At 63.6% G+C, this 55,403-nt stretch carries 61 protein-coding genes (2 of these 61 cut by a window edge); 29 read left to right on the top strand and 32 right to left on the bottom strand.

The features are described 5' to 3' along the window. The 3 genes from JQ611_RS25000 to JQ611_RS24990 form a co-directional block, all read left to right on the top strand. On the top strand, window positions 1-49 hold the end of the coding sequence (locus JQ611_RS25000) for a fasciclin domain-containing protein (RefSeq protein WP_212035775.1). 506 nt of this gene lie to the left of the window's left edge; 49 of the gene's 555 nt are visible here — the last part of the coding sequence; its start codon lies beyond the left edge, outside the window; it ends in the stop codon at window positions 47-49. 178 nt (window positions 50-227) lie between these two features. After that, window positions 228-875 carry a cytochrome b/b6 domain-containing protein gene (locus tag JQ611_RS24995; protein ID WP_212466869.1) on the top strand — a complete coding sequence of 216 codons (648 nt, stop codon included), beginning with the start codon at window positions 228-230 and terminating at the stop codon, window positions 873-875. An 11-nt stretch (window positions 876-886) separates the two neighbouring features. Beyond that, window positions 887-1,672: a molybdopterin-dependent oxidoreductase gene (locus JQ611_RS24990; protein ID WP_212466868.1), complete on the top strand. Its 786-nt coding sequence runs from the start codon at window positions 887-889 to the stop codon at window positions 1,670-1,672. A gap of 38 nt (window positions 1,673-1,710) precedes the next feature. On the opposite strand, the gene JQ611_RS24985 is transcribed toward JQ611_RS24990, so the two are convergent. Then, window positions 1,711-2,901: a YbfB/YjiJ family MFS transporter gene (locus JQ611_RS24985; protein WP_212466867.1), complete on the bottom strand. Its 1,191-nt coding sequence runs from the start codon at window positions 2,899-2,901 to the stop codon at window positions 1,711-1,713. Between the two features lie 89 nt (window positions 2,902-2,990). Next, the gene (locus tag JQ611_RS24980) at window positions 2,991-3,854 is read right to left on the bottom strand and encodes an EamA family transporter (protein WP_212267582.1); all 864 of its coding nucleotides are present in this window, start codon (window positions 3,852-3,854) and stop codon (window positions 2,991-2,993) included. A 245-nt stretch (window positions 3,855-4,099) separates the two neighbouring features. Here JQ611_RS24980 and leuB point away from each other — a divergent pair, with 245 nt between their 5' ends. Beyond that, on the top strand, window positions 4,100-5,212 hold the full coding sequence (gene leuB / locus JQ611_RS24975; protein WP_212466866.1) for a 3-isopropylmalate dehydrogenase: 1,113 nt from the start codon (window positions 4,100-4,102) through the stop codon (window positions 5,210-5,212). 166 nt (window positions 5,213-5,378) lie between these two features. Here the strand turns inward: leuB and JQ611_RS24970 are convergent, their stop codons facing one another. Then, complete coding sequence (locus tag JQ611_RS24970; RefSeq protein WP_211994310.1) at window positions 5,379-5,759, bottom strand: hypothetical protein; 381 nt, start codon at window positions 5,757-5,759, stop codon at window positions 5,379-5,381. 172 nt (window positions 5,760-5,931) lie between these two features. Further along, window positions 5,932-6,780, bottom strand: coding sequence for a hypothetical protein (locus JQ611_RS24965; protein ID WP_212466865.1), 849 nt, complete (start codon window positions 6,778-6,780; stop codon window positions 5,932-5,934). Window positions 6,781-6,909: 129 nt separating this feature from the next. Between JQ611_RS24965 and JQ611_RS24960 the strand changes: the two genes are divergently transcribed. Further along, complete coding sequence (locus JQ611_RS24960; RefSeq protein ID WP_192739342.1) at window positions 6,910-7,944, top strand: aspartate-semialdehyde dehydrogenase; 1,035 nt, start codon at window positions 6,910-6,912, stop codon at window positions 7,942-7,944. Between the two features lie 15 nt (window positions 7,945-7,959). Here the strand turns inward: JQ611_RS24960 and JQ611_RS24955 are convergent, their stop codons facing one another. Next, window positions 7,960-8,613 (bottom strand): carbonic anhydrase, encoded by a 654-nt coding sequence (locus JQ611_RS24955; protein WP_212267592.1) that lies wholly within the window; start codon window positions 8,611-8,613, stop codon window positions 7,960-7,962. 102 nt (window positions 8,614-8,715) lie between these two features. Here JQ611_RS24955 and JQ611_RS24950 point away from each other — a divergent pair, with 102 nt between their 5' ends. After that, entirely contained in the window at window positions 8,716-9,594 is an 879-nt protein-coding gene (locus JQ611_RS24950; protein ID WP_212267594.1) for a CoA ester lyase, read from the top strand. A 5-nt stretch (window positions 9,595-9,599) separates the two neighbouring features. On the opposite strand, the gene JQ611_RS24945 is transcribed toward JQ611_RS24950, so the two are convergent. From JQ611_RS24945 to JQ611_RS24930, 4 genes are all read right to left on the bottom strand, one after another. Continuing rightward, window positions 9,600-10,013: a hypothetical protein gene (locus JQ611_RS24945; protein WP_212389421.1), complete on the bottom strand. Its 414-nt coding sequence runs from the start codon at window positions 10,011-10,013 to the stop codon at window positions 9,600-9,602. A 101-nt stretch (window positions 10,014-10,114) separates the two neighbouring features. Further along, complete coding sequence (locus JQ611_RS24940; RefSeq protein WP_212466864.1) at window positions 10,115-10,903, bottom strand: hypothetical protein; 789 nt, start codon at window positions 10,901-10,903, stop codon at window positions 10,115-10,117. A 43-nt stretch (window positions 10,904-10,946) separates the two neighbouring features. After that, a complete protein-coding gene (gene leuD / locus JQ611_RS24935) occupies window positions 10,947-11,552 on the bottom strand; it encodes a 3-isopropylmalate dehydratase small subunit (RefSeq protein ID WP_212389419.1) in 606 nt (201 codons plus the stop codon). A 96-nt stretch (window positions 11,553-11,648) separates the two neighbouring features. Next, window positions 11,649-12,047: a metallopeptidase family protein gene (locus JQ611_RS24930; RefSeq protein WP_212466863.1), complete on the bottom strand. Its 399-nt coding sequence runs from the start codon at window positions 12,045-12,047 to the stop codon at window positions 11,649-11,651. Between the two features lie 137 nt (window positions 12,048-12,184). On the opposite strand from JQ611_RS24930, the gene JQ611_RS24925 reads away from it, so the two are divergent. From JQ611_RS24925 to JQ611_RS24915, 3 genes are all read left to right on the top strand, one after another. After that, entirely contained in the window at window positions 12,185-12,511 is a 327-nt protein-coding gene (locus JQ611_RS24925) for a hypothetical protein (protein WP_212267604.1), read from the top strand. Window positions 12,512-13,008: 497 nt separating this feature from the next. Continuing rightward, window positions 13,009-13,146, top strand: coding sequence for a hypothetical protein (locus JQ611_RS43065; RefSeq protein ID WP_212389418.1), 138 nt, complete (start codon window positions 13,009-13,011; stop codon window positions 13,144-13,146). Window positions 13,147-13,254: 108 nt separating this feature from the next. After that, a complete protein-coding gene (locus JQ611_RS24915) occupies window positions 13,255-13,569 on the top strand; it encodes a hypothetical protein (RefSeq protein ID WP_212389417.1) in 315 nt (104 codons plus the stop codon). Window positions 13,570-13,640: 71 nt separating this feature from the next. On the opposite strand, the gene JQ611_RS24910 is transcribed toward JQ611_RS24915, so the two are convergent. The 10 genes from JQ611_RS24910 to ffh form a co-directional block, all read right to left on the bottom strand. Further along, complete coding sequence (locus tag JQ611_RS24910) at window positions 13,641-15,338, bottom strand: methyl-accepting chemotaxis protein (RefSeq protein ID WP_212267610.1); 1,698 nt, start codon at window positions 15,336-15,338, stop codon at window positions 13,641-13,643. Window positions 15,339-15,685: 347 nt separating this feature from the next. Continuing rightward, entirely contained in the window at window positions 15,686-15,853 is a 168-nt protein-coding gene (locus JQ611_RS41840; protein WP_249133424.1) for a DUF1330 domain-containing protein, read from the bottom strand. Then, window positions 15,850-16,059 (bottom strand): hypothetical protein, encoded by a 210-nt coding sequence (locus tag JQ611_RS24900; RefSeq protein ID WP_212267612.1) that lies wholly within the window; start codon window positions 16,057-16,059, stop codon window positions 15,850-15,852. Before JQ611_RS24900 ends, JQ611_RS41840 begins: the two co-directional genes overlap by 4 nt. Before the next feature lie 99 nt (window positions 16,060-16,158). Further along, window positions 16,159-17,565 (bottom strand): 3-isopropylmalate dehydratase large subunit, encoded by a 1,407-nt coding sequence (gene leuC / locus JQ611_RS24895; RefSeq protein WP_212267614.1) that lies wholly within the window; start codon window positions 17,563-17,565, stop codon window positions 16,159-16,161. Window positions 17,566-17,643: 78 nt separating this feature from the next. Further along, window positions 17,644-17,778, bottom strand: a complete 135-nt coding sequence (locus JQ611_RS42545) for a hypothetical protein (RefSeq protein WP_283813449.1) — start codon at window positions 17,776-17,778, stop codon at window positions 17,644-17,646. Window positions 17,779-17,925: 147 nt separating this feature from the next. Further along, window positions 17,926-18,306, bottom strand: a complete 381-nt coding sequence (gene rplS / locus JQ611_RS24890; protein ID WP_192739330.1) for a 50S ribosomal protein L19 — start codon at window positions 18,304-18,306, stop codon at window positions 17,926-17,928. Between the two features lie 114 nt (window positions 18,307-18,420). Continuing rightward, window positions 18,421-19,155: a tRNA (guanosine(37)-N1)-methyltransferase TrmD gene (gene trmD, locus JQ611_RS24885; RefSeq protein WP_212267616.1), complete on the bottom strand. Its 735-nt coding sequence runs from the start codon at window positions 19,153-19,155 to the stop codon at window positions 18,421-18,423. Window positions 19,156-19,165: 10 nt separating this feature from the next. Then, window positions 19,166-19,690: a ribosome maturation factor RimM gene (gene rimM, locus JQ611_RS24880; RefSeq protein ID WP_212466862.1), complete on the bottom strand. Its 525-nt coding sequence runs from the start codon at window positions 19,688-19,690 to the stop codon at window positions 19,166-19,168. A gap of 19 nt (window positions 19,691-19,709) precedes the next feature. Further along, on the bottom strand, window positions 19,710-20,042 hold the full coding sequence (gene rpsP, locus JQ611_RS24875) for a 30S ribosomal protein S16 (protein WP_192739327.1): 333 nt from the start codon (window positions 20,040-20,042) through the stop codon (window positions 19,710-19,712). Window positions 20,043-20,092: 50 nt separating this feature from the next. After that, the gene (ffh, locus tag JQ611_RS24870; RefSeq protein ID WP_212389410.1) at window positions 20,093-21,640 is read right to left on the bottom strand and encodes a signal recognition particle protein; all 1,548 of its coding nucleotides are present in this window, start codon (window positions 21,638-21,640) and stop codon (window positions 20,093-20,095) included. Window positions 21,641-21,985: 345 nt separating this feature from the next. Between ffh and JQ611_RS24865 the strand changes: the two genes are divergently transcribed. Continuing rightward, window positions 21,986-23,050 carry an MBL fold metallo-hydrolase gene (locus JQ611_RS24865; protein ID WP_212466880.1) on the top strand — a complete coding sequence of 355 codons (1,065 nt, stop codon included), beginning with the start codon at window positions 21,986-21,988 and terminating at the stop codon, window positions 23,048-23,050. Window positions 23,051-23,078: 28 nt separating this feature from the next. On the opposite strand, the gene JQ611_RS24860 is transcribed toward JQ611_RS24865, so the two are convergent. Further along, window positions 23,079-23,780: an SIMPL domain-containing protein gene (locus tag JQ611_RS24860; RefSeq protein ID WP_212466861.1), complete on the bottom strand. Its 702-nt coding sequence runs from the start codon at window positions 23,778-23,780 to the stop codon at window positions 23,079-23,081. A gap of 5 nt (window positions 23,781-23,785) precedes the next feature. Continuing rightward, window positions 23,786-24,553, bottom strand: coding sequence for a GyrI-like domain-containing protein (locus JQ611_RS24855; protein WP_212466860.1), 768 nt, complete (start codon window positions 24,551-24,553; stop codon window positions 23,786-23,788). Window positions 24,554-24,735: 182 nt separating this feature from the next. Here JQ611_RS24855 and dapF point away from each other — a divergent pair, with 182 nt between their 5' ends. From dapF to JQ611_RS24840, 3 genes are all read left to right on the top strand, one after another. Continuing rightward, a complete protein-coding gene (dapF, locus tag JQ611_RS24850) occupies window positions 24,736-25,608 on the top strand; it encodes a diaminopimelate epimerase (protein WP_212466859.1) in 873 nt (290 codons plus the stop codon). A gap of 3 nt (window positions 25,609-25,611) precedes the next feature. Beyond that, on the top strand, window positions 25,612-26,877 hold the full coding sequence (mtaB, locus tag JQ611_RS24845) for a tRNA (N(6)-L-threonylcarbamoyladenosine(37)-C(2))-methylthiotransferase MtaB (protein WP_212466858.1): 1,266 nt from the start codon (window positions 25,612-25,614) through the stop codon (window positions 26,875-26,877). 187 nt (window positions 26,878-27,064) lie between these two features. Continuing rightward, window positions 27,065-27,325, top strand: coding sequence for a hypothetical protein (locus JQ611_RS24840; RefSeq protein WP_212466857.1), 261 nt, complete (start codon window positions 27,065-27,067; stop codon window positions 27,323-27,325). A 105-nt stretch (window positions 27,326-27,430) separates the two neighbouring features. Here the strand turns inward: JQ611_RS24840 and JQ611_RS24835 are convergent, their stop codons facing one another. Next, on the bottom strand, window positions 27,431-28,153 hold the full coding sequence (locus JQ611_RS24835) for an RluA family pseudouridine synthase (protein WP_212466856.1): 723 nt from the start codon (window positions 28,151-28,153) through the stop codon (window positions 27,431-27,433). Between the two features lie 28 nt (window positions 28,154-28,181). On the opposite strand from JQ611_RS24835, the gene ftsY reads away from it, so the two are divergent. Further along, window positions 28,182-29,129, top strand: coding sequence for a signal recognition particle-docking protein FtsY (gene ftsY / locus JQ611_RS24830; RefSeq protein ID WP_212267643.1), 948 nt, complete (start codon window positions 28,182-28,184; stop codon window positions 29,127-29,129). After that, the gene (locus JQ611_RS24825; RefSeq protein WP_212267645.1) at window positions 29,129-29,731 is read left to right on the top strand and encodes a septation protein A; all 603 of its coding nucleotides are present in this window, start codon (window positions 29,129-29,131) and stop codon (window positions 29,729-29,731) included. The genes ftsY and JQ611_RS24825 overlap by 1 nt, the downstream gene beginning before the upstream one ends. A gap of 157 nt (window positions 29,732-29,888) precedes the next feature. Here the strand turns inward: JQ611_RS24825 and JQ611_RS24820 are convergent, their stop codons facing one another. The 6 genes from JQ611_RS24820 to ccmA all read right to left on the bottom strand — a co-directional run bounded on the left by JQ611_RS24820 (window position 29,889) and on the right by ccmA (window position 33,314). Next, entirely contained in the window at window positions 29,889-30,248 is a 360-nt protein-coding gene (locus JQ611_RS24820; protein WP_212466855.1) for a helix-hairpin-helix domain-containing protein, read from the bottom strand. Between the two features lie 213 nt (window positions 30,249-30,461). Beyond that, a complete protein-coding gene (locus tag JQ611_RS24815; protein WP_212466854.1) occupies window positions 30,462-31,049 on the bottom strand; it encodes a DsbE family thiol:disulfide interchange protein in 588 nt (195 codons plus the stop codon). Next, on the bottom strand, window positions 31,046-31,225 hold the full coding sequence (gene ccmD / locus JQ611_RS24810; RefSeq protein WP_192739315.1) for a heme exporter protein CcmD: 180 nt from the start codon (window positions 31,223-31,225) through the stop codon (window positions 31,046-31,048). The genes JQ611_RS24815 and ccmD overlap by 4 nt, the downstream gene beginning before the upstream one ends. A gap of 4 nt (window positions 31,226-31,229) precedes the next feature. Continuing rightward, window positions 31,230-31,961 (bottom strand): heme ABC transporter permease, encoded by a 732-nt coding sequence (locus tag JQ611_RS24805; protein WP_212466853.1) that lies wholly within the window; start codon window positions 31,959-31,961, stop codon window positions 31,230-31,232. A gap of 85 nt (window positions 31,962-32,046) precedes the next feature. Then, on the bottom strand, window positions 32,047-32,715 hold the full coding sequence (gene ccmB, locus JQ611_RS24800) for a heme exporter protein CcmB (protein WP_212389400.1): 669 nt from the start codon (window positions 32,713-32,715) through the stop codon (window positions 32,047-32,049). Continuing rightward, window positions 32,712-33,314, bottom strand: coding sequence for a heme ABC exporter ATP-binding protein CcmA (gene ccmA / locus JQ611_RS24795; RefSeq protein WP_212466852.1), 603 nt, complete (start codon window positions 33,312-33,314; stop codon window positions 32,712-32,714). Before ccmA ends, ccmB begins: the two co-directional genes overlap by 4 nt. Before the next feature lie 226 nt (window positions 33,315-33,540). On the opposite strand from ccmA, the gene acnA reads away from it, so the two are divergent. The 3 genes from acnA to JQ611_RS24780 all read left to right on the top strand — a co-directional run bounded on the left by acnA (window position 33,541) and on the right by JQ611_RS24780 (window position 38,186). Further along, a complete protein-coding gene (acnA, locus tag JQ611_RS24790; RefSeq protein WP_212389398.1) occupies window positions 33,541-36,261 on the top strand; it encodes an aconitate hydratase AcnA in 2,721 nt (906 codons plus the stop codon). 286 nt (window positions 36,262-36,547) lie between these two features. Then, on the top strand, window positions 36,548-37,309 hold the full coding sequence (locus JQ611_RS24785; protein WP_212267662.1) for a thioredoxin family protein: 762 nt from the start codon (window positions 36,548-36,550) through the stop codon (window positions 37,307-37,309). Window positions 37,310-37,814: 505 nt separating this feature from the next. Then, window positions 37,815-38,186, top strand: a complete 372-nt coding sequence (locus JQ611_RS24780) for a DUF2794 domain-containing protein (RefSeq protein ID WP_211999183.1) — start codon at window positions 37,815-37,817, stop codon at window positions 38,184-38,186. 143 nt (window positions 38,187-38,329) lie between these two features. On the opposite strand, the gene JQ611_RS24775 is transcribed toward JQ611_RS24780, so the two are convergent. The 4 genes from JQ611_RS24775 to JQ611_RS24760 all read right to left on the bottom strand — a co-directional run bounded on the left by JQ611_RS24775 (window position 38,330) and on the right by JQ611_RS24760 (window position 43,279). Further along, complete coding sequence (locus JQ611_RS24775) at window positions 38,330-38,869, bottom strand: GNAT family N-acetyltransferase (RefSeq protein ID WP_212466851.1); 540 nt, start codon at window positions 38,867-38,869, stop codon at window positions 38,330-38,332. Between the two features lie 83 nt (window positions 38,870-38,952). Continuing rightward, window positions 38,953-39,744, bottom strand: a complete 792-nt coding sequence (locus JQ611_RS24770; RefSeq protein ID WP_212267666.1) for a Bax inhibitor-1/YccA family protein — start codon at window positions 39,742-39,744, stop codon at window positions 38,953-38,955. Between the two features lie 245 nt (window positions 39,745-39,989). Further along, complete coding sequence (locus tag JQ611_RS24765; protein ID WP_212466850.1) at window positions 39,990-42,563, bottom strand: ABC transporter permease; 2,574 nt, start codon at window positions 42,561-42,563, stop codon at window positions 39,990-39,992. Further along, the gene (locus JQ611_RS24760) at window positions 42,560-43,279 is read right to left on the bottom strand and encodes an ABC transporter ATP-binding protein (protein WP_212273355.1); all 720 of its coding nucleotides are present in this window, start codon (window positions 43,277-43,279) and stop codon (window positions 42,560-42,562) included. The genes JQ611_RS24765 and JQ611_RS24760 overlap by 4 nt, the downstream gene beginning before the upstream one ends. A 55-nt stretch (window positions 43,280-43,334) precedes the next feature. Here JQ611_RS24760 and JQ611_RS24755 point away from each other — a divergent pair, with 55 nt between their 5' ends. From JQ611_RS24755 to lpdA, 11 genes are all read left to right on the top strand, one after another. Beyond that, a complete protein-coding gene (locus JQ611_RS24755) occupies window positions 43,335-43,982 on the top strand; it encodes an arylesterase (protein WP_409411296.1) in 648 nt (215 codons plus the stop codon). A 146-nt stretch (window positions 43,983-44,128) separates the two neighbouring features. Further along, window positions 44,129-44,665 carry an RNA 2',3'-cyclic phosphodiesterase gene (thpR, locus tag JQ611_RS24750; protein WP_192739017.1) on the top strand — a complete coding sequence of 179 codons (537 nt, stop codon included), beginning with the start codon at window positions 44,129-44,131 and terminating at the stop codon, window positions 44,663-44,665. Between the two features lie 183 nt (window positions 44,666-44,848). Further along, complete coding sequence (gene zapE / locus JQ611_RS24745; protein WP_212466849.1) at window positions 44,849-46,036, top strand: cell division protein ZapE; 1,188 nt, start codon at window positions 44,849-44,851, stop codon at window positions 46,034-46,036. Between the two features lie 270 nt (window positions 46,037-46,306). Further along, the gene (gene mdh / locus JQ611_RS24740; protein WP_192739019.1) at window positions 46,307-47,275 is read left to right on the top strand and encodes a malate dehydrogenase; all 969 of its coding nucleotides are present in this window, start codon (window positions 46,307-46,309) and stop codon (window positions 47,273-47,275) included. A 132-nt stretch (window positions 47,276-47,407) separates the two neighbouring features. Next, entirely contained in the window at window positions 47,408-48,604 is a 1,197-nt protein-coding gene (gene sucC, locus JQ611_RS24735; protein ID WP_212466848.1) for an ADP-forming succinate--CoA ligase subunit beta, read from the top strand. A 2-nt stretch (window positions 48,605-48,606) separates the two neighbouring features. Beyond that, on the top strand, window positions 48,607-49,083 hold the full coding sequence (locus JQ611_RS24730) for a DUF1579 family protein (protein ID WP_212267682.1): 477 nt from the start codon (window positions 48,607-48,609) through the stop codon (window positions 49,081-49,083). A gap of 36 nt (window positions 49,084-49,119) precedes the next feature. Then, window positions 49,120-50,004, top strand: a complete 885-nt coding sequence (sucD, locus tag JQ611_RS24725; RefSeq protein WP_211999191.1) for a succinate--CoA ligase subunit alpha — start codon at window positions 49,120-49,122, stop codon at window positions 50,002-50,004. A 136-nt stretch (window positions 50,005-50,140) separates the two neighbouring features. Then, complete coding sequence (locus JQ611_RS24720; RefSeq protein WP_212267685.1) at window positions 50,141-53,098, top strand: 2-oxoglutarate dehydrogenase E1 component; 2,958 nt, start codon at window positions 50,141-50,143, stop codon at window positions 53,096-53,098. A 132-nt stretch (window positions 53,099-53,230) separates the two neighbouring features. Then, window positions 53,231-54,475: a 2-oxoglutarate dehydrogenase complex dihydrolipoyllysine-residue succinyltransferase gene (gene odhB, locus JQ611_RS24715; RefSeq protein WP_212466847.1), complete on the top strand. Its 1,245-nt coding sequence runs from the start codon at window positions 53,231-53,233 to the stop codon at window positions 54,473-54,475. A 66-nt stretch (window positions 54,476-54,541) separates the two neighbouring features. After that, window positions 54,542-55,291 (top strand): SDR family oxidoreductase, encoded by a 750-nt coding sequence (locus JQ611_RS24710; protein WP_312012151.1) that lies wholly within the window; start codon window positions 54,542-54,544, stop codon window positions 55,289-55,291. A 36-nt stretch (window positions 55,292-55,327) separates the two neighbouring features. Beyond that, on the top strand, window positions 55,328-55,403 hold the 5' end (the start) of the coding sequence (gene lpdA, locus JQ611_RS24705; RefSeq protein ID WP_212466845.1) for a dihydrolipoyl dehydrogenase. The gene runs 1,328 nt beyond the window's last position; only the first 76 of its 1,404 coding nucleotides appear in the window; it begins with the start codon at window positions 55,328-55,330; its stop codon lies off the right edge, out of view.

Below are 55,403 nucleotides of genomic sequence, written 5' to 3'. Positions count from 1 at the left end.
CAACGGCGTGATCCATGTGGTCGATACCGTGCTGATGCCGGCTTCGTGATCTCCGCGCGCTCCTGATTAGTCCCAACAGGATGCGGGGAAGGGCGAGCCGGGGCGACCCGGCTCGCTTTTTTGTGACCCCGAAGAGCCCCATGCGTCGATCTGGTCGCACGAGGGCAGTAACGAAACCCCGGTTCCCGGCGTATAAACGGTAACCCATTGCAACGACGGATCAGGCCATGTCGAGCATCACCGCCAGCGACGAGCAAGCCAGCGCCAAGGCAGCCCCTGGGGCGACGCGAGCGAAGGTCATTCAGCCGGCCTGGGTACGGGCGCTGCACTGGACCAATGCCTTTGCGATGGTCCTGATGATCATGTCGGGATGGCAGATCTATAACGCATCGCCGTTGTTCGGTTTCACCTTCTCGAGCAGCATCACGCTGGGCGGCTGGCTCGGCGGCGGGCTGCTCTGGCATTTTGCCGCGATGTGGCTGTTGATGGTCAACGGCCTGATCTACCTCGCTTTGGGGCTCGCCACCGGCCGCTTCCGCAAGAAGCTGCTGCCGATCACGTCGGAGGGCGTGCTTGCCGATACCAAGGCGGCGCTGACCGGCAAGCTGTCTCACGAGGATCTGACCAAGTACAATTACGTGCAGAAGCTGCTCTATGCCGGCATCATCGTGGTCGGCATCCTGATCGTGCTGTCGGGGCTGGCGATCTGGAAGCCGGTGCAGCTGCAATATCTGACGGCAATGTTCGGCGGCTACGAGGCCGCCCGTTACGTCCACTTCTTCTGCATGGCGGCGATTGTCGCCTTCATGGTGGTTCACGTCGCGCTCGCACTGCTGGTGCCGAAGAGTCTTCGCGCGATGATTATCGGTCGCTGAGGAGAAATATCATGGGCCGCTTGCGCAACCTTCTGATTCCCGGCGTCGACAAGAGCCTGCTGCTCAAGGATGCCGTCAAGACCATGCCGGACCTGACGCGCCGGCGCTTCATCTCCGGCGGCGCCAGCCTCGGCGCGCTGACGCTGCTCACCGGCTGCGACGTAACGGACAGTTTTTCGGCCGAGGAAATGCTGAAGCAGGTCTCGAAATTCAATGACGGCGTGCAGGCCTGGATGTTCAATCCCGATGCGATGGCGCCGACCTTCCCGGAAAGCGCGATCACCAAGCCGTTCCCGTTCAACGCCTATTACAGCCTCGACGAGGCCCCCGAGATCGAGTCCAAGGACTGGAAGCTCGAGGTGCGGGGCCTGGTCGAGAACAAGAAGTCGTGGACGCTCGAGGAATTGTACAAGCTGCCGCAGGTCAAGCAGGTCACGCGCCATATCTGCGTCGAGGGCTGGAGCGCGATCGGCAGCTGGACCGGCACGCCGCTGCGCGATTTCCTGCAAATCGTCGGCGCCGACACCCGCGCCAAATATGTCTGGTTCCAGTGCGCCGACAAGGACGGCTACAATTCGCCGCTCGACATGCGCAGCGCGCTGCATGCGCAGACCCAGATGACGTTCAAGTTCGGCGACGAGATCCTGCCGCGCGCCTATGGCTTTCCGATGAAGATTCGCGTGCCGACAAAGCTCGGCTTCAAGAATCCGAAATACGTGCTCTCGATGGAAGTCACCAACGATTACAAGGGCGGCTTCTGGGAAGACCAGGGATATAATTCGTTCAGCGGGAGTTGATCGCTTCGTAGGGTGGGTATCGCTGCGCTCCACCCACCCTACGCAGTCGTCTTCAGCCGCTTCTGAAACGCGCACAAAACCGCGCCGGTCGCCAGCATCGCCGCGGAAACGTTGAGCGCAAACGAAAGACTTCCCACCGCGTCGGTGATCGCGCCGACCACGATCGGCCCCAGCGTCTGGCCGATGCCAAACGAAATGGTCATCGCCGCGATCCCCATAGGCCAGACGGATGGCGGATAGTTGAAGCGCACGAAGGCGGTGGTCGATCCCACCACCGCGAAGAACGCGACACCGAATACCAGCGCCGAGATCGCCAGCAACAGCGGCGAGTGCCCGAAGATCGGCAGCGCCGCGCCGATCGCGTTGACGCCCAAAATAATTGCGGTGGTGAGGCCGCCGCGATCAAGCGCCAGCACCCGCCGCCATACCCAGGGCGTTGCGAACGCACTCATCCCGATCAGGCTCCAGAACAGGCTCTGCGCCGCCGCGCCGCCGCCGCCATCGCGGACATAGGCGATCATGAAGGTCATGTAGGCGATGTAGCCGGCGCCGAACAGGAAGTAGCCGAGCAGATAGGTCAGCACCGGTCCAACGGAGAATCTGGCTGGTGCCGCGCTGTCGATATCAGCGCCACCGCCCAGCGGCGCCAGCAGCAGCGGCATGATCAGGAGGGCGGAGAGCAGTGTCATCGCCCACCACACGATCCACCACGATCCGGGCCCAAAACCTTGCAGCACGAACGGCGCGATCAGTCCCGACGCGAGGATGCCGAGCCCGGGCCCGGCGTAAAACAGGCTGAGCAGGAAATTGGCGCGATCGGGGCGTGTCTGCGCGATCGTGGCGGCCAGCGCCGCGCCGCCGACGAATCCACCCGCGGCTCCGATGCCCGCCAGCAACCGGGCAAAGCTCAGCACGAAAAAATTGCCGGAGACGGCGCAGAGCGCCAGCGAGATGACGGCAGCCAGTGTTCCCCAGCGCACCGTTCGCGTCAGCCCAAACCGCCGGATCATGCGCGAGGCGAGCAGCGCGCCCGCGAGATATCCGACGGCGTTGATCGTGTTCATGAAGCCGGCCGCGGAATAGGACCAGCCCAGCGCGTCGCGCATGTCCGGAAGCACCAGGGCATAGGCGAAGCGGCCGATTCCAAGACCGATCGTCGGCGCAAGCGACACGATGAGGATCAACCACGCGGGATGCGCGTAGGACGGGGGAGGGTTAGGGGCTCTCACAAAAATCTCCGGCAACGGTCATTCTGGCAGGCCAGGCGACCGTTGCACAGCCGCGCAGGGAGCAATGGTGTCGTGCCGTTTGCGCAACGTCAGCCGATCAGCACCAGCGCCACGCCGGCAACCGTCAGCACCGCGCCGGCGACGATGCGCGGTGTGATCCGTACATGGTGCAGCACCATTGCGCTGAGCAGCAATGTGACGAGCGGATAGATCGCGGCGACAGGTGCGACCAGCGTGATCGGGCCGTTGCGCAAGGCGGTGAACAGCGACAGCAGGCTGAGGCCGTTGCAGATGCCGGTCATGGCGAACCAGAACCGGCCCGGCCATGGCGCTGTCACGACGAAGCTCCCCTTGCGGACGCGCTGTACGGTCAGCACCACGAAGGACGACACGACATAGCCGATCAGGCAGGCCCAGAGCGGGCTCGGCCAGATTTCGAGCCCAAGCTTGACGATCGGCGGCACCACGCCGCGCAGCAACGCGCTGGCGAGCGGCAGCAGCAGGGCCCAGCTTCGCCAGTCGCCGAGATCGCGGGGGCGGGTGACGGTGATGATCACGGCGCCGGCGACCGCGATCACGAGGCCGGCGAATTGCAGCTGGTGGAGCGGCTCATGCAGGAGGACGACGGCGAGCGCGACCGCGAACAGCGGCGCCAGATTGCCGAGCGTCGAGGTGACGACCGGGCCCAGCGCACTGTTGGAGGCAAAGGTCAGCAGGGTCAGCATGGCCGGAAATACCAGCCCGATCGCGGCGAAGATCGGCAGGGCCCGCCAGACCACGGGCTCGCCGGCCAGCAGCAGGGGCGAGACCAGCAGGAACAACAGCGTGAACGAGGGCACGCTGATCGCGGCCCCGGACAGCGGCTCGACCGTCCGCAGCCCGAATTGCGCCGTCACGACGCCCGCACCCAGCAGGCTGGCCGAGGCGAAGGCGAACAGGATGGCTGGGGTCATGAGGTCCGTCTTGAGGCGGGCTTGCTCGAGCAGCCTTTGTGGCCTGTCCAAGCCGCCTTGCCAATCCGCCCCGGGCGCTTTAGCACTCCCGCGGAATTCCTCCGCCTGTCATGCCCGGGCTCGACCCGGGCATCCATCGTCTTCAAAAAAGATGGATTGCCGGGCAGAGGCGAGCGGAAGCGACGCCGTCCTTCAGACGGCTACGCCCGGCGATGACGATCAAACAAGCTCCGAGGTAACTGATCATGGCGACCCATAAACTGCTGCTTCTCCCCGGCGACGGCATCGGCCCCGAAGTGATGGGGGAGGTGCAACGCCTGATCGACTGGCTCAACGCGCAAGGCATTGCCCGTTTCGAGACCGAGCAGGGGCTGGTCGGCGGTTCCGCCTATGACGCCAGCCAGCAGAGCATTACGGATGCGACCATGGCGTTGGCGACGGCGGCCGATGCCGTGATCTTCGGCGCGGTCGGCGGTCCGAAATGGGACGCCGTGCCCTATGACGTGCGGCCCGAGGCCGGCCTGTTGCGGCTGCGCAAGGATCTCGGCCTGTTCGCCAATCTGCGCCCGGCGGTGTGTTATCCGGCGCTGGCGGACGCCTCCAGCCTGAAGCGCGAGATCGTCGAAGGCCTCGACATCATGATCGTGCGCGAGCTGACCGGCGGCGTCTATTTCGGTGAGCCGAAGACCATCACCGATCTCGGCAACGGCCAGAAGCGTGCCGTCGACACCCAGGTCTATGACACCTACGAGATCGAGCGCATCGCCCGGGTCGCCTTCGATCTCGCGCGGAAACGCCGCAACAAGCTGACCTCGATGGAAAAGCGCAACGTCATGAAGTCAGGCGTGCTCTGGAACGAGGTGGTGACGCAGGTGCACGCCCGCGAATACAAGGACGTGACGCTGGAGCATCAGCTCGCCGATTCCGGCGGCATGAACCTGGTCAAGGCGCCCAAGGCATTCGACGTCATAGTGACGGACAATCTGTTCGGCGACATGCTCTCCGATATCGCGGCGATGCTGACGGGGTCGCTCGGCATGCTGCCCTCGGCCTCGCTCGGCGAGATCGACGCCAAGACCAAGAAGCGCCGCTCGCTGTTCGAGCCGGTGCACGGCTCGGCGCCTGATATCGCAGGCAAAGGCCTCGCCAATCCGATCGCGATGATTTCCTCGTTCGGCATGGCGCTGCGCTATTCGTTCGACATGGGCGCGCTTGCCGACAAGGTCGATGCGGCGATCGCCGCCGTGCTCGCCAGCGGCCTGCGCACCGCGGATATCAAGTCCGAGGGAACGACGGCGGCCAGCACCACGCAGATGGGCGATGCGATTTTGAAGGAATTGCAGAAGCTGCACGCGTAAGCCGAAGGACTCTCCACGTGGTCGTCCCGGCCTTGAGCCGGGACCCATAACCACCGTCGGTTATGATGGCGAAGAAAGCCGTCGAACAGCCTGTCTAGATCGATGGGCCGCGGCGTATGGGTCCCGGCTCAAGGCCGGGACGACACCGTTGGTTTAGCTCAATAGCTCAATACAGCGGGAAGCGCTGCGGATAGCCGCCCATGTCCGACGGCGGGTTGAGCGGTTGACGGTCGATCGGGCGATTGAGGTTCTCGCGCGCGAATGACGGGTAGCCGAGATCCGGCGGAAACGCGTAATCCTGGAATTTGCGGTCGCCCGGCAAGACTTCGGTGCCGGCGTCGAGCCAGGAGCGCGTCGTGACGTAGACGCGGGTGTTCGGGCCCTGCTGGTAGACCCGGTTGGGGCCACTGCGTCCGTAGTACGGGCGCCCGTCCTTGTCGTATTGAGCCCTGGACTGGGCGCTGGCTTCGGTCGCGCCGACCGCAACGAGGGCGGCTGCAGCAAGCATCACCACGAGCTTGCTCGCAGCAGGGAATTTAGGGGTCATCGCATCCTCGTCATTCTCAGCCCGTTGGGGCCGATCGCCAAATCGGGTTGGCGTTCATTGTAGCTGCGGCAGGGTGGGCGTCACTAGGTCAATTGCGCCACACCGGACCACAATAATGCCGGCACTGGCGAAAAAGTTTCATGAAAACCAGTATCTTGGCGCGGTATGGCAATTAGAAGGCGCCGCGCAATTGCGGGTTGTCTCCGCCGGTCAGCCAATCCGCCGACAGGGCCGGCGCGGCTGATGTCGCGCAGTCCGCGCGCCTGAGTTCGGCGCGGGCGAACAATTCCGCCAGTTTCGGGTCGTTTCCGGTGCTCAGCGGGGTCAGCCGGTTCAGCATGCAGGAGATCGCGGCGCGGCGGGCCGGCAGACTGTCGCCCTGGCACGACCAGCCGGAGATGCGGAAATTGGAGTCGCTGACGCGCTTCATGAATCCGAGGCAGCCGCGGGGCGCCTCAGCGCCGCTGATCAGGCGCAGCAGGGTCACGGTGCCGAACTTGCTGTCGATCAGGCCCGCGGCTTCCAGCTCGCGCAGGCCGCCCGGGTCCATTCGGGCGGCGATCTCCGCGATCGCGGGGCCGGCATGGCTGAGTTCGCCGCCCGGGCGATAGATCTCGAGTTCGGCGACCGGCTTTTTGTCGGCGCCGCGCCACCGGAAGACGTCCCGGCGGCCGCCCTGCGGATGCCGAAAAATCTCGTAAGCCTCTGTTTTGTCGTGCGGATCAAACTGGCTGACGGCAAGAGCGCGCGACGAGCGGTCGACCAGGCTCCAGGCGTCCTTCAATGAGGCTTCCTTCAATGAGGCTTCCCTGGTTGAGGGGGCCATCGCCGCGGCATCGGGCAATTGTTCCCACAGCGCCATGCCGCCCATGGCGAGCAGAGCCAGGGTCATTACATACGCAACCAGGCGAGCCAGCGTACCGCGGAGTTCGTCCGCAAAGCTGGCCAGCGCCGGATGGATTCTCGTCGTATAATGGGACTTGTAATGGGACTTGGCCGGTTCGGCCGAAAAGGACTGCATCAAACGCCCAAACGCAACGGTCAAACGTTCTTGCAAACGTTGTCTTGAGGGTGTTTCTCGCATAGAAGCGCTGCCTCTTCCCTTTCCGCCGCGGGCGGGGGGACGGCATTTTTCGTCGGAGAGTGAACGATGGGTTACAAAGTCGCGCTGGTCGGAGCGACCGGCAATGTCGGGCGGGAAATGCTCAACATTCTCGACGAACGCAAATTCCCCGCGGACGAGGTGGTGGCGTTGGCGTCACGCCGCAGCGTTGGCGTGGAAGTTTCGTATGGCGACCGTACCCTGAAGTGCAAAGCGCTCGAGCACTACGATTTCTCCGATATCGACATCTGCCTGATGTCGGCGGGCGGCGCGGTGTCGAAGGAATGGTCGCCCAAGATCGGCGCCGCCGGCGCTGTCGTGATCGACAATTCGTCGGCCTGGCGGATGGATCCGGACGTGCCGCTGATCGTGCCCGAAGTGAACGCCGACGCCGTGACCGGCTTCACCAAGAAGAACATCATCGCCAATCCGAACTGCTCGACCGCCCAGCTCGTGGTGGCGCTGAAGCCGCTGCACGACAAGGCCACCATCAAGCGCGTCGTGGTCGCGACCTATCAGTCGGTGTCGGGCGCCGGCAAGGATGCGATGGATGAGCTGTTTTCGCAGACCAAGGCCGTCTACACCAACAGCGAACTGATCAACAAGAAATTCCCCAAGCGTATCGCCTTCAACGTCATCCCCGAGATCGACGTGTTCATGGAGGACGGCTACACCAAGGAAGAGTGGAAGATGATGATGGAGACCAAGAAGATTCTTGATCCCAAAATCAGGCTGACCGCGACTTGCGTGCGCGTGCCGGTGTTCGTCGGCCATTCGGAAGCCGTCAACATCGAGTTCGAGAATCCGATCACGGCCGATGAAGCGCGCAACATCCTGCGCAATGCACCGGGGTGCCTCGTGATCGACAAGCACGAGCCTGGCGGTTACGTCACGCCTTATGAAGCCGCCGGCGAAGACGCGACCTATATCAGCCGCATCCGCGAGGACGCGACCGTCGAGAACGGGCTGTCGCTGTGGTGCGTTTCCGATAATCTGCGCAAGGGTGCGGCGCTGAACGCGGTGCAGATCGCCGAGTGCCTGATCAACCGCAAGCTGATCAGCGCCAAGAAGAAAGCAGCATAAAAGGCCGCGTAGCCTTTAGATGCTGCCCTGCATCTCGCTGACGGCGTGGAATTCCTTTGCCGCCGGATCGAGCACGAACAGGGAGCCTTCCGCGACGCCGAAATAGGCGCCGTGCAAACTCATCTCGCCGCGTTCGACCAAGGTGCGGACGAACGGAAACGTCATTAGATTCTCGAGGCTGCGAAACACCGCCGCCTTCTCGATCCGCACCGTAAACTCCTGCATCGACTCGCGGTCACGCTGCTCGACGACTTCGCCCGGCTTGATGAACATCTGCATCCATCGCCCGATGAAATCGCCGGGCGACAGGGGTTCGATTTTGTCGATGAAGGCGCGGATGCCGCCACATTGCGCATGGCCGAGCACCACGACGTGCTTGATGCGCAAAACATTTACCGCGTATTCCAGCGCCGCGGATACGCCGTGGGCGCCGCCGTCGGGCTGATAGACCGGCACCAGATTGGCCACGTTGCGGACCACGAACAGTTCGCCCGGGCCGGCGTCGAAAATGACCTCCGGCGAAACGCGGGAATCGCAGCAGCCGATCACCATCACCGCGGGCGACTGGCCACGCTCGGACAGTTCCCGGTAGCGTGACTGTTCTGTAGGCAGCCGCTGCGAGGTGAAGGTCCGGTAGCCGTCGAGCAGATGTTGCGGAAATGCTGTCATGGCCCCTGCCTAACCATAGACCGATGACAGGAACAAGGCTTTCGGCCGGCCGTTTGAAATGATATCGCGTGGGGTTCAAAAAGCCCCCGGGGAAACCAGCCCATGATCCGTCCGCGCCGCAGCCTGTTGTTCATGCCGGGATCGAACGCGCGGGCGCTGGAAAAAGCGCCCAATCTTCCCGCCGACGGCATCATCCTCGACCTCGAGGATTCGGTGGCGCCGGACGCCAAGGCGCTCGCCCGTGACCAGATCGCCAAGGCGATCGCGGCCGGCGGGTTCGGCAAGCGCGAGGTGCTGATCCGGGTCAACAGCCTGGATACGCCGTGGTGGATCGACGACGTCACCATGGCCGGCAAGGCGCGGCCGGACGGCATCCTGGTTCCCAAGATTTCCAGCGTCGCGGATCTCAACGCCATCGCCAATCGGCTGAGCGATATCAACGCCGACACTTCCATTCGGGTCTGGGCCATGCTCGAAACCGCGCGCGGGGTGCTGGACGCGGACAAGATCGCCGCGGCCTCGAAGGATTCGGAAACGCGGCTCGCAGGCTTCGTTTTCGGGCCGAACGACATTTCGCGGGAGACGCGGATCCGCATGCAGCCGGGCCGCGCCGCGATGATCCCGATGATCACGCATTGCATCCTGGCGACGCGCGCGCATGGTCTCGAGATCCTCGATGGGCCCTACGGCGATATTGCTAACGTCGATGGCTTTGCCGTCGAATGCGCGCAGGGCCGCGATCTCGGGTTCGACGGCAAGACGCTGATCCATCCGAGCCACATCGAAGCCTGCAACGCGATCTTCACGCCGCCGGCGGAGGAAGTCGCGGCAGCGCGCAAGATCATCGCGGCGTTCCAGCAGCCCGAGAACGCTTCGCGCGGCGCGATCCAGCTCGACGGCCGCATGGTGGAACGGCTGCACGCCGACATGGCCAAGCGGACGATTGCGATTGCGGATGCGATCGCGGCGATGGCGAGCTAGCGCGTCTACACGTTGGCCCGTTCGCCGAGCCCGTCGATGGTGTGGGCGTTGGCGCAATAGTCCGCGTAATGCGCGGCGGCGGTGCCCGCGACGAGTTCACGGCCGCATTGGCGCTTGTGATTGCACAGGGAGCAGACGCGCTCCATGTCACGCAGCACCAGAGGCTCGGTGCGGGCCAGATCGACCTGGTTGATGCCGAGCGCCCCGAGCATTTTCGGCAGCTGATTGGCGGCATGCGGCCCTCGCCGGACCAGCGTCTCCAGATCGGCGGAAGAAACCCGCAGATCGCTGGCGATCTGGCCGAAATTGACGGCGTCCATGTCGCGCATTTCCCTCAACGCGCGCCGGTGCTTCAGCCAGTCGCCGAAGGTGTCGATCACGCGATTGACGATGGCGTGTGGCTTGGTCTGAACATTCATGGGGCGCTCCCTTGGTGGCGATGCCTGCCAAAGAGAACCGCAAACGGAAGCGCGCGTCATTGCGCTGGATCAAACGATTGAGAGGTTTCGGTGAAGCGGTGTTAAGCCCCGAACCGCTCCGCCGCCCAGGCGTAGAGGCTGCCGGGAATGGGCTTCTGGCCGCCGCGGCCTTTCGGCGAGATGTGCAGCCCGATGATATGGGGATCGGCGAGCAGCGCTGAAAAATCCGACGGCTCGAAAAAGTGCTTCGGCTCGGCGTGGACCGCATAGAATGATTGCTTCGGCAGTGCGTGCTGCAATTCGTTCGATCGGCGCGCGAGCGCGGTGAGCGCGGCCGGACCGAAGATCGCCACGCGAATATCCGAGAGGCGGTTCGATCCGCCGCGCAGCTGCCGCAGCAGGAAGGTCAGGCGATGGCGCAGCGCCAGCCAGTCCGGCGTCAGTTCGTCCTGCGCCATCAGATTCTCGAACGCCGTGACGATGGGATCGTCCGGCGGCAGATACAAAACCGAATTGCCGAGCTGGCGCGGCCGCTCCCAGGCGAAATAGGGTTTTGCAGGATCGATCTCGACCGGCTTCAGCAGCAGGACATCCGCGTCGAGCCATAGACCAGCCCTCTGCGCCATCAACCGCATGCGGAAGAAATCGCTGAACTGCAGGATGGTCCAGTCGCGCCAGCTGCCGTCCGGCTGCGGCGGGCGAAGTCGCTCGGAAAAGGAATGCGGCAGGATCGCTTCGGCCTCGGCGTTGCCGACGCCATCGGGCAGGCCGGCAAGCGGGTCGAAACTGTAAACGGTGACCTTGTGGCCCGCTGCGACCTGCGATCGCAGGCAGGTCAGCCGGAGCGCATCGAGCGGGCCATGCCAGAAGGTGACGACGTCAGGCCGCATCGGCGTCGCCTCACTATTGTCGAGCGAGGGCGGCGACCCGCGATCAGGCCCAGGCGCGCTCTATTGTGGCCTTGGCCTCGTAGGTATCGATGGAAGCCTTTTTCTCCATCGTCAGGCCAATGTCGTCCAGACCGTTGAGCAGGCAATGCTTGCGGAACGGGTCGATCTCGAACTTCACGGTGCCACCGTCGGGGCCGCGGATTTCCTGGGCCGCGAGATCGATGGTCAGCGTCGCGTTGGCGCCGCGTTCGGCGTCGTCGAACAGTTTGTCGAGATCGTCCTGGGTGACGCGGATCGGCAGGATGCCGTTCTTGAAGCAGTTGTTGTAGAAGATGTCGCCGAACGAGGTCGAGATCACGCAGCGGATCCCGAAATCCAACAGCGCCCACGGCGCGTGCTCGCGGCTCGAGCCGCAGCCGAAATTGTCGCCGGCGACCAGCACCTTGGAATTGCGGTAGGCCGGCTTGTTGAGGATGAAGTCCGGATTCTCACTGCCGTCATCCTTGTAGCGCTGTTCGGAGAACAGGCCCTTGCCAAGGCCGGTACGCTTGATGGTCTTCAGATACTGCTTCGGAATGATCATGTCGGTGTCGACATTGATGATCTTCAGGGGCGCGGCGACGCCTTCCAGTGTGGTGAACTTGTCCATCGAACGTACTTCCCGGCTGAAATGAGGGGATAAGCCGCCAATTTATCGCGAAATCGCCCCCGGCAAAAGGCCAATTTGCGCAATCCTACCCCGCTCTTACGCTTCTTGGGCTTCAATTGCCTCCATATCGGCGTCCGACAGACCGAAATGGTGGCCGATTTCGTGAATCAGCATGTGCCGGACGATATAGCCCAGCGTTTCCTCATGTTCGGCCCAGTAATCCAGGATCGGCCGCCGGTAGAGCCAGATCATGTTCGGCAGGCGGGCGACGTCGTTATTGCTTTGGTGCGGCAGGCCGACGCCCTGGAACAGGCCGAGCAGGTCGAACTCGGTTTGCGCCTGCATTTCGTCGAGGACCTCGTCGGTGGGGAAATCGTCGACGCGGATGATCACGCCCTCGCACAGGGTTCGAAAGCCCTTTGGCAGGCGCTCGAAAACCTCATGCGCCATGGCTTCCATTTCGGCGAGCGACGGTGCTTTTGCTTCCTTCCACATCGCGCCTGTTTAGCGCGTGTTCCAACGACGCGCCTACTCATTTTGCGCGCCTACTGATTTTGAATCCCATCGCCCGGTTGACCTTGGCGCGGCAATCGGAGACCGTACCGCCCGATAACAGGCTTTGGGTGGGCGGAATGAAGCGGATTGCGGCGGCGGCGGTAGTGGCGATTTTGACCGGATTCTTGTTGCCGGATGGCGGCGCACGGGCTCAGACGGCACCGTCAGCGATGCGCACCGCACAGATGCCGAAGCCGGCTGTCACCGACGCGTCCGCACAACGCCGGCGGCCGCTCCGCCGCGTGCCGATCTACCGGCAGGAGCAGTGGGAGCCGGATGTCTATCCGCGCTATAATCCGGGGCCGAATGCGGTACGCAGTTGCACTGCGACCTATGTGCAGGAATACCGGCCGAGCGGCACTGTCATCACGCCGCGCATGAACTGCTACTGGCGGCCCGGCTAGCGCCCGCGCACGGCGCCGATCAATCCTGCGCAAACCACAATCGCTGACGCCGCATAATTGAGAATGGCCATCGCCGCTCGCTTGCAAGGCCAACGCTGTGTCGCCCGATCGAAGCGTTCATGTTTGAAATCATGACCGTCTCATGAATGCGGAGTGTCTGCAGAAGATGCGGTAGCAGTCTGCGCCGGTTTGACGCGCCGCTGTAATTAATCGGAACCGATGTACACGCTCCTTGTTCATCTTCGTGGCGCAGTCATTCAGTTCGCATTCACGTCCTCAGCTTCAAGCTGTGAACTGCGTCGCGGCGTAGCGGCTGCTTGTCGAGCACCGCTCGCCACGAACGTGACATCCTGAAGACCAAGGAGACTTACATATGCAGGTGATGAAAGTTCTGGGGCTTGCCGCCGTTGGCGCCATGCTCGTTATAGCCGCTCCAACCGAGCGCGCTAACGCGTTGTCGCTGAGCAACCCTGGCGCTGCTGCGGCCGTCCAGGAGGATGTCAAGCCTGAGACGACAGAGGCGGGATGGCGGCATCGCCATCATCGCTGGCATCGTCATCATCACCACCGTCGGCATCATCATCATCGTCACCATCATCGCCGCTGGTGATCGCGAGTTTGCGGATTTGAAGTGAGCAGGTCCGTTCATCGCGGGCCTGTTTTCACTTCAAGTTTACTGCCATGAAACGGGCGCCATTGCTGCCTGTTATTTGATGATCCTGAATCAGAAGAGGTAGATCGTCATGAAGACCTTGATCGGAGCAGCCGCTGTCGCGGGCGCTCTGGTGTTTGCCGGCCCGGCGGCGGTCAATTCGGCGGCCGCGGCATCGCCGCAAATGAAGCAACAAACCGCCGGCACGTCAGGTGCGACCGACTTCAGCGCGCAACGCTATTACGGGCGCCATTATGGTTACGGCTATTATCGGCCGTATGCTCGCCCATACTACCGGCCGTATTACGGACCCCGCTATTACGCGCGGCCCAATTACTACCGGCCATACCCCTATTACGCACCGGCGCCGTTCACGTTCGGCTTCGGCTTCGGTCCGTATTGGTAACGGGCGCGGCCATCGCGCTCAGGAGACGAGCGCGATGGCGTTGATCCCGTTCACGCGCAACGGGAAGCGGATCAGGCCGCGCGAATGAGATCGAGGAAAGTGTTGACGTCGGCGCGCAGCTTCTCCGACTGATGGCTGAGGTCGTCAGCCGCCGTCAGCACTTCCGACGCCGCGGCGCCGGTCTCGTTGGCGGCGTCGTTGACGCTGCCGACGTTCGAAGATACCTCGGTCGTTCCCTTCGAAACTTCCTGGATGTTCTGCGCAATGTCGCGGGTGGCAGCGCTCTGCTGCTCGACCGCGGCAGCGATCGCCGTGGCGATTTCGTTCATCTGGGCGATCGTCGTCCCGATCGTCTTGATGGCCGTCACGGCGTTGCCGGTCTCCTGCTGGATCGCGGCGATCTGGGCTGAAATATCCTCGGTCGCCTTGGCGGTCTGGGTGGCAAGCGCCTTCACCTCGGTGGCGACGACGGCAAAGCCCTTGCCGGACTCGCCGGCGCGCGCCGCTTCGATCGTGGCGTTGAGGGCCAGCAGGTTGGTCTGCGATGCGATGTTCTGGATCAGCGAAATGACTTCGCCGATTTTCTGTGCCGCTTCGGCCAGGCCCTCGACGGTCTTGTTGGTGCGGTCGGTCTCGGCGACCGCAAGGTTGGCGGTCTGGGACGCCTGCGCCACCTGGCGCGAGATTTCGCTGATCGAGGCATGCAGTTCCTCGGTCGCCACGGCAACCGTCTGCACGTTCGCGGAGGCGACGTCGGAGGCGTTGGCGACAGCGGTGGCCTGCCGGCTGGTTTCCTCCGCCGTTGCCGTCATGCTGCCGGCGGTGGCGTGCATCTCGGCCGACGCCGCGGTCAGCGTTTGCAGGGCTTCCGAGACCTGGACATCGAAGGTCGCGATGTAGCCTTCGATGGCGCGCTGCCGGGCTTCCTTGCGGACCTGCTCCTCGCGCTGCTCGGCTTCGAGCCGGCGCGCCGTCGTCGCGTTCTCCTTGAAGACGGTGAGCGACTTGGCGAGACCGCCGACCTCGTCGGTCCGGCCGGCGCCGACGATCGAAATATCGAGATCGCCTCCGGCAAGCTTGGTCATTTCAAGCGTCATGCGCCGCAATGGCTGGGCAATCTGGCCGAACGCGATCCAGCCGAGGATGGCAAAGGCCAGCAGCAGGCCGACAATCGCCCCGACCACGAGCAAAAGACGGGTGTAATCGGCGCTGGCGACGCTCGCGTCGCGCGCGGCGCGCATGGCGTCCGTATTGATGGTGATGAGTTGCCCCACCGCCGCGATCGCGGTCTGGCGATGCTTGGCCGCGACGTTGCGCGAATAGGCGAAGGCCTCTTCCATCTTGCCCGCAGCCGCCAGTTCGAAGACCTTGGCGCTGGCGACCCGGCGGTCCTTGACCGCGGTTCGCATTGTGTCGATCAGCTGGCGCTGCTCGGGAGCAGTGGTGACGGTCGCCAGACGATCGATCGCGTCCAGCGTGGCATCGGTGGCCTTGCCATAGGACTCGACGTTCTGACTGATCGCCTTGCCGTCGGTGCCGGAGAGGATGACGTTCTTCTCGCTCACCGCGGCGCTGTTGAAGTGGCTCTCGGCCTGCAGGCTGTACTGCACCCGCATTGCGTTGCCGTCGACGAGGCTCGCCGCCGTCGCGGACAGGTTGCTCAGCGCCATCGAGGCCTGCACGACGATCCCGACTGCCACAAGGGCGACGATCGCGGCAGGCACCGCGATCTTGGCAATAATGGGCAGGTTTTGAAATCTGGCGATCATTTCTGGATCTCTCTGGAGTGAAACTTGCTGCTGCCCGAACCGCTGCGACCGGCCTGAGAACCGCGCCCGTGCCGGCACGGCGCCACGCCGGATCAAGCCCTCGACTTGAGGGGATCCGAAGCCAGCTATCGATTTTCTGATTGGTTAAGGGTCAGTTTACCAGCGGGCCGTTAGCAAAGTGTTGACGCTGTCAGGAACGAGTCCCTCCAACGGAGGTCCTGGTCAGGGGCGTGGCAGCTCAGCCCTGCTTCAAACGCTGTTCAAATCCCCCGTTCGAATCCTTTGGCCAGCAACGCGATGCCGTCCGCGCCGGCTTTGCGGTCCTTGGAGATTTCCAGATAGTCCGGCTAGTCTGCAAAGGCCCGGAACGCGGCCTCGTCGGGAAACGACATCAGCACCAGCTTGTCGCGATCCCATGCGCCACTTCCGATACTGGTGAGGTTGAGTTGAAACAAAACAGGCGCCCGCTGGGGCGCCTGTTTTTTGAATAGCGTGATGAGCGCGAAGGGGCTCAATCCCAGTCCTTGCCCTTCCAGGGCTTGATCTTCCACGGGGTGAGCGACTCCAACCGCCATTGCTGCCAGTGTTCCGGCGGCCAGTTACTGAGGCGCCTTGTGTCTTTCGGCGCGACGGGGACGAGATCGACTATGCGCGAGACGTTGCGCCGGCTCTGGCGCGTCGCCTCGCTGATCATATCGACATATTCTGGTTTATCGGCCACGTCCGGCTCCTCGCGATGATCATTCCCGTAAGCAGCCAGTCTGCGCCCCGCGCCTTAACGAGGCCTTGCCAGAACGCCTCGATGTTGAGGCAACGCGCGTTAACGCCACTCCCTGATATCAACAAAATGCCCGGCGATCGCTGCCGCGGCCGCCATCGCCGGCGACACCAGATGGGTGCGGCCTTTGAAGCCCTGCCGGCCCTCGAAATTGCGGTTCGAGGTCGAGGCGCAGCGCTCTTCCGGCGACAGCTTGTCGGGGTTCATGGCCAGACACATCGAGCAGCCCGGCTCGCGCCATTCGAAGCCGGCCTTGATGAAGATCTTGTCGAGGCCTTCGGCTTCCGCCTGTTCCTTTACGATGCCCGAGCCCGGCACGATCATCGCGCTGACGTGGCCGTTGACGGTCTTGCCTTCGGCGACTTTCGCCGCCGCGCGCAAATCCTCGATACGGCCGTTGGTGCAGGAGCCGATGAACACGCGGTCGAGCTTGATGTCGGTGATCTTGGTTCCCGCGGTCAGGCCCATATATTTCAACGCGCGATGTTTTGAGAGCCGCTTGGCTTCATCGGCGATCTGGTCGGGGTCCGGCACCATGCCCGTGATCGACACCACGTCCTCGGGCGAGGTGCCCCAGGTCACGATTGGCGGCAGCTTGGCCGCATCCAGCCGGATCTCGTGGTCGAAATGCGCGCCTTCATCGGAGCGCAGCGTGTCCCAGTAGCGCATCGCGGCGTCCCACGCCTCGCCCTTCGGCGACATCGGACGGCCCTTGAGGAATTCGAACGCCTTTTCATCCGGCGCAATCAGGCCGGCGCGGGCGCCGCCTTCGATCGACATGTTGCAGACCGTCATGCGGCCTTCCATCGTCAGCGCGCGGATCGCATCGCCGGCATATTCCAGCACATAGCCGGTGCCGCCGGCGGTGCCGATCTCGCCGATGATGGCCAGGATGATGTCCTTGCCGGTGACGCCGTCGGGCAATTTGCCGTCGACCACCGCGCGCATGTTTTTTGCTTTTTTCTGGATCAGCGTCTGGGTTGCGAGAACATGTTCCACCTCCGACGTGCCGATGCCGTGGGCCAGCGCGCCGAACGCGCCATGGGTGGAGGTGTGGCTGTCGCCGCAGACGATGGTGGTGCCGGGCAGCGTAAAGCCCTGCTCGGGACCGATCACGTGCACGATGCCCTGGCGCTTGTCGAATTCGTTGAAATACGTGATGCCGAATTCCTTGGCGTTGTCGGCCATCACCTTCATCTGTTCGATGCTCTCCGGATCGGGATTCGGCTTCGAACGGTCGGTGGTCGGGATGTTGTGGTCGACCACGGCCAGCGTCTTCTCCGGCGCGCGCACCTTGCGGCCGGTCATGCGCAGGCCTTCGAACGCCTGCGGCGAGGTCACTTCGTGCACCAGATGGCGGTCGATATAGAGCAGGCAGGTGCCGTCATCGGCTTCGTGCACCAGATGGTCGTTCCAGATTTTGTCGTACAGCGTGGTGGGCTTTGACATGAGCGTAAGCTCCAAAAATGATTCTGTGTGAGCGGTCAGCGCGGTTATCAGCGCAAGCAACGGGCAGTCAGCGCGGCATCAAAGGCCGCAGCTAAGCTCTGACGTCGCCGAGGTCGCAAAGCGTCCGAAGAAACGGCCGGGCAGGCGCGAACGGTCGTCGATCACGAAGGGATCGATGCGCCGGCCTGCAAAGCTGGTTTGATCTGGAACCATTCTAGCCTCATAGCACATGAGGTATCTAAGCGCGATATGCGTTTATATCCACCGTCATTGCGAGCCGTTGCAATGACGAAAGGCCCAACAAAAAAAGCGCGGGGCAAAACCCCGCGCTTTTGGTCACATCCCCCTGCAGGAGACGAATTACTCGCCGACGGCGGTCGCGCGCTCGGTCTTCTCGACGATGCGGGCCGACTTGCCGCGCAGTTGGCGCAGGTAATACAGCTTGGCGCGACGCACCTTGCCGCGGCGCACCACCTTGATCGAGTCGATCATCGGCGACATCACCGGGAAGACGCGTTCCACGCCTTCGCCGTAGGAAATCTTGCGGACGGTGAAGCTCTCATTGAGCCCGCCGCCGGACCGGCCGATGCAAACGCCTTCATAGGCCTGCACGCGGGTGCGCTCGCCTTCGACCACCTTGACGTTGACGATCACGGTGTCGCCGGGGCCGAACTCGGGGATCGACTTGGTCGCGGCCAATTTGTCGAATTGCTCTTTTTCGAGCTGTTGAATGATGTTCATTGAAATCTCCATCGGCGGCGCGCCCAGCCAGTCCAGCGCGGGCTGCGCGAACGTCCATCTATCCTGCTGTATGCTGCGGATTTGGCGCCCGTATAAGGCATCAAAGCGCGCTTGTCACCCGTCTGTCGTGCTTTTTGGGCGTTTTTGGCGGGTCTTAATCGCCCACAAATCCGGCCGCCGCGCCCTGGTCAGGGCTTCAGCCTCGGCCTGACGCCAGGCGGCGACCTTGGCATGGTCGCCGGAAGTGAGGATTTCCGGGATCGTCCGGCCCTCGAACTCCTGCGGGCGGGTATATTGAGGGTATTCCAGTAGTCCCTCGGAAAAGCTCTCCTCGGTCCCCGAGGCCTGTTTTCCCATCACCCCCGGCAAAAGCCGCACACAGGCGTCGACCAGCACCATGGCGGCGACTTCACCGCCGGACAGCACGTAATCGCCGATCGAGACCTCATCGAGCCCGCGGGCCGCAATGACCCGCTCGTCGATGCCCTCGAACCGGCCGCAGACGATCAGCGGCCCTGGGCCAGCGGCGAGCTCGATGACCCGGGACTGGGTCAATGGCCGACCTCGGGGGCTCATCAGGAGGCGCGGACGAGACTGGCTGGTATCCGCAGCATCGATGGCGGCGGCCAACACGTCGGCGCGCAGCACCATGCCGGGCCCGCCGCCAGCCGGCGTGTCGTCAACGCTGCGGTGGCGGTCGGTGGCCGATGCCCTGATGTCGCGGGCTTCCAGCGCCCACAGCCCGGAAGCCAGCGCCTTGCCCGCCAGGCTAACGCCGAGCGGGCCCGGAAACATGTCCGGGAATAGCGTGAGGATGGTGGCGCGCCAGGGACTTTCAGAACAGGTCATTCAAAACCCATCACGTAAGCGTCGGAACGTCGCCGCCTTCAATTTCCTTGGGCAGTTCTATCACGACGCGGCCGGCCGCAAGGTCGACCGTCGGCACCACGGCATTGGTGAACGGCAGCAGCATCGTCGGGCCCTGCGGTGGTGCGATCTCGATGATGTCGCCGGCGCCAAAATTATGGATCGCGGTGACGCGGCCGAGCGGTTCGTTCGCGGCATTGACCGCGGCGAGCCCGATCAGATCGGCGTGGTAATATTCGTCGTGGTCGGTCTCAGGCAGCTTGTCGCGCGCGATATAGAGCTCGATGCCGTTGAGGCGTTCGGCGTCCTCGCGGGTGGCGACGCCTTTGATCGTGGCGACCAGATGATCTTTCGCCTCACGGGCATGCGTCACCTCGAACTGGCGCGCGCCGTCCTTGGTCGTCAGCGGGCCGTAATCCCTTACGGCCAGCGGGTCTTCGGTAAACGTCCACAGTTTCACCGCGCCGCGCACGCCATGCGCGGCGCCGATCCGGGCGACACAAATCGGTGCTGCCACCGCCCCGCGCCGCTAACGCTTATGACTTCGCGGCGGCTTCGGCAGCGGCCTTGCGCTCCTTGCGCGGCACGGCCTTTTCCGGGTTGTTGCGCGCGGCACGCTTCACGACACCGGCGGCATCGAGGAAGCGGGTGACGCGGTCGGACGGCTGCGCGCCCTTGGCGAGCCAGGACTTGACCTTGTCCATGTCGAGCTTCAGGCGGGCTTCGTTGTCCTTCGGCAGCAGCGGATTGAAATGGCCGAGACGCTCGATGAAGCGGCCGTCGCGGGGAAAGCGCGAGTCGGCGACGACGACGTGATAGACCGGGCGCTTCTTGGTGCCTGCGCGAGCGAGGCGGATAACGACTGACATTGTATTCTCCGTAAGTTTGGTTTGATGTGATGAGAGTGAATTGATCGCGATTATTTCTTCTTGCCGGGGAATCCGCCGAGGCCCGGCAGCGTCGGCTTGCCGCTGAGGCCCGTGAGCCCGGGCAAATTCGGCAGGCCCTGACGCAAGCCCACCGGAATATCCTTCGGCAGCGCGGGCATGCCGCCGGGCCCGGCGCCACCGGGCATCTTCTCCGCCAGCGCCTTCATCTGTTCGGCCGACGGCATGCCGCCGCCGCCAAAGCCCATCGCCTGCGCGATGCCGGCCATCGGGCCGCGCTTGCCCGAACCCATCGCCTTCATCATGTCGGCCATGTTCCGGTGCATCTTCAGCAGCTTGTTGACTTCCTCGACCTTGACGCCGGCGCCGGCCGCGATGCGCTTCTTGCGGCTGGCTTTCAGGAGGTCGGGGCTCTTGCGTTCCTGCCGCGTCATCGAATCGATCACCGCGACCTGGCGTTTGATGATCTTGTCGTCGATCCCGGCGTTGGCGATCTGGTTTTTCATCTTGGCGATGCCGGGCATCATGCCCATCAGCCCGCTGATGCCGCCCATGTTCGCCATCTGCAGCAATTGCTCGCGCATGTCGGCCAGGTCGAACTGACCCTTGCGCATTTTCTCGGCGACGCGCGCCGCCTTTTCGGCGTCGATATTCGCCGCCGCTTTTTCGACCAGCGACACCACGTCGCCCATGCCGAGGATGCGGCCGGCGATACGGCTGGGGTGGAAATCTTCCAGCGCGTCGGTTTTTTCGCCGGTGCCGATCAGCTTGATCGGTTTTCCCGTGACCGCGCGCATCGACAGCGCGGCGCCGCCGCGGCCGTCACCATCCACCCGTGTCAGCACGATGCCGGTCAGGCCGACGCGTTGGTCGAAGGCGCGCGCGAGGTTGACCGCGTCCTGGCCGGTCAGGGAATCCGCGACCAGCAGCACTTCATGCGGGCTGGCGACGGTTTTGATTTCCGCCGCTTCCGACATCATCTCTTCGTCGAGCGTGGTGCGGCCGGCGGTGTCGAGCAGCACCACGTCGTAGCCGCCGAGCTTGGCGGCTTCCAATGCGCGTTTTGCAATTTGCGCCGGCTTCTGGCCGGCGACAATGGGCAGCGTGGGAATGTCGAGATCGCGCCCGAGCACTGCGAGCTGTTCCATCGCCGCGGGGCGATAGATGTCGAGCGAGGCCATCAACACCTTGCGCTTGTCGCGCTGGGTCATGCGGCGCGCGAGTTTTGCTGTCGTGGTGGTTTTGCCGGAGCCTTGCAGGCCGACCATCATGATCGCGACCGGCGGCACTGCATTGAGGTCGATGGTCTGGCCGTCGGCGCCAAGCGTGGCGACCAGTTCGTCATGGACGATCTTGACCACCATCTGGCCGGGTGTGACCGACTTGACGACGGTGGCGCCGATGGCCTGCTCGCGTACGCGGTCGATAAAGCTTCTGACGACGTCGAGCGAGACGTCGGCCTCGAGCAGCGCGCGGCGCACCTCGCGCATCGCGGCATCGACGTCCTTTTCGGACAGCGCACCGCGGCCCGTCAGCCGATCGAGTATCCCACCAAGCTTTTCCGACAGATTGTCGAACAATGCCGTTATCCTCTGTCCTGCCTCAGGACGAATTTCCAAACACGATTACGCCCGAGGGCGCATCGCGCTGTCGGGCGTTGGCCTCCGGTCTCTAGGGCCGGGCGGCGGGTCGAAAAGAACGTCTTTCCGAGAAGTGCCGGGGTTAAACGCCCGGAAGCCATCAAAGTCAAGGGGAAACTAGGACGAAATGCCCTGGTGTCTCGGACTTAAAGCATTGAAGTAGCTATATTATGTCGAAATGGCGGGCCGGTGAGCGTTCTCTCCGCCGCGGGTTCCAACTTCGTCCGCGAACGCCATATAACGCCCCGTACCCGTTGTCCCTTGCCGCCCTATGTGATCGCGCCCGTGCCCATCACCCGCCGCCGTGTCTTTGCAGTGCTCGCCGGTCTCGGTCTGGCCGTCGGTGCGCCGTCTGTCTGGATGTCCCGCATGAAAACCTATGACGGCCCTGCTTCCGATCATTTCGACGGCCTGACCTTCTTCGATCCGGATGGTTCGCCGCCGAAATCATTGGCCGAGGTGCTGCGATGGCAGTTCGGCGGCGGCCGGCAGCGCGCGAGCTGGCCGGATTGGGTGCCAAGTGCGCACGCCGATACGCCGCCGCCGCGCGTTGATGGCAACAAGGTACGGTTGTCGTTCGTCGGCCATGCGAGCTGGCTGATCCAGACTGGAGGCCTCAACATCCTGATCGATCCGGTGTGGTCGATGCGGGCCTCGCCGTTCAGCTGGGCCGGGCCGAAGCGCCACAACGATCCCGGCATTGCGTTCGACGCGCTGCCGAAGATCGATGTCGTGCTGGTGTCGCACGGCCATTACGACCATCTCGATCTGGCGACGCTGTCGAGGCTTGCGAAAACGTTTTCGCCGCGCGTGATCACGCCGCTCGGCAATGACGTCACCATGCGCGACGCGGATTCGGCGATCAAAGTCGAAGCGTTCGACTGGAAGGATCGCGTCGAACTCGGCAACGGCATCGCCGTGACGCTGGTGTCGACGCGTCATTGGTCGGCGCGCGGGCTGTTCGACCGCAACAAGGCGCTGTGGGCGAGTTTTGTGCTGGAGACGCCCGTTGGCAAACTCTACATCGTCTGCGATTCCGGCTACGGCGACGGCAAGCATTTTCGCCGGGTCGCCGAAGCACATGGCCCGCTGCGGCTGGCGATCCTGCCGATCGGCGCCTATGAGCCACGCTGGTTCATGCGCGACCAGCACATGAACCCGTCGGACGCCGTGAAGGCGCTGGCCGATTGCGGGGCGCAAACGGCACTGGCGCATCATCACGGCACGTACCAGCTCACCGACGAGGCGATCGACGCGCCAGTGATTGCGCTGGGCGAAGCGCTGGACGAAGCGAAGATTCCGCGCGAGCGGTTTGCCACGCTGAAGCCCGGGCAGGTATTCGAGGTTTAGTCGCCGCGCCAACTATCCCGTCGTCCCGTTATTCCTTCGGCTTGATCGCCCAGGATACGCTCACCGAAACCGACAGCGTCTCTTCGCCTTGCGCCACCGGCGCGGATGCGGCCATGCCGCCGGCGACTTTGCTGCGGAACATCGGGCTGGGCGCGCCTTCCTCGGAAATGCTGATCGGTTCGCCGAGCGTGACGCCGGCGGTCCTGGCATAGATATCGGCCTTGCGGCGCGCGTCCGCGATCGCCTTCTCGCGGGCCTCGTCCAGATGCTTGGACGGCTGCGTTACGATGAAATTGATGCCGCCGATCTCGTTGGCGCCGGCGCCAACCAGCACGTCGATCACGCCTGCGACCTTGGTGACGTCGCGGACCTTGATCGTGACGCGGTTGCTGGCGCGGAACCCAACGACGCCTGGCCGCTCCGCGGTTTTGGACGAAGTCGCATATTGCGGCTGCAGCGACAGCCGCGAGGTCTGGTAATCCTTTTCGTCGATCCCGGCACCTTTCAGCGCCAGCAGCACCTTGCCCATCGCCGCGTTATTGGCGTCGGACGCCTCGCGCGCGGTCTTGGCGTCAGTGGTAACACCGCCATCGATCTGCGCCTGATCGGGTGCCACCGAGACGTTGGCTTCGCCGGTCACGGAGATGGCGGGCGGCGGCGCTGTCTGCGCCAGCGCGGGCGTGGCCACCAGCACGGCTGCGGTGATAACAAATGCGAGCGGATGCTTCATGTCTCTCACTTCAGCGGCACGTAAACATTGATCACCAGCTTGTCCTCTGCGGTCTTCAGGGGGTCGGTAATGTATTCCTCGACGAAGGTGTCTTTTGCTTCAAGTTTCTTGTCGTCGAGGTGATTGGTGATCGCCTCATAGGTGTTGTCCATGTTGTCGTAGGAGCCGCGATGGACAAACTTCAGGGCTTTGCCCTCGGGCGATTTGCCGATGCTCATGTCCTTGGTCAGGTTCTTCGGCTCCTGGTCGACTGGAATTTCAGCCAGGAACGTAAAGCCGCTATCGTCGGTCGAGGTGTAGACGATCATCGAATTGCCCGCTGCCTTGATGCCCTGCTTGTCGAGCAGCGCGTTCAGCGCCTTGAACGAATCGATCAGGGTGTCGAACGCCGAGTCCCAATTGGCGGTGCCCTTCATGACCACCACCTTCCTGGGCTCCAGCGTGAACTGCTCACCGAAGGGATCGGCGGTCTGAACGGCCGCAGGGGGCGTGGCCGGCGTCTGGGCGGCCGCGGGTGGCGGTGAGGGGGCAGCGGACGGGCTTGCCACCGGCGCGGGGGAGGTTCCCGGTGCCGGGATCGCGGATGCCGCCGGCGAAGGCGTCTCCGCCGGGGCAGGGGAAGCAGAAACGGCGGGTGCCGGTGCCGCGGAGGGGCTGGCAGCTGGTGAGGCGGCTGGTGCCGGCGCTTGCGCCAACGCAGGGCCGCCCACCGCGATTGCTACCATCGGGATCAGCGCGGCCATGGCCGAGCGGAAACGGCTGATACGGTTCATTTTAGGCATTCTCCATCCATCCCAAGCGGTCGCGGTGTGTCCCGGCTCACGCCCGCAAAGACGCCGCCATACCTAACATGCAAGGTCCGCCTTCGTCCCATGACAGATGCGTCATGGACCCCTGCGTACTAGGCAATCGGCCATTATTGGCCATATAAGACAGGCAGAAATTGGGAAATTCCATGAGCGCGCTGGCCAATCACGCATTCGCCAAGATGAACGGTATCGGCAACGAAATCGTCGTGGTCGATCTGCGCGACAAGCCGGCCAAGGTGACGGCGGAGGACGCGCGCGCCGTCGCCTCGCCCGCCGGCGTCCCCTATGACCAGTTGATGGTATTGCAGCCGCCGCGGCTGGAGGGCACCGAGGCCTTCATCCGCATCTACAACAATGACGGCTCCGAGGCCGGCGCCTGCGGCAACGGCATGCGCTGCGTGGTGCGGCGGCTGTTCGAGAAGACCGGCCAGACCGCTGTGACCTTCGAGACCCGCTCGGGTCTGTTGAATTGCTGGCAGGGGCCGCAGCCCGATCTCTACACGGTCGACATGGGCGTGCCGAAGTTCGGTTGGCAGGATATTCCGCTGGCCGAAGAGTTTCGCGACACGCGTTACATCGAACTGCAGGTCGGGCCGATCGACGCGCCGATCCTGCATTCGCCGTCGGTCGTCAACATGGGTAATCCGCACGCGATCTTCTGGGTCGACGACGTCAACGCCTATGATCTCGAGCGCTTCGGACCGCTGTTGGAAAATCACCCGATTTTCCCCGATCGCGCCAACATCACGCTCGCCCATATCGTCGATCGCGATCACATCACGATGCGCACGTGGGAACGCGGCGCCGGCCTGACCAGGGCCTGCGGTTCGGCTGCCTGCGCCACCGCGGTCGCGGCGGCGCGGTTGAAGCGCACCAACCGCATTGTCGAATTGTCGCTGCCGGGCGGCAAGCTCTCGATCCAATGGCGCGAGCGCGACGATCATGTGCTGATGACCGGCACGGCCGTTTTCGAATATGAAGGCCGCTTCGATCCGGCGCTGTTCGCCAGCGTCGCCTGAGCGATGGGCGTCGACGTCCTCACCTTTGGCTGCCGCCTCAACGCGTTCGAATCCGAAGTGATCCGGCACGAGGCGGAGAGCGCGGGCCTTTCCGATACCATCGTCATCAACAGCTGCGCGGTCACCAACGAGGCGGTGGCGCAGGCGCGGCAATCGATCCGGCGGCTGAAGCGCGAGCGGCCCGGCGCGCGCATCGTCGTCACCGGCTGCGCGGCGCAGACCCAGCCTGAAATGTTTGCCGGCATGATTGAGGTCGATCGCGTCGTCGGCAATGACGAGAAGATGCGCGGCGCGGCCTGGCGCAGCGCGCGTGCGGCGTTCGATTCCGGCTTCGGCATCGCCGCCAGCGAGAAGATCGCGGTCGCCGATATCATGGCGGTCACCGAGATGGCGCCGCATCTGCTGGAAGGCTTTCAGAGCGGTCTGCCGCGGGTGTTCGTACAGGTGCAGAACGGCTGCGACCACCGCTGCACCTTCTGCATCATTCCTTACGGCCGCGGCAATTCGCGCTCGGTGCCAATGGGCGCTGTTGTCGACCAGGTCCGCGCGCTGGTCGAGCGCGGCCACGCCGAAATCGTGCTCACGGGCGTGGATCTCACGAGCTATGGCGCCGATCTGCCGGGCACGCCAAAACTGGGCCAGCTGACAAAGCAGATCTTGCGGCATGTGCCGGAACTGAAGCGCTTGCGGATTTCTTCGATCGACTCGATCGAGGCCGACCGCGACCTGCTCGACGTCATTGCGGATGATGAACGCCTGATGCCGCATCTGCATCTGTCGCTGCAGTCCGGCGACGACCTGATTCTGAAGCGGATGAAGCGGCGGCATTCACGCAGCGATGCCATCGAATTCTGCGCGCAGGTGCGGCGGCTGCGGCCGGACATCGCGCTCGGCGCCGACATCATCACGGGCTTTCCGACCGAGACGGAAGAGATGTTCGCGCGTTCGCAAGACCTGGTGGATGAGTGCGATCTCACCTTCCTGCACGTATTTCCCTATTCCAAGCGTCCGGGCACGCCGGCCTCGCGGATGCCGCAGGTCGCGGGCGAGGCCATCAAGGAACGGGCGAAGCGGTTGCGTGCGACGGGTGACGCGGCGCTGCGGAAGCGGCTGGTGTCGGAGATCGGCGCAACGCGACAGGTGTTGATCGAGAGTGGCAGGCAGGGGCGGACGGAGCATTTTTTGCCGGTGGCGATTGCGGGGGAAATGCCGGGCGCGGTGCGGGCGCTGACGATGATCGGCCATGACGGCGCGCGGCTGACGGTGTGAATTCTTCCTTCTCTCCTTGTGGGGGAAGGTGGCGCGAAGCGCCGGATGAGGGGTTTCTGTCCGCGCGCACAGAACCCGCGGAGCCAATGCTGACATCGGCTGAGCGTCCCTGGCATGTGCGCAAAGGGTCAGATGTGGTATAGGATGAGCCGATGAAACATCTTCCGCATGGACGAAGGAACAGCATTTGATACGACTAGCTTCGGTGATTGCTGTCGTTGCGACGGTATCTGTGCCATCGAAAACGTTTGCCGGTTTCAATGTGGCGTTCCCTCCTCCTTGCGATTATTGGGCCGAAATGATCGCCGAAATGAATCGTGCTGGGAAAGACACCACCAACGTTCGCTCGTTTTTGGCGGAGTGCGTCGCGCAGTCGAAGGCGGCAGAACAGGCTCGGATCAAGCGATATAATGACGCTTTGGAACGCCGCAAACGCGATACGATTTAGCGTTTGCCAGAATCGTCAACGGGATAAAGCTGACCCTTATGATGCCTACAGTGGCGTCTCGGCTATCCGCAGAAGTAGCCAGCAAGGGGATAGGGGTAAAAGCCGCTACTTCCCGTTCCACCCGCAGGCCCTGAGCCGCTCCTGCATATGCTCCGGCGCCGGCGCGACCACGCGGACCGGTTCCTTGTTCCTTGAAATCGGAATCACGATCTCGCGGGAATGCAGATGCAGGCGCGGCTCGCCGAAGCGGGGGCCGTTGCCGTAGATGTTGTCGCCGACGATCGGCCAGCCCGTGGCCGATGTGTGCACGCGCAATTGATGGGTGCGGCCGGTGACCGGTTCCAGGTCGAGCCAGGCGAGGCCATTGCCGCGGCCGCGCACTTTCCAGTTTGTGACGGCTTTTTGACCATCTGGATCCGGCTTCTGCCACCAGCCGCGCTCGACGTTGAGCCGGCCGAGCGCCATGTCGATGGTGCCTTCATCTTCGGCAGGTCCGCCTTCGACGACGGCCCAATAGGTCTTTCCGATCTTGCCGTGCTTGAATAACAGGCCGAGCGAGGCCGTGGCCTTGCGATGGCGTCCCAGCACGAGACAGCCGGAGGTATCCTTGTCGAGGCGGTGTGCGAGCACCGGCGGCCGCGGCAGGCCGAATCGCAACCCGTCGAACGAGGTTTCCAGATTGGCGCCGCCCTTGGGGCCGCGATGCACCGGTAGCCCGCAGGGTTTGTCGATGACCAGCATCAGCCCGTCGCGGTGGAGCACGCGGGCCTGAATTTCTTCCGCGGTCAGGTCCGCAATTTCAATGAGTTTGTTGTGGCTTTCGTTCATGGCGCGAAACCGCTAACACACGTCCGACATGAGCGATACCACTCCCGGAACTCCCAAACTGAGCTGGTGGCGGCGGCTTTCGAGCGGCCTGAAGCGGACCTCGAGTTCGATCGGGTCAGCCGTTGCCGACCTCGTCACCAAGCGCAAGCTCGACCGCGCCATGCTAGATGATATCGAGGATGTGCTGCTGCGCGCCGATCTCGGCACCGAGGTCGCAGTGCGGATCGCGGACGCCGTCGGCGCCGGCCGCTACGACAAGGCGATCTCGGCGGACGAGGTCAAGGCGGTGGTCGCGACCGAGGTCGAGAAGGTGCTGGCGCCGGTGGCCAAGCCGCTGGTGATCGACGCCGCCCAAAAGCCGTTCGTCATTCTCGTGGTCGGGGTCAACGGTTCCGGCAAGACCACCACCATTGGCAAGCTGGCGGCGAAACTCAGCGCCGAGGGCCGCAAGGTGATGCTGGCGGCGGGCGACACGTTCCGCGCCGCCGCGATCGAGCAGTTGAAAGTCTGGGGCGAGCGGACCAAATCGCCCGTGATTGCGGGCGCGCAGGGATCGGACTCGGCCAGCCTCGCCTTCAATGCGCTGACGGCAGCGCAGGAGCAGAAGACAGACGTGCTGCTGGTCGACACCGCCGGGCGATTGCAGAACAAGGCCGAGCTGATGAAGGAACTCGAAAAAGTCGTTCGCGTCATCAAGAAGGTCGATGCCTCGGCCCCGCATGCGGTGCTCTTGGTGCTCGACGCCACGGTGGGACAAAATGCGCTGTCGCAGGTCGAGGCTTTTCATCGTACCGCAGGCGTCACCGGCCTTGTGATGACCAAGCTCGACGGCACCGCGCGGGGCGGCATCCTGGTGGCGCTGTCGGAGAAATTCAAACTGCCGGTGCACTTCATCGGGGTCGGCGAAGGCGTCGACGATCTGGCGCCGTTCACCGCGCGGGATTTTGCGAACGCGATTGCAGGGATTGACTCGTAATGGACAAGACCCAGCCGCATCCGCTGTTCAAGCTCGCGACCGAACTCGGTCCGCTGCTCGTATTCTTTGTCGCCAACGCCAAATTCGGTCTGTTCGTCGCCACCGGTGCGTTCATGGTGGCGATCATCGCTGCGATGGTCGCGTCCTATGTGGTGACGAAGCATGTACCCATGATGGCGATCGTCACCGGCGTCATCGTCATCGTGTTCGGCACGCTGACCCTGGTGCTGCACGATGAGACCTTCATCAAGGTGAAGCCGACCATCATCTACGGCCTGTTCGCCGCGATCCTCGGCGGCGGCCTGTTGTTCGGCCGCTCCTTCATCGCCATCATGTTCGATCAGATGTTCAATCTGACGCCGCAGGGCTGGCGCATCCTCACCCTGCGCTGGGCGCTGTTCTTTCTCGGGATGGCGCTTTTGAACGAATTCATCTGGCGCACCCAGTCGACCGATTTCTGGGTGGGCTTCAAGGCGTTCGGCGTGATTCCGCTGACGATGATCTTTGCGATCGCCCAGATGCCGCTGACCAAACGCTACCATCTGGAGCCGGCCTCGCTGGAGGCCAGCGAGGCGGACGCGGGAGATGTGAGGAAGGGTTAGCTGGCACCGCTCTGACTCCCTCGCCCCGCGCTTGCGGGGAGAGGGTTGGGGTGAGAGGCCTCTCTCCGAGCAAAGATTGCCGAGGGACCTGTACCCCCTCACCCGCCGCGCAAGTGCGCGTCGACCTCTCCCCGCAAGCGGGGAGAGGTAAGAAAAATCAGCTCTTCTGCTTGGCGATCACGTGGTCCTTGATCTTGTCGTAGGTCGCCTGCGGGACGATGTTCTTGTGCACCAGATCGTCCTTGCCCTTGTAGGGGCGGCCCGCGATGATCTTGGCGGAATAGGCCTTGCCGATCCCCGCCAACGCCTCGAGTTGGTCGGCGGTCGCCGAATTGATGTCGAGCAGATCGGCCTTCGGAGCCGGCGCCATCTTCGACTCCGGAGCCTTCGGCGCGGGAGCCATCTTGCTGTCGGATTTGGTCGCCGGCTGTGCGGTCTGGGCCATGGACGGGGTTGCCGTCATCAGGCCGATCGTGAGCGCAGTTGCGAGAAGAGAAGCGAGCGTGAAATGACGCATAGAAGTGTCCCTCCAAGGACGGTTTAAGTAACGCTATCAAGCTAGCTTCGAATTCGTGGCGGCGCCATGGCCGGCAAATGAACGGCAGATAAAAGCTGGAAATTATTTGCGCGCGAAATTTCCGCGCCGTCATTCCGGGGCATCGCGCAGCGATGAACCCGGAAACTCGTGATTCCGGTTCTGGTCCTTCGGACCATCCCGGAATGACGAGCGTCACCGCAACGCCTTCTCGATCTCTGCCTTCAGCACGGTATCGACATTGGCCGGCGTCACCGGCCCGACCAGTTTGTAGACGATGGTGCCTTCGCGGCCGACCACAAAGGTCTCGGGCACGCCATAGACGCCCCATTCGATCGAGCCGCGGCCATTGCTGTCGGCGCCGACCATGCTGAAGGGGTTGCCGTAGCGACCGAGGAAGCGGCGGGCGTTGTCGGGGGAATCCTTGTAGTTGATGCCGACGATCTGCAGCCGCTTGTCCTTGGCCAGAGCGGTTAGCAGCGGCATCTCGTCATGGCATGGCACGCACCAGGACGCCCAGACGTTGACGACGCTGACCTTGCCCTTGAAGGCCGCCGGGTCGAGCCCGGGAATGGCGATGCCGTTGTCGACCAGGCCTGCCAGCGCCGGCAGCGCGGTCTGCGGCGCCGGGCGGCCGATCAGGGCGGATGGAATTATGGAGGGATCGCCGCCGTGCAGCCGCAGTAGGAACAGCCCGGCCACCGCCATGAAACCGATCAGCGGCAGCGTCACCAGCCAGCGCCGGCGTTGCCGCGGTGCGTCGGACGCCGCCGGCCCGCTCATCTTATATCCGCCGCACTGCGGCCGGAACGCCTGGTGATGCCGCTGGCCTCGAGCTCGCGCAGGCGCGCCTTCTGGCGGCGAAAATCGATGGCGATCCAGGCAATCAGGATAGCGACCACCGCGGCGACCAGCGCATAGGACGTCACGATGAAGGAGGCATAGGGACCGAGCGCCATCGCGTCACGCGGCCTGTTGGCTGGCTTGCATGATCTGCAAGCTGCGCACGCGGCGGCGCAGGATCTCGTTGCGCATCGCCGCCAGATGCAGCGTGACGAACAGCAGCGAAAATCCAACCGCCATCACCAGCAACGGAATCAGGAAGGCGCGGTCGAGCGTGGAGCCTCCCATCCGCAGCACCGAGGCCGGCTGATGCAGCGTGTTCCACCAGTCGACCGAGAATTTGATGATCGGCAAATTGAGCGCGCCGACCAGTGTGAGGATCGCCGCCGCCCGCGCCGCCCGCGACGGATCGTCCACCGCGCGCCACAGTGCGATCAGGCCGAGATACATCAGGAACAGGATCAGCACCGAGGTGAGCCGCGCATCCCATTGCCAATAGGTGCCCCACATCGGCCGGCCCCACAGCGAGCCGGTGACCAGCGCGAGAAATGTGAAGGCAGCGCCGATCGGGGCGGCCGCTTTCGCAGCGACGTCGGCGAGTGGATGCCGCCACACCAGCGTGCCCAGCGCCGCAAGGCTCATGACGCCCCACACGAACATCGACAGCCACGCGTTGGGCACGTGGATGAACATGATCTTGACGGTGGCGCCCTGCTGATAATCGTCGGGCGCCATTGCTGCCTGGTACAAGCCGATGATCAGCAGGATCGCGGTGGCGCCCGCCAGCCACGGCAATAGGCGCGCCGTCAGCGACAGGAATTTGGTGGGGTTGGCGAGGTCGGTCAGCGTCATGGCAATCCTGATAGTCGGCGGCGGCGGGGCAGGCAATGCGGCTTGTTCTGTTCCATCAAGTGTTGATCGGCATGCATCAAGTTATCTAGTCCAGCCCGTGCCGCAGGCTGGCGGCTGCGGCAAACGGTCCGATCACGAAACTCACCAGCGAGATCGCGCACAGGATCGAAAACGGTGTTCCAAACGGCAGCGGTCCCGATATGGCGGCCTGCGACGCCGCAACGCCAAAAATCAGCACCGGGATCGACAGCGGCAGCACCAGCACCGCGAGCAGCAACCCGCCGCGATGCAGCGTCACCGCCAGCGCGGCGCCGATCATGCCGATAAAAGTCAGTGCCGGTGTTCCCACCAGCAGCGTCAGCGCCACGGCCGAGGTCGCGGTGGCGTCGAGATTGAGCATCAGCCCAAGCACGGGGGTCGCGATAATCAGCGGCAGCCCTGCGGCGAGCCAGTGCGCCAGCGCCTTCGCAGCACAGGCCAGTTCCAGCGGCGTCCGGCCCATCACGATCAGATCGAGCGAGCCGTCCTCGTGGTCTGACGTGAACAGGCGGTCGAGCGTGAGCAGACTGGCCAGCAGCGCGCCGAGCCAGAGAATGGAGGGCCCGAGCCGCGTCAGCAGCGCCAGGTCGGGCCCGAGCGCAAACGGCATCAGCACGGTGACGGTGAGGAAGAACAGCACGCCGATCAGCGCGCCGCCGCCGACGCGCAGCGCGATCCTGATGTCGCGTCGAATCAGCGCGGCAAGGGCGGTCATGCGCTTCCTCCCATCCGCAATTCGCCCGCCTCGATCCCGAGCGGCGCATGGGTGGCCGCGACGATGATGCCGCCGCGCGCGAGGTGGTCGCGCATCAGGCCAGCGAACAGATCCTGCCCGGCGGCATCGACTGCCGAGGTCGGCTCGTCCAGCAGCCAGACCGGCCGCCGCACCACGAGCAGCCGGGCGATCGACAACCGCCGCCGTTGGCCGGCCGACAGATACGCGGCCGGCAAATGCGTGGCGTGCGCGAGCCCCACTTTGGCGAGGCATTCATGGGGATCGCTGGCATCCCCGCCCAGAAAATCCCGCCAGAACGACAGGTTTTCGAGCACGCTGAGCGCGGGTTTTAGTGCGTCGCGATGGCCGAGATAATGGGTCTGTTCGGGCAGCGTCAGCTCGTCCGCGCCGCCTTCCAGCGCGACCGATCCGCCTGCCGGCACCAGCAAGCCCGCGATCAGCCGCAGCAGCGACGTCTTGCCGGACCCGTTGGGACCGACGACGGCGAGCGCGTGGCTGGATGCGGCCTCGAAATCGAGCCCGGAAAACACCGCGCGCCCACCCCGCACACAATCGATCTGGCGTCCTCTGAGCCGCATCTTGCCTCGTTACGGCCCTTCAGAAAACCTTGGGGTACCGCATCAGAATTTTTGGGTCGCGCAATGCTGCAGCACGATCGTGGTTGTGGCGGCGCATCTAGAAAGATTCTATAAGCCCGGAACTTGATGCAGCACACAACCGGCGGCCGCAAGCCGGTAAGCCGACCGCGCTGACGGTGTTTAAATACCCTTTGCCGGGTATAACTGAGAATTGGGATTTCCTGACATGACCTCGCTCGACAGCTTCAAATGCCGCAAGACCCTCAAGGTCGGTGGCAAGACCTACGTGTATTACAGCCTGCCCGCCGCCGAGAAGAACGGTCTGAAGGGAATTTCCAAGCTCCCCTATTCGATGAAGGTGCTGCTGGAAAACCTGCTGCGTTTTGAAGACGATCGTACGGTCAAGAAGGCCGACATCGTCGCGGTGTCGAAATGGCTGAAAACCCGCAAGCTCGAGCATGAAATCTCGTTTCGCCCCGCACGCGTGCTGATGCAGGATTTCACCGGCGTGCCGGCGGTGGTCGATCTCGCCGCGATGCGTAACGCGATGCAGGCGCTCGGCGGCGATGCCGCAAAAATCAACCCTCTGGTGCCGGTCGACCTCGTCATCGACCACAGCGTGATCGTCAATTTCTTCGGTGACAACAAGGCGTTCGGCAAGAACGTGGTCGAGGAATACAAGCAGAACCAGGAGCGCTACGAGTTCCTGAAGTGGGGCCAGAAGGCGTTCACGAATTTCTCGGTGGTGCCGCCCGGCACCGGCATCTGTCACCAGGTCAATCTCGAATACCTCGCCCAGACGGTGTGGACCCGCAAGGAGAAGATGACGGTCGGCAGGAAGACCGGCACTTTCGAAGTCGCCTATCCCGACACGCTGGTCGGCACCGATTCGCACACCACGATGGTCAACGGTCTCGCCGTGCTGGGCTGGGGCGTTGGCGGCATCGAGGCGGAAGCTGCGATGCTCGGCCAGCCGCAGTCGATGCTGCTGCCCGAAGTGATCGGCTTCAAGCTCAAGGGCCAGATGAAGGAAGGCGTCACCGCCACCGACCTGGTGCTGACCGTGACGCAGATGCTGCGCAAGCAGGGCGTGGTCGGAAAGTTCGTCGAATTCTACGGCCCCGGCCTTGATTATCTGTCGGTCGCGGACAAGGCGACGATCGGCAACATGGCGCCGGAATATGGCGCGACCTGCGGCTTCTTCCCGGTCGATGCCGCGACCATCGATTATCTGAAAACCTCGGGCCGCAAGGCCGATCGCGTGAAATTGGTCGCGGCCTACGCCAAGGCGCAGGGCCTGTTCCGCACCGCCAAATCGGCCGATCCGGTGTTCACGGAAACGCTGACGCTCGATCTTGCCGACGTGGTGCCCTCGATGGCCGGACCGAAGCGCCCCGAAGGCCGCGTCGCACTTCCGGCGGTCGCCGCGGGCTTCTCCGCGGCGATGACCAGCGAATACAAGAAGGCGGCGGATGCCTCGCATCGCTACGCCGTCGAGAACCGCAATTTCGATCTCGGCCATGGCGACGTCGTGATCGCCGCGATCACCTCCTGCACCAACACGTCGAACCCGAGCGTGCTGATCGGCGCAGGCCTGCTGGCCCGCAACGCCGCCGCCAAGGGCCTCAAGGCCAAGCCATGGGTCAAGACCTCGCTGGCGCCGGGCAGCCAGGTGGTCGCGGAATATTTGTCCAACTCCGGACTGCAGCTCGATCTCGACAAGGTCGGCTTCAACCTGGTCGGCTTCGGCTGCACTACCTGCATCGGCAATTCCGGCCCGCTGCCGGAGGATATTTCGAAGTCGATCAACGACAATGGCATCGTCGCCGCTGCCGTGTTGTCGGGTAACCGAAATTTCGAAGGCCGCGTGTCGCCGGACGTGCAGGCGAATTATCTCGCCTCGCCGCCGCTGGTCGTCGCCTATGCGCTGGCCGGCACCGTGACCAAGGACCTTTCGGTCGAGCCGATCGGCGAAGGCAAGGACGGCAAGCCGGTGTTCCTGAAGGACATCTGGCCGACCACCAAGGAAATCAACGCCTATATGAAGAAGTTCGTCACCGCGACGATCTTCAAGAAGCGCTACGCCGACGTGTTCAAGGGCGATACCAACTGGCGCAAGATCAAGACGGTCGAGAGCGAGACCTATCGCTGGAACATGAGCTCGACCTATGTGCAGAACCCGCCCTACTTCGAAGGCATGAAGAAGGAGCCGGAACCGATCGTCGACGTGGTCGATGCGCGGATTCTGGCGATGTTCGGCGACAAGATCACCACCGACCACATCTCGCCGGCCGGTTCGATCAAGCTGACCTCTCCGGCTGGAAAATACCTGTCGGAGCATCAGGTGCGTCCGGCCGACTTCAACCAGTACGGCACGCGGCGCGGCAACCATGAGATCATGATGCGCGGCACTTTTGCGAATATCCGCATCAAGAACTTCATGCTCAAAGGCGCTGATGGAAACATTCCGGAAGGCGGATTGACAAAACATTGGCCCGACGGCGAGCAGATGTCGATCTACGACGCGGCGATGAAGTACCAGGCCGAGCAGGTGCCGCTGGTGGTGTTCGCCGGCGCCGAATACGGCAACGGCTCGTCACGCGACTGGGCGGCAAAGGGCACCAGGCTGCTCGGCGTCCGCGCCGTGATCTGCCAGAGCTTCGAGCGCATCCATCGCTCCAACCTGGTCGGCATGGGCGTGCTGCCGCTGACCTTCGAGGACGGTCAGTCCTGGACATCGATCGGGCTGAAGGGCGACGAGAAGGTGACGATCCGCGGCCTGCAGGGCGATTTGAAGCCGCGCCAGAAGCTGACCGCGGAAATCGTGTCCGGCGACGGTTCGCTGCAGCGCGTTTCGCTGCTCTGCCGCATCGATACGCTCGACGAGCTCGACTACTACCGCAACGGCGGCATTCTGCACTATGTGCTGCGCAAGCTTGCGGCTTGAGTTCTGTTTTGGCGCGTTTTCTACCGCAGATAAGTCTACGCAATCTGCGTAAACTCGATTGCTATGCGAACCGGTATCCACCCCCGGATCAAGTCCGGGGGCATGCTTCGCTTGAAAACGCTTGAAACGCGGATTTGTGATCGGTGCCTCACTGCTACGTGAGTAGCGACCGGGAAGAAGGCGGCCTATGAAAAGGCCGCTTTCTTGCGTCTGGGGTGCGCGCTTAGGGATAGAAAATCATGCCCCGTACAAATACGGATAGAAATCGCCAGGACCGGTTCGCAGTATGACAGCGATGATGGCCAATAGTTCGATTTCGCGATGGTCGAGTGCGCTTGGCGTCTGTGCCATTGTCGCGATTATCCGTCCCGCTCATGCCGACCCGCGCGCGGTCGTCGAGCTGTTCACCTCGCAAGGCTGCTCGTCGTGCCCGCCGGCCGACGAGATCATTGGCGAGCTTGCCAAGGATCCCAACGTGATCGCGCTGAGCATGCCGATCGAATATTGGGATTATCTGGGCTGGAAGGATACGCTGGCGGACTCGCGCTTCAGCGCGCGTCAGAAAGCCTATTCGCAAATGCGTGGCGATCGCGACGTCTACACGCCGCAGGTCATCGTCAACGGTTCGGCGAAGGTGGTCGGCAGCGATCGTGCAGGCATCGACAGCGCAATCCAGCACACCCAGAGAGCCGCCGGCGTGATGTCGGTGCCGGTGACGATGACGTTGTCCGGCAAGCACATCAACGTGTCGGTGGCGGCGAGCAACGCGCCGACTTCATCGCAGGGCGAAGTCTGGATTTGCTCGGTCTCGAAGGCGGTACCGATCTCGATCGGGCGCGGTGAAAACCGCGGCCGCCAGGTCACCTACTACAATGTGGTGCGCAACATCCTGAAGGTCGGGGACTGGAACGGCAATTCCGGAAGCTGGACCGTTCCGCTCGAAAACATCTCCCGCGACGGCGTCGATGCCGCGGTCGTCTATGTCCAGGACGGCAATCGCGAAAAGCCCGGCCCGATGCTGGGCGCGGCCTACACGCCGCTGCGCTGATTTCTCCCGTCGTCATTCCGGGATGCGCCACTTGGCGCAGGCCCGGAATCCATACGCATTATCGTGGTTATGGATTCCGGGCTCGCGCTTTCCGCGCCCCGGAACGACAACAGTGATGAAGCGCACCCCCCAAAAGAAAAAGGACCAACTTTCGTTGGCCCAGTGCGGGAGAAAGCTCCCCTGCGAACAGACCCGATCCCGACGGCCCCGGGGGGCTGGGGGCTGAGGAATCCGGAACCGAAAGGACCGGGTCAACGCAGGATTCACTTGTCGCAAGCCAGCGGGGCGGGCGATGGGCGGAAGTGGGGCAGCAATATGATTCCTCTAACGTTCCCGTGACTCGGTATTTCCGGCGTTGCCGGACGGTCTGTCGCGGTTTCCGTCGCAATTTCAAAGGGCCTTGCGGTGCCCGGCGGTTAGCGCGATCATGTCATTGTCATGATCCCGAAAATCAGGGACAGGTTTTTCGGAACAAGGCCATGCCGGAGACGACAGGAGGCGCTCGATGAGTTCGATGTCGGAGGACACTGATCCAAGCGGGAGTCGCGCAGTGGCGCGCACCGCCACTGCAAGTCCGCTGCCGAATAGCGTTACGTTCAATCGCCTGGAGCTCAATCGCATCCTCAATCTGTACGGCCGCATGGTCGCCGATGGCGAGTGGCGCGATTATGCCATCGACTTCCTGAAGGACCGCGCGGTGTTCTCGGTGTTCCGCCGCGCCTCCGAAGTCCCGATCTATCGCATCGAGAAGGATCCGCGGCTGGCGCGCAAGCAGGGCATGTACAGCGTGATCTCGGCGACGGGGCTGATCCTGCGCCGCGGCCATGAGCTGGAGCGCGTGCTGCTGGTGATCGATCGCAAGCTGGCGGTTGTCTAGACTCTACTGTGCATGGGGTTGTTTTCGCGATTTTGTGTCCAGCCGCGCAGGGTGGGCAAAGGCGCGTTTGCGCCGTGCGCACCAACTATCTGGACCGTCGCCTCGAATGGTGGGCGCGCTTGCGCTTTGCCCACCCTGCGATTCTAAGCTTCCGAATCCGCCGGTACCGTCGTGGCGCCTTCGCCGAGCGCGCGCTGCATCATCACCGTGTCCAGCCAGCGTCCGAATTTGAGACCGACGCAGGGGTGTGTCCCGATCATCTGGAAGCCGGTCTTGGTGTGGACGCCGATCGAGCCGGCGTTGGCGGAATCGCCGATGACGGCGATCATTTGCCGGTAGCCCCGCGCTTCGCATTCGGCGATCAGCCGCTGCAGCAGCAGCAGGCCGATGCCGCGGCGGTGGGTCGCCGGCTGCAGATAGACCGAGTTCTCCACCGTGAAGCGATAGGCCGGCCGAGGGCGGTAGGGGCCTGCATAGGCATATCCGATCACCCGGCCTTCCACCGCGGCGACGAAATACGGGAAACCCCCTTCCATCAGCGCGCGGAACCGCCGGGTCATCTCGGCGAGATCGGGCGGGATCAGCTCGAATGTCGCGGTGCCGTAGCGCACCGCGTGCTCGTAGATTTCGGTGACAAAGGGGAGGTCGGCCTCGGTGGCGGGCCTGATATCGGGAGTAGACATGGTGACAGATTATTTTTGCTGGCCGCAAAAGAAAAGCCCCGGCCGCGAGGCCGGGGCTTCAATTCTTTGGCTGGGCTGGAGCGCTAGTCGCGCTGGCCAAGCAGCTGCAGCAGCAGCGTGAACAGGTTGATGAAGTTCAGGTAGAGCGAAAGTGCGCCGGTAATCGCCGCCTTTTCCGCAATGTCACCGCCCTGCGAGGCATAGCCGTAGATGTAGTCGTTCTTCAGCCGCTGGGTGTCATAGGCGGTGAGGCCCGCGAACACCAGCACGCCCACCACCGAGATGATGAACTGCAGCATCGAGCTGCCGAGGAAGATGTTGACCACGCTCGCGATGATGATGCCGATCAGGCCCATGAACAGGAACGACGCCATGCCGCTCATGTCACGTTTGGTGGTGTAGCCGTAGAGGCTCAGCGCGCCGAAGGTCGCCGCCGTGATGAAGAACACCCGCACGATCGAGGTGTGGGTGTACACCAGGAAGATCGACGACAGCGATACGCCCATCAGCGCCGCGAACGCCCAGAACAGCAATTGCGCCGTCGCGGGCCTCAGCCGGTTGATGCCAAACGAGATCGCGAACACCATGACCAGCGGCGCGAGGATAAACAGCCACTTCAGCGGGCTGACATACATCGCGTAGCCGAACGGCGTCAGGAACTCCCTGCCGAACTTGGCGACGCCGGCCGACTGATCCGGGGTCACCGCCATCATATAGACGCCGAGCGCCGCCAGACCGGTGATGGCCAGGCCGATCGACATGTAATTGTAGATGCGCAGCATGTACGCGCGCAGACCGGCATCGACGGCCGCGGCATCGACGCGTCCGGCGGCCCGGCCGAAAGGAGAAGCGTAGTTACGGTCTAGGTCCGACATGGTCGAATTCCCGTTGGTTGCCCGGCGGATCGCAAGGGGTTTGCGTCGCCGGTTAGAATATCTAGCCCAAAGGCCGCGATTTGCTGACATTAATTCGGTGTCATCAAACCGGCCTCTGTCCCAGGCTGGTATGTGGGAAACTAACACATTCGCTGCAAGCTTCCACGCGCGGCTGAATGTCGCTCTAGATCGCTATTTTCCAGCAAAAGCAGCGTTAACGCGGCCTTGCCGCCCGCTACAAATTGTCACAAATTTCGCAGCACGCTGGCCGGCTTCTGGTTCAGGGCCAGCAACGTGCCGGCGAGTCCGAGGCCTACCGTGACAATCAGGGCCGCGGCGACAACGCCGGCAGCGCTGCCGGCCTGCCAGATGAAGCTCAGCGTCATCATCCGGGTCACGATCAGCCAGGCCGCGACCGAGCCTGCGATCACGCCGAACACCGCCGTGGCCAGGCCGATCATCAGGTATTCCAGCGCGTAGGCGCCAAGCAGCCGCACCCGCGTCGCGCCCAGGGTCTTCAGGATCACCGCGTCGTAGACCCGGTGGCGATGGCCGGCGGCGAGCGCCCCGCCCAGCACCAGGATGGCCGAGATCAGCGTCACGGCGCTGGCGCCGCGAATCGCGAGCGTCAGATTGGTGACAACGGTGCCGATCGTGTCCAGCGCCTCGCGGACCCGCACACTGGTCACCATCGGGAACGCGTCGGCGACCTGCTTGATGATCCGGGCGTCGCCGGCCGGATCCGGGTGAGCCTCGGACAGGGTCGCGACATGGGTGTGCGGCGCGCCCTTGAAGGCGTTGGGCGAGAACACCAGCACGAAATTGATGCCGAGGCCCTGCCAGTCGACGTTGCGCAGATTGGCGATCTTCGCCGGGATGTCGCGGCCCAGCACATTGACGACGATCTCGTCGCCGATCTTGAGCTTCATTCCGTCGGCGATCTTTTTCTCCATCGAGACCAGCGGCGGCCCGCGATAGTCTGCGCTCCACCAATCGCCCTCGACGACTTTCGAGCCCTTGGGGATGTCGGCCGTATAGGTCAGGCCGCGGTCGCTCTGCAGCACCCATTCGGTATCCCGCGTTGGCTTGAGCTCGTCGGCCTTGACGCCGCGCGCCGCGACGATGCGTCCGCGCAGCATCGGCACATCCTCCACGGTCGATTGCGGCGCAGTTTGCTTGAGAAACGCGCCGAAGCGATCGGCTTCCGAGGTCGGGATGTCGATGAAGTAGAACGAGGGCGCGCGGTCCGGCAACGCCGCCAGGAACTGGCGGCGCAGATTGCCGTCGATCTGGGTGATGGTGACGAGGACGGCCAGGCCAAGGCCCAGCGACATCACGACCGAGGGCGTCAGCGCGCCGGGACGGTAGATGTTGGCAATCGCCAGCCGCAGCATGGTGATATCCGATCGCGGCAGCCGGCGGGCCAGCGCCATCAGGCCGGCGGCGACGCCGCGCAGCAGCGCGAACACCGCGACCGACGACGCGACGAACACGGCCGCGATGCGCTTGTCGTAGGCAAGGCCGATGGCAACCGCGATCAAAAGTGCAATCACGACGGCCATCAAGGCGAGGTATCGCCAGCGCGGACGGTGCCATTCGCGGGCGACTTCCTCGCGGAACAACGCCGCCACCGGCACGTCGTGCACCCGTCCGAGCGGCCACAGCCCGAACGCGAGCGCGGTCAGCAGGCCGTAGATGAAGGACAGTGCGAGCTCGTCGAGATGCAGCGCAGGGATCACCGGCAGCGGCAGCAGCTTGCCGAACAGGCCGACGATGACGAACGGCAGGGCCGCCCCGGCGACGAGCCCGATGATGGAGCCGATCCCGGCGAGCACGACCACCTGGGTCAGATAGATCGTGAAAACGTCGCGGCCGGTGGCGCCGAGCGCCTTGAACGAGGCGATGACGTCGCGGCGGCGGTCGATATGGCTCTTGACGGCGTTGGCGACGCCGACGCCGCCGACCAGGAGCGCGGCGAGGCCGACCAGCGTCAGAAACTGGGTGAAACGGCTGATGGTGCGCTCGAGTTGCGGCGAGGCGTTGGCGCGGCTGCGGATCCACCAGCCCGCCTCCGGCAGCGCGGCCCGCACGCTGTCGATCAGTTGGGTCGCGGCGCGCTCGTCGGCCGCGTTCTCAGGCAATTTTAGCCGGTAGATCCAGCGCACAAGGCTGCCGGGCTGCAGCAATCCGGTCGCGCGCAGACTGGTTTCGCTGACCAGGACGCGCGGGCCGAGCCCGACATTGCCGGCGAGCTTGTCCGGTTCGGCGCTGACCACGCTGCGGATCTGGTAGTTGGCGTTGCCGATGCTGATGCGGTCGCCAATCTTGAGATCGAGCCGCGCCAGCAGCACGGAATCCACCGCCGCGCCGAATACGCCGTCGCGCTCGGCCAACACGTCCGCCACCGGCATCTTGGGATCAAGCGTCAACTCCCCGAGCATCGGGTATTTGCCGTCCACCGCCTTGAGTTCGACCAGCGCCAGCCTGCCGTCGCCGCTGCGGGCCATGACCCGCAAGGCGGCCGCGACCGAAACCTCGCCGCGGGCGCGCAGGAAGGCGATCTCCTCTGGCGTGGCTTCGCGCTGGATCAGCGAGAACGCAACGTCGCCCCCCAGCAAGGTGCGGCCCTCCCGGCTCAGACCGTCGCTGAGGCTGGCCGCGACCGAACCGACGCCGGCGATCGCCATCACGCCGAGCGCGATGCAGGCGATGAACACGTAAAAGCCGCGCAGGCCGCCGCGCAGTTCGCGAAACGCGTAACGCAGGGCCAGTGATGACGAGCGGCGGCTGCCGCCAGCGGCTTCCGACGCCAGAGTCATGAAGTGGACTGTCCGTCGATGCGCCCTGAACGCAGCCGCACCACGCGGTCGCAGCGCTGTGCCAATGATGTGTCGTGCGTCACCAGCACCAGGGTCATGCCGCGCTCGGAATGCTTGGTGAAGAGCAGGTCGACGATCTGCTTGCCGGTCGCCTCGTCGAGATTGCCGGTCGGTTCGTCCGCGACGAGGATCGCAGGATCGGGCGCCAGCGCGCGTGCCAGCGCGACGCGCTGCTGCTCGCCGCCGGAGAGTTGCGTCGGATAATGATGCAGGCGATCGCCGAGGCCGACCGAGGTCAGCTCCTGCTCGGCGCGTTTGGCTGCATCGGGATTGCCGGCGAGCTCCAGCGGCACCGCGACGTTTTCCAGCGCCGTCATGGTCGGGATCAGATGGAACGACTGGAACACGATGCCGACCTGGCGGCCGCGGAAGCGGGCGAGGGCGTCCTCGTCGAGGGCATTGAACGGCGTGCCGTTGACTACCACTTCTCCGCTGTCAGGCCGCTCCAACCCCGCCATCACCATCAGCAAGGTCGACTTTCCCGAACCTGACGGTCCGATCAGGCCGATCGCTTCGCCCGGTGCCACACGAAGGCTGATATCTTTCAGGATATGAACGCGTGCCGCGCCCGTGCCGAGCGAGAGGTTGACGTTGGAAATGGAAATGGTGTCCGGCTCCAGGCCGGTTAGTGAAGAGGGTTCGATGAGACTGTCCATGGATCGGTCATATGGCAATTCCGCCGCCGGGGTCGAGGGCCGGATAGGCATGTTCGTGCACATACTCGTGTTGATTATGGCCTTGATGACGACACAGACGGTTTTTGCGCAAACCCCGGTCACACCCCCGGTAAAGCCTATCAAGATGGTCGTGCTCGGCGATTCCCTGAGTGCCGGCTATGGCCTGGCGGCGACCGGGGCGTTCCCCGTCCGCCTGCAAAAGGCGTTGGAAGCCAAGGGGATAAAGGTCGATATGATCAATGCCGGGGTGTCCGGTGACACCACCTCGGGCGGCCGCGATCGGCTCGACTGGTCGGTGCCGGAAGGAACCGAGGCCGTGATCCTCGAACTCGGCGCCAACGATGCCTTGCGCGGTACTGACCCGGCCGTCACCCGTGCCGCGCTCGCCGATATCCTGACCCGGCTGAAAGCCCGCAAGATCGCCGTCCTCCTGTGCGGGATGCTGGCGCCGCCGAATTATGGCAGCGAGTATGCGGCCCGCTTCAACGCGATCTACCCGGAGCTTTCGAAATCCTTCGGCGTTTCGCTCTATCCGTTTTTCCTGGAAGGCGTCGCCGCCGAGGCCAAGCTCAACCAGCCGGACGGATTGCATCCGACCGCTGAGGGCGTCGACATCATCGTGAAAAATATTCTGCCCAGTGTCGAGGCATTTCTTGGCGCGATAGCTGCGCAACGCAGCTGAAAATACAGCAGTGAATAACCCTACCCGATAGTTTTCCCCGTAGCTTTCCGGTCCAGTGGCGCCGGCTGCTTCGCAGGGTCATATAACTCAGGTAGAAATTGGTGATCGGTGATTCGTCATCGGGTTTCAGCATCGGGAGTCGAGCGATGCCGCGTTTGTTTGCTGGACTGGAAATTCCGGCCGAGATTGGCCAGACCCTTTCCAATTTGCGTGGCGGCCTTCCGGGCGCACGCTGGATCGATCCCGAAAATTATCACGTCACCTTGCGTTTCATCGGCGACATCGACGGCATGTCGGCGAATGAAATCGCCTCGATGTTGTTTCGGGTCAACCGCAAACCGTTCGAGGTCAAGGTGCAGGGCCTGCAAAGTTTCGGCGGGCGCAAGCCACGGGCGGTGGTGGCATCCGTCGAACCGAGCCGGCCGCTGATCGAATTGCAGGCCGAACTCGAGCGGATGATGCAACGCATGGGGCTCGATCCCGAGGGACGCAAATTCACCCCCCATGTGACGCTGGCGCGGCTGCACGACGCCTCGAGCCAGGATGTCGCCGACTATCTGTCGGTGCGCGGCTATTTCCCGAGCCGCACCTTCATGGCCTCGCGCTTCGTGCTGTTCTCGTCGCGCGCCTCCACCGGCGGCGGCCCCTATGTGGTCGAGGATTCCTACGCGCTGAGCGCGTGAGGCCTCCAACCTCTCCTCGTCATGGCCGGGCTTGTCCCGGCCATCCACGTCTTTGGACAGGCTGTGCAGCAAGACGTGGATGCCCGGGACAAGCCCGGACATGACGGTCGATATATTTGGGCATACCCCCACCACCAATTCACGGCTTGCAATTTTCGCACGCTTGGGGCCGTAAGGTGGGCCATGCTGTCGACCACCCCACCCACCTCGTTCCGCGCCCATTATCAGGGCCTGGTCACCTCCGGAGCGATCGAGGCCGACCCGGCGCAGGCCCGCGCTGCCGACGCCTTTGCGGCGCTGGAAGACCGGCTGTCCAGCTACAAGCCGCTGCGCAAGCAAAGCCTGCTCGGCCGGCTGTTCGCCGACAAGGACGAGCCGCCGCCGCGCGGGCTTTACGTCCATGGCGAGGTCGGCCGCGGCAAGACCATGCTGATGGATCTGTTTTTTCAGCAGAGCGCCATCGAGCACAAGCGCCGCGCGCATTTCCACGAATTCATGGCCGAGGTGCATGAGCGGATCTACGGCTACCGGCAGGACATCGCGCGCGGCGAGATCGCCGACGGCGATGTGATCGCACTGACCGCGAATGCGATCTTCGATCAGGCGTGGCTGCTGTGCTTCGACGAATTTCACGTCACCGATATTGCCGACGCCATGATCCTGGGCCGGCTGTTCACAAAGCTGTTCGAACTCGGCACCGTCGTGGTGGCGACCTCGAACGTGGCGCCCGACGACCTCTACAAGGGTGGCCTGAACCGCGCGCTGTTTTTGCCTTTCATCGCGCAGATAGCCGATCACATGGACGTGCTGCGGCTCGATGCGCGCACGGATTTTCGGCTGGAAAAACTCGCCGGCGTGAAGATGTGGCTGGTGCCGGCGGATGACGCCGCCGGTGACGCGCTCGACAAGGCCTGGCGCAAGATGACCGGCAACGCGCCCTGCAAGGCGCGCGATATCGCAATCAAGGGCCGCATCCTGCGGGTGCCCTGTTCGTCGCACGGCGTCGCCCGCTTTACCTTCGCCGAACTCTGCGAGCAGCCGCTGGCTGCGTCGGATTACCTTCGGCTGGCGCACGACTACCACACCATTCTCGTCGACCGCATTCCTGTCATGGACTACCCCGAGCGCAACGCCGCCAAGCGTTTCATCTCGCTGATCGATACGCTCTATGACAATGCCGTGAAGCTGATGGCCTCGGCGGAAGCCGATCCGGTGTCGCTGTATCTGGCAACCGATGGCAACGAGGCCAACGAGTTCAAGCGGACCTCGTCGCGGCTGATCGAAATGAGTTCCGAATCCTACCTGGCGCTCCCGCACGGCCGGAAGGATTCAGCCGCGAGCGGCTCCAGCACCGGGCTGGTGGAGACGTAGGATTCAATCTGGCCGTCAATCCGGGGCGCACGAAGTGCGAACCTCAGGTGCGCGGTTGCGCACCGGGGAATCTCGAGATTCCGGGTCTGATCCTTCGGATCATCCCGGAATGACGGTGGGCGTACTGGCATGCCTGATTGAAATCAAGGCAAGTCCGGCAGGAGGCCTACAATTGGGCACGCCGCGACTTGAACGTATCATTCGAAAGGGATAACCAGCCTCCCAGTTCACTCTCCATCCTCCTCTACGTCTCAGAAGGACAAATTTCCCATGGCGCGCGACAAGATTGCTTTGATTGGCTCCGGTCAGATCGGCGGAACGCTGGCTCACCTCATTGGCCTGAAGGAGCTCGGCGACGTCGTCATGTTCGACATCGCCGAGGGCGTGCCGCAGGGCAAGGCGCTCGACATTGCGCAGTCGTCGCCGGTCGACGGTTTTGACGCGCATCTGACCGGCGCCAATTCCTATGAGGCGCTCGACAATGCCAAGGTCTGCATCGTCACCGCCGGCGTGCCGCGCAAGCCCGGCATGAGCCGCGACGATCTGCTCAGCATCAACCTCAAGGTCATGGAGCAGGTCGGCGCCGGCATCAAGAAATACGCCCCCGACGCCTTCGTCATCTGCATCACCAACCCGCTGGACGCGATGGTGTGGGCGCTGCAGAAGGCTTCCGGCATGCCGCACAAGAAGGTCGTCGGCATGGCCGGCGTACTGGACTCCTCGCGGTTCCGCTATTTCCTCGCCGATGAATTCAACGTCTCGGTCGAAGACGTCACCGCCTTCGTGCTCGGCGGCCACGGCGACACCATGGTGCCGCTGACGCGCTACTCCACCGTCGCCGGCATTCCGCTGCCCGACCTCGTCAAGATGGGTTGGACCTCGCAGGCGCGGATCGACGAGATCGTCGATCGCACCCGCAATGGCGGCGCCGAGATCGTCAACCTGCTGAAGACCGGTTCGGCCTTCTACGCCCCGGCGGCTTCCGCCATCGCGATGGCCGAGAGCTATCTGAAGGACAAGAAGCGCGTGCTGCCCTGCGCCGCCTATCTCAACGGCGAATATGGCGTGAAGGACATGTATGTCGGCGTGCCCGTTGTGATCGGCTCCAAGGGTGTCGAGCGTATTGTCGAGATCGAGCTGGCCGGCAAGGACCGTGAAGCCTTCGACAAGTCGGTCGGCGCCGTGCAGGGCCTGGTCGATGCCTGCAAGAAAATCGCTCCCGATCTGTTGGGCCGTTGATTTTATTCAGCTTTCGCCCTGGAAACGGGGCGGAAGCGTTTCCGGCTTGCAGTTCTCTTGGTATATGGTATGCCAACTACCAATACCGGCGGGCCGTAGAACTTGCCGTATGAAGGTTTGGGGAGCGTCCAGATGAATATCCATGAATACCAGGCCAAGGCGTTGCTGCATGAATTCGGGGTGCCGATTTCGCGCGGCGTGCCGGTCTTGAAGGCCGCCGATTCGGAAGCCGCCGCCAAGGCGCTTCCCGGCCCGATCTGGGTCGTGAAAAGCCAGATCCACGCCGGCGGCCGCGGCAAGGGCAAGTTCAAGGAAGCTTCCGCCGGCGACAAGGGCGGTGTCCGCATCGCCAAGTCGGTCGCCGAGGTCAACGAGTTCGCCAAGCAGATGCTGGGCGCGACCCTCGTCACGATCCAGACCGGCGCCCACGGCAAGCAGGTCAACCGCCTCTACATCGAGGAAGGCTCCGACATCGACAAGGAGTTTTATCTCTCGATCCTGGTCGATCGCGAAACTTCTGAAGTCTCGTTCGTGGTCTCGACCGAAGGCGGCGTCAATATCGAGGACGTCGCGCACAACACGCCCGAAAAGATCATCACCTTCTCGGTCGATCCGGCCACCGGCATCATGGCCCATCACGGCCGAACGGTGGCGAAGGCACTGAAACTTTCCGGCGATCTGGCCAAGCAGGCCGAGAAGCTGGTCGCGCAGCTCTACACCGCCTTCATCGCCAAGGACATGGCGATGCTGGAGATCAATCCGCTCGTCGTCACCAAGCAGGGCGACCTGCGCGTGCTCGACGCCAAGGTCGCGTTCGACGACAACGCGATGTACCGCCATCCGGAAGTCGCCGCCCTGCGCGACGAGACCGAAGAGGACGCCAAGGAAATCGAGGCGTCGAAATACGATCTCAATTACGTCACGCTCGACGGCACCATCGGCTGCATGGTCAACGGCGCCGGCCTTGCGATGGCGACCATGGACATCATCAAGCTCTATGGCATGGAGCCCGCCAACTTCCTCGACGTCGGCGGCGGCGCGAGCAAGGAAAAGGTCGCGGCCGCTTTCAAGATCATCACCGCCGATCCGAACGTGAAGGGCATCCTCGTCAACATCTTCGGCGGCATCATGAAATGCGACATCATCGCCGAGGGCGTGGTCGCAGCTGTCAAGGAAGTCGGCCTGAAGGTGCCGCTGGTGGTTCGTCTTGAGGGCACCAATGTCGACGCCGGCAAGAAGATCATCCGCGAATCCGGCCTCAACGTGCTGCCCGCCGATAATCTCGACGATGCCGCACAGAAAATCGTGAATGCCGTCAAGGGAGGCTAGCGATGGCTGACCGTCTCGCCGCACCGACTGCCCTGGAGGAACACCGCAAGCTCGCCGTGTTTGCCGGCGAGTGGAGCGGCGAAGAGATGGTCTATCCCTCGCGCTGGAACGCGGGCGGCCCGGCGACCGCGCATGTCAAGGCGCGCATGGATCTCAACGGTTTTTATCTGATCCAGGACGCCGTCCAGACGCGCGACGGCAAGGAAAGCTTCGCCACCCATGGCGTGTTCACTTACGACCGCGAGGACCGCCACTACAAACTGTTCTGGCACGATTCGCTTGGCTACTACTCCCCGGCGCCGGCCTCCGGCGGATGGACCGGCAAGACGCTGATCCTGGTGCGCGGCTCGCTGCGCGGCAACGCGCGTCACGTCTACGAAGTCGTCGACGACAACAACTACACCATGAAAATCCAGTTCTCGCCTGATGCGGAAGGATGGGCCGACGTGCTCACCGGCACGTATCGGCGAATTCACTGATCCCGTCTCCGATCACCCAGGGAAGTAACATCCATCATGTCCGTTCTGATCGACAAGAATACCAAAGTCATCTGCCAGGGTTTTACCGGTAAGAACGGCACGTTCCATTCCGAAGCCGCGATCGCGTACGGCACCAAGATGGTCGGCGGCACTTCGCCGGGCAAAGGCGGTGCAACGCATCTGGGCCTGCCGGTGTTCGACACGGTTGCCGAAGCGCGTGAGAAGACCGGCGCCGATGCGTCGGTGATCTACGTACCGCCGCCGGGGGCTGCGGACGCGATCTGCGAGGCGATCGATGCGGAGATCCCGCTGATCGTCTGCATCACCGAAGGCATTCCGGTGCTGGACATGGTCCGCGTCAAGCGTTCGCTGTCGGGGTCGAAGTCCCGCCTGATCGGACCGAACTGCCCGGGTGTCATGACCGCGGGCGAATGCAAGATCGGCATCATGCCGGCCAACATCTTCAAGCCCGGTAGTGTCGGCATCGTCTCCCGTTCGGGCACGCTGACCTATGAAGCCGTGTTCCAGACCACCCAGGAAGGCCTCGGCCAGACCACGGCGGTCGGCATCGGCGGCGACCCGGTCAAGGGCACCGAATTCATCGACGTGCTGGAAATGTTCCTGGCCGATCCGAAGACCACCTCGATCATCATGATCGGTGAAATCGGCGGTTCCGCCGAGGAGGACGCCGCCCAGTTCATCAAGGACGAGGCCAAGCGGGGCCGCAGCAAGCCGATGGTTGGCTTCATCGCCGGCGTCACCGCCCCTCCCGGCCGCCGCATGGGCCATGCCGGCGCGATCATCTCCGGCGGCAAGGGCGACGCCGGTTCCAAGACCACAGCGATGGAATCGGCCGGAATCACGGTCTCTCCGTCGCCGGCAAGGCTTGGACACACCCTTGCCGAAAAATTGAAGTCCTAATTCAATTCTTGGTTCTTTTGGGCGGGAAATTTCGCGCTAAATAGGTTAGAGGTGCTTTAACTCGCTGGTCCGGGCCTCCGGACCGGCCAAAGCGCCGTTTTCCACGCGCGAAGCCAAAAATTACCAGGACGCCATCATGTCTCGCCAGGACGCGAATGCCGCATTTGCCCTTTCCTCCTTTTTGCAGGGCACCAACGCCACCTACATCGACGATCTCTACGCCCGCTACGAGCAGGACCCCGCTTCGGTCGATCCCGATTGGCAGGAGTTCTTCAAGAGCCTGAAAGACACCCCGGCCGACGTCCAGAAGAACGCCGAGGGCGCCTCCTGGGGCCGCGACAACTGGCCATTGACGCCGCGCGACGAGCTGACCTCGGCGCTGGACGGCAACTGGGCGCAGGTCGAAAAGGCTGTTGGCACCAAGCTGGCGGCCAAGGCGCAGGCCAAGGGCGCCGAAGTGGCGTCGGCCGACATCAACCAGGCGACGCGCGATTCGGTGCGCGCCTTGATGCTGATCCGCGCCTACCGCATGCGCGGTCATTTCCACGCCAAGCTCGATCCGCTCGGCATCGAAGCCCAGCGCGACCGCGAGGAGCTTGATCCGCGCACCTACGGTTTTGCCGAGGCCGATTTCGACCGCAAGATATTCCTCGATCACGTGCTCGGTCTGGAATACGGCACGCTTCGCGAAATCGTTGCGATCTGCGAGCGCACCTACTGCCAGACGCTCGGCGTCGAGTTCATGCACATCAGCAACGCGGCGCAGAAGGCCTGGATCCAGGAACGCATCGAAGGCCCGGACAAGGAAATCAGCTTCACCCCCGAGGGCCGGCGCGCGATCCTCAACAAGCTGATCGAAGCCGAAGGCTTTGAGAAATTCTGCGACATCAAATTCACCGGCACCAAGCGCTTCGGCCTCGACGGAGCTGAATCGCTGATCCCGGCGCTGGAGCAGATCATCAAGCGCGGCGGCAATCTCGGCGTGAAGGAGATCGTGCTCGGCATGCCGCATCGCGGCCGCCTCAACGTGCTGACGCAGGTGATGGGCAAGCCGCACCGCGCGCTGTTCCATGAATTCAAGGGCGGCTCCGCCAATCCCGACGCGGTCGAAGGCTCCGGCGACGTCAAATATCATCTCGGCGCCTCGTCGGACCGCGAGTTCGACAACAACAGGATCCATCTGTCGCTGACCGCCAACCCGTCGCATCTGGAAATCGTCGATCCCGTCGTGCTCGGCAAGGTGCGCGCCAAGCAGGACCAGCACGGCGATCCGCCGGACATGCGCATTTCGGTGCTGCCGGTGCTGATGCATGGCGACGCCGCCTTCGCCGGCCAGGGCGTGGTCGCCGAATGCTTCGGCCTGTCCGACCTGAAGGGCTACCGCACCGGCGGTTCGCTGCACTTCATCGTCAACAACCAGATCGGCTTCACCACCTATCCGCGCTACTCGCGCTCCTCGCCCTATCCGTCTGACGTCGCGAAGATGATCGACGCGCCGATCTTCCATGTGAACGGCGACGATCCGGAAGCCGTGGTGTTCGCGGCCAAGGTTGCGATCGAGTTCCGGCAGAAATTCCACAAGCCCGTCGTGATCGACATGTTCTGCTACCGCAGGCATGGCCATAACGAAGGCGACGAGCCGATGTTCACTCAGCCGGTGATGTACAAGAAGATCGCGTTGCATCCCGGCACGGTCGAGATCTATTCCAAGCGGCTGATCGCTGACGGCGTGTTGACCGAGGGCGAGGTCGAAAAGGCCAAGGCCGACTGGCGTGCGCGGCTCGATGCCGAACTCGAGGCCGGCTCGGGCTACAAGCCCAACAAGGCCGACTGGCTCGACGGCAAATGGGCGGGCTTCAAGTCCGCCGATCAGGAAGAGGATGCGCGCCGCGGCGTTACCGGCGTCGATACGGCTATCCTGAAGGATATCGGCCGCAAGATCACCAAGGTGCCCGACGGCTTCCGCGTTCACCGCACCATCCAGCGCTTCCTCGAAAATCGCGCCAAGGCGATCGACAATGGCGTCGGCATCGACTGGGCCACCGGCGAGGCGCTGGCGTTCTGCACGCTGATGCAGGAAGGCCGGCACGTCCGCCTGTCGGGGCAGGACTCCGAGCGCGGTACCTTCTCGCAGCGCCATTCGGTGCTGATCGACCAGGAGGACGAGAGCCGCTACACGCCGTTCAACCACCTCAGCCCCGATCAGGGCCATTACGAGGTGATCAACTCGCTGCTTTCGGAAGAGGCGGTGCTTGGCTTCGAGTACGGTTATTCACTGGCCGAGCCGAATGCGCTCGCGATGTGGGAAGCCCAGTTCGGCGACTTCGCCAACGGGGCGCAGGTGCTGTTCGACCAGTTCATCTCCTCGGGCGAACGCAAATGGCTGCGCATGTCGGGTCTCGTCTGCCTGCTGCCGCATGGCTATGAAGGGCAGGGACCGGAGCACTCCTCGGCGCGGCTCGAACGCTTCCTGCAGATGTGCGCCGAAGACAACATGCAGGTGGTCTATCCCACCACGCCGGCGAATTACTTCCACGTGCTGCGGCGCCAGCTGCATCGCGAAATCCGCAAGCCGCTGATCCTGATGACGCCGAAATCGCTGCTGCGCCACAAGCGGGCGGTGTCGCGGCTCGACGAGCTCGGCAAGGACGCCACGTTCCACCGCATCCTCTACGATGACGCGCAGATGCTGCCGGACGAGAAGATCAAGCTGGTGGACGACGACAAGATCCGCCGCATCGTGCTGTGCTCGGGCAAGGTCTATTACGATCTCTACGAGGAACGCGAGAAGCGCGGCATCGACGACATCTACCTGATGCGCGTCGAGCAGCTCTATCCGGTGCCGCTGAAGGCACTGGTGCACGAGCTCGCCCGCTTCAAGAACGCGGAAGTCGTCTGGTGCCAGGAAGAACCGCGCAACATGGGTGCGTGGCACTTCATCGAGCCCTATCTCGAATGGGTGCTGAACCAGATCCACGCGCCGAACAAGCGTCCGCGTTACGCCGGCCGCGCGGCGGCGGCGGCGACGGCCACCGGTTTGATGTCGAAGCATCTGGCGCAGCTCAAGGCGCTGCTGGATGACGCGCTGAACTGAAAACTTTGAATTCGTCATGCCCCGCGAAAGCGGGGCATCCAGCAACCCGCGCCGTCAATTGTGACCGTCACGGATTGCTGGATCGTCCGCCCCGGAACGATGACCGCACAGGATATATTGAGGAAAACACACATGACTGACATTCGCGTTCCGACGCTCGGCGAGTCCGTGACGGAGGCCACCATTGGCCGCTGGTTCAAGAAGGCCGGCGACGCCGTGGCGGTGGACGAGCCTTTGGTGGAGCTGGAGACCGACAAGGTCACCATCGAAGTCCCGGCGCCTTCAGCGGGCGTGCTGGGCGAGATCGCCGCCAAGGACGGCGAAACCGTCGCCGTCGGCGCGCTGCTCGGACAGATCAATGACGGCGCGGCAGGCGCCAAGCCGTCGGCCGCGCCGCCCAAGGCAGCTGCTCCCGCCGCGCCGCCGCCCGCCGCTGCCGCCGCACCTGCTGCGGCGCCAAAGGCCGCACCCGCGGACGCGCCGCTGGCGCCGTCGGTCCGGAAACTCTCCGTCGAAAGCGGCATCGATGCCGCTACCGTGCCTGGCTCCGGTAAGGATGGCCGCGTCACCAAGGGCGACATGCTGGCTGCGATCGAGAAGGCCGCTTCCGCGCCGACTCCGGTCAATCAGCCCGCCGCCGCCGTGCAGGTGCGAGCACCGTCGCCCGCCGACGATGCCGCGCGCGAAGAGCGCGTGAAGATGACGCGGCTGCGCCAGACCATCGCGCGCCGCCTGAAGGACGTGCAGAACACCGCGGCGATGCTCACGACCTTCAACGAGGTCGATATGAGCCACATCATGGCGATGCGGACGCAGTACAAGGACGTGTTCGAGAAGAAGCACGGCACCAAGCTCGGCTTCATGGGCTTCTTCACCAAGGCCTGCGTGCAGGCGCTCAAGGACATCCCGGCCGTCAATGCCGAGATCGACGGCACTGATCTGATCTTCAAGAATTACTACCATGTCGGCGTCGCCGTCGGCACCGACAAGGGCCTCGTCGTGCCTGTGGTACGCGACTGCGACCACAAGTCGATCTCCGACATCGAAAAGAGCATCGCCGATTTCGGCCGCCGCGCCCGCGACGGCCAGCTCAAGATCGACGAGATGCAGGGCGGCACCTTCACCATCACCAATGGCGGCATCTATGGTTCGCTGATGTCGACGCCGATCCTGAACGCCCCGCAATCCGCCATTCTCGGCATGCACAAGATCCAGGAGCGGCCGATGGCGATCGGCGGCAAGATCGAGATCCGCCCGATGATGTATCTGGCGCTGTCCTACGATCACCGCGTCATCGACGGCAAGGAAGCGGTCACCTTCCTGGTCCGCGTCAAGGAGAGCCTGGAAGATCCGGCGCGCCTGGTGCTGGATCTCTGATGGTCGCGTCCGAGTGCCCGCTGCTCGGCGGGTATTGGCGCGGCGTATTGATGGATGGGGGCGAATGTGACCGATAAAGTCGTTGTCATCACCGGTGGTAGCCGTGGCATCGGCCGCGCCACCGCGATTGCCGCGGCGGCCCGTGGCTTTCGTGTTGTCGTCGGTTACGCCAGCAACGAGGCGGCGGCGAACGAAGTCGTCACCGAGATCGAGCGCAAGAACGGCAAGGCTGTCGCTGTGAAATGCGACGTTGCCGAGGAAAGCGACATCCTCGCGCTGTTCAAGGCGGCCGATCAGTTCGGTACGTTAGGGGCGCTCGTCAATAACGGTGGTATTGTCGGTCAGAGCGGCGTGCGCGTTGACGAGATGTCGGCCGAGCGTATCCAGCGCGTGATGGCGGTCAACGTTACCGGGTCCATCCTGTGCGCACGCGAGGCCGTGAAGCGCATGTCGACCAAGCATGGCGGCAAAGGCGGCGTTATCGTCAATCTTTCCTCGGTCGCGGCGAGACTCGGTGCGCCCAATACCTATGTCGATTATGCGGCGTCGAAGGGTGCCGTGGATTCGTTCACGGTCGGTCTCGGTCATGAAGTTGCCGGCGAGGGCATTCGCGTCGCCGCGATCCGGCCCGGGCTGATCGATACCGAAATTCATGCTGCCGGCGGCGAGCCCGATCGTGCTCATCGTCTTGCGCACATGGTGCCGATGAAGCGCGTCGGCACCGCGGAAGAAATCGCCAATGCCATCGTCTGGCTGATGTCGGACGACGCTTCGTACGTCACCAGTGCCATCCTCGATGTATCGGGCGGCCGGTAATACCCTGTCATAGAATTCAGTTACGGGACTTCAATCATGGCTTCTTACGATCTCGTCGTCATCGGCACCGGTCCGGGCGGATATGTCTGCGCGGTGCGCGCCGCGCAACTCG

It is taken from the genome of Bradyrhizobium sp. AUGA SZCCT0182 (genome assembly GCF_018130185.1).
GTDB lineage: Bacteria > Pseudomonadota > Alphaproteobacteria > Rhizobiales > Xanthobacteraceae > Bradyrhizobium.
Note: the sequence above shows the minus strand (reverse complement) of the source record. Positions and strands in the feature narration are given on the sequence as shown.

Coding starts and splice junctions, on each gene's coding strand:
- JQ611_RS24995 (WP_212466869.1), top strand. CDS start 228: ATGTCGAGCATCACCGCCAGCGACGAGCAAGCCAGCGCCAAGGCAGCC.
- JQ611_RS24990 (WP_212466868.1), top strand. CDS start 887: ATGGGCCGCTTGCGCAACCTTCTGATTCCCGGCGTCGACAAGAGCCTG.
- JQ611_RS24980 (WP_212267582.1), bottom strand. CDS start 3,854: ATGACCCCAGCCATCCTGTTCGCCTTCGCCTCGGCCAGCCTGCTGGGT.
- leuB (WP_212466866.1), top strand. CDS start 4,100: ATGGCGACCCATAAACTGCTGCTTCTCCCCGGCGACGGCATCGGCCCC.
- JQ611_RS24970 (WP_211994310.1), bottom strand. CDS start 5,759: ATGACCCCTAAATTCCCTGCTGCGAGCAAGCTCGTGGTGATGCTTGCT.
- JQ611_RS24965 (WP_212466865.1), bottom strand. CDS start 6,780: ATGCAGTCCTTTTCGGCCGAACCGGCCAAGTCCCATTACAAGTCCCAT.
- JQ611_RS24960 (WP_192739342.1), top strand. CDS start 6,910: ATGGGTTACAAAGTCGCGCTGGTCGGAGCGACCGGCAATGTCGGGCGG.
- JQ611_RS24955 (WP_212267592.1), bottom strand. CDS start 8,613: ATGACAGCATTTCCGCAACATCTGCTCGACGGCTACCGGACCTTCACC.
- JQ611_RS24950 (WP_212267594.1), top strand. CDS start 8,716: ATGATCCGTCCGCGCCGCAGCCTGTTGTTCATGCCGGGATCGAACGCG.
- JQ611_RS24945 (WP_212389421.1), bottom strand. CDS start 10,013: ATGAATGTTCAGACCAAGCCACACGCCATCGTCAATCGCGTGATCGAC.
- JQ611_RS24940 (WP_212466864.1), bottom strand. CDS start 10,903: ATGCGGCCTGACGTCGTCACCTTCTGGCATGGCCCGCTCGATGCGCTC.
- leuD (WP_212389419.1), bottom strand. CDS start 11,552: ATGGACAAGTTCACCACACTGGAAGGCGTCGCCGCGCCCCTGAAGATC.
- JQ611_RS24930 (WP_212466863.1), bottom strand. CDS start 12,047: ATGTGGAAGGAAGCAAAAGCACCGTCGCTCGCCGAAATGGAAGCCATG.
- JQ611_RS24925 (WP_212267604.1), top strand. CDS start 12,185: ATGAAGCGGATTGCGGCGGCGGCGGTAGTGGCGATTTTGACCGGATTC.
- JQ611_RS43065 (WP_212389418.1), top strand. CDS start 13,009: ATGTCAAGCCTGAGACGACAGAGGCGGGATGGCGGCATCGCCATCATC.
- JQ611_RS24915 (WP_212389417.1), top strand. CDS start 13,255: ATGAAGACCTTGATCGGAGCAGCCGCTGTCGCGGGCGCTCTGGTGTTT.
- JQ611_RS24910 (WP_212267610.1), bottom strand. CDS start 15,338: ATGATCGCCAGATTTCAAAACCTGCCCATTATTGCCAAGATCGCGGTG.
- leuC (WP_212267614.1), bottom strand. CDS start 17,565: ATGTCAAAGCCCACCACGCTGTACGACAAAATCTGGAACGACCATCTG.
- JQ611_RS42545 (WP_283813449.1), bottom strand. CDS start 17,778: ATGGTTCCAGATCAAACCAGCTTTGCAGGCCGGCGCATCGATCCCTTC.
- rplS (WP_192739330.1), bottom strand. CDS start 18,306: ATGAACATCATTCAACAGCTCGAAAAAGAGCAATTCGACAAATTGGCC.
- trmD (WP_212267616.1), bottom strand. CDS start 19,155: ATGACCTGTTCTGAAAGTCCCTGGCGCGCCACCATCCTCACGCTATTC.
- rpsP (WP_192739327.1), bottom strand. CDS start 20,042: ATGTCAGTCGTTATCCGCCTCGCTCGCGCAGGCACCAAGAAGCGCCCG.
- JQ611_RS24860 (WP_212466861.1), bottom strand. CDS start 23,780: ATGAAGCATCCGCTCGCATTTGTTATCACCGCAGCCGTGCTGGTGGCC.
- JQ611_RS24855 (WP_212466860.1), bottom strand. CDS start 24,553: ATGAACCGTATCAGCCGTTTCCGCTCGGCCATGGCCGCGCTGATCCCG.
- dapF (WP_212466859.1), top strand. CDS start 24,736: ATGAGCGCGCTGGCCAATCACGCATTCGCCAAGATGAACGGTATCGGC.
- mtaB (WP_212466858.1), top strand. CDS start 25,612: ATGGGCGTCGACGTCCTCACCTTTGGCTGCCGCCTCAACGCGTTCGAA.
- JQ611_RS24835 (WP_212466856.1), bottom strand. CDS start 28,153: ATGAACGAAAGCCACAACAAACTCATTGAAATTGCGGACCTGACCGCG.
- ftsY (WP_212267643.1), top strand. CDS start 28,182: ATGAGCGATACCACTCCCGGAACTCCCAAACTGAGCTGGTGGCGGCGG.
- JQ611_RS24825 (WP_212267645.1), top strand. CDS start 29,129: ATGGACAAGACCCAGCCGCATCCGCTGTTCAAGCTCGCGACCGAACTC.
- JQ611_RS24820 (WP_212466855.1), bottom strand. CDS start 30,248: ATGCGTCATTTCACGCTCGCTTCTCTTCTCGCAACTGCGCTCACGATC.
- JQ611_RS24815 (WP_212466854.1), bottom strand. CDS start 31,049: ATGAGCGGGCCGGCGGCGTCCGACGCACCGCGGCAACGCCGGCGCTGG.
- ccmD (WP_192739315.1), bottom strand. CDS start 31,225: ATGGCGCTCGGTCCCTATGCCTCCTTCATCGTGACGTCCTATGCGCTG.
- JQ611_RS24805 (WP_212466853.1), bottom strand. CDS start 31,961: ATGACGCTGACCGACCTCGCCAACCCCACCAAATTCCTGTCGCTGACG.
- ccmB (WP_212389400.1), bottom strand. CDS start 32,715: ATGACCGCCCTTGCCGCGCTGATTCGACGCGACATCAGGATCGCGCTG.
- ccmA (WP_212466852.1), bottom strand. CDS start 33,314: ATGCGGCTCAGAGGACGCCAGATCGATTGTGTGCGGGGTGGGCGCGCG.
- acnA (WP_212389398.1), top strand. CDS start 33,541: ATGACCTCGCTCGACAGCTTCAAATGCCGCAAGACCCTCAAGGTCGGT.
- JQ611_RS24785 (WP_212267662.1), top strand. CDS start 36,548: ATGACAGCGATGATGGCCAATAGTTCGATTTCGCGATGGTCGAGTGCG.
- JQ611_RS24780 (WP_211999183.1), top strand. CDS start 37,815: ATGAGTTCGATGTCGGAGGACACTGATCCAAGCGGGAGTCGCGCAGTG.
- JQ611_RS24775 (WP_212466851.1), bottom strand. CDS start 38,869: ATGTCTACTCCCGATATCAGGCCCGCCACCGAGGCCGACCTCCCCTTT.
- JQ611_RS24770 (WP_212267666.1), bottom strand. CDS start 39,744: ATGTCGGACCTAGACCGTAACTACGCTTCTCCTTTCGGCCGGGCCGCC.
- JQ611_RS24765 (WP_212466850.1), bottom strand. CDS start 42,563: ATGACTCTGGCGTCGGAAGCCGCTGGCGGCAGCCGCCGCTCGTCATCA.
- JQ611_RS24760 (WP_212273355.1), bottom strand. CDS start 43,279: ATGGACAGTCTCATCGAACCCTCTTCACTAACCGGCCTGGAGCCGGAC.
- thpR (WP_192739017.1), top strand. CDS start 44,129: ATGCCGCGTTTGTTTGCTGGACTGGAAATTCCGGCCGAGATTGGCCAG.
- zapE (WP_212466849.1), top strand. CDS start 44,849: ATGCTGTCGACCACCCCACCCACCTCGTTCCGCGCCCATTATCAGGGC.
- mdh (WP_192739019.1), top strand. CDS start 46,307: ATGGCGCGCGACAAGATTGCTTTGATTGGCTCCGGTCAGATCGGCGGA.
- sucC (WP_212466848.1), top strand. CDS start 47,408: ATGAATATCCATGAATACCAGGCCAAGGCGTTGCTGCATGAATTCGGG.
- JQ611_RS24730 (WP_212267682.1), top strand. CDS start 48,607: ATGGCTGACCGTCTCGCCGCACCGACTGCCCTGGAGGAACACCGCAAG.
- sucD (WP_211999191.1), top strand. CDS start 49,120: ATGTCCGTTCTGATCGACAAGAATACCAAAGTCATCTGCCAGGGTTTT.
- JQ611_RS24720 (WP_212267685.1), top strand. CDS start 50,141: ATGTCTCGCCAGGACGCGAATGCCGCATTTGCCCTTTCCTCCTTTTTG.
- odhB (WP_212466847.1), top strand. CDS start 53,231: ATGACTGACATTCGCGTTCCGACGCTCGGCGAGTCCGTGACGGAGGCC.